The 57,671-nt window shown below is 55.9% G+C and carries 45 protein-coding genes and 3 tRNA genes (1 of these 48 cut by a window edge); 16 read left to right on the forward strand and 32 right to left on the reverse strand.

The window, feature by feature from the left end:
* Together ACWKXN_RS14455 and ACWKXN_RS14460 are read left to right on the forward strand one after the other, a co-directional pair.
* Positions 1 to 257, forward strand: the end of a protein-coding gene (locus ACWKXN_RS14455; protein WP_182071555.1) for a MurR/RpiR family transcriptional regulator. It extends 568 nt beyond the left edge of the window; only the last 257 of its 825 coding nucleotides appear in the window; the start codon falls outside the window, past its left edge; it ends in the stop codon at positions 255 to 257.
* A 358-nt stretch (positions 258 to 615) separates the two neighbouring features.
* The gene (locus tag ACWKXN_RS14460) at positions 616 to 1,725 is read left to right on the forward strand and encodes an SDR family oxidoreductase (RefSeq protein ID WP_182931146.1); all 1,110 of its coding nucleotides are present in this window, start codon (positions 616 to 618) and stop codon (positions 1,723 to 1,725) included.
* Between the two features lie 53 nt (positions 1,726 to 1,778).
* Here ACWKXN_RS14460 and eno read toward each other — a convergent pair whose 3' ends face one another.
* The 5 genes from eno to rlmD form a co-directional block, all read right to left on the reverse strand.
* Positions 1,779 to 3,077, reverse strand: a complete 1,299-nt coding sequence (gene eno / locus ACWKXN_RS14465) for a phosphopyruvate hydratase (protein WP_023309012.1) — start codon at positions 3,075 to 3,077, stop codon at positions 1,779 to 1,781.
* Between the two features lie 82 nt (positions 3,078 to 3,159).
* The gene (pyrG, locus tag ACWKXN_RS14470) at positions 3,160 to 4,797 is read right to left on the reverse strand and encodes a glutamine hydrolyzing CTP synthase (protein ID WP_023309013.1); all 1,638 of its coding nucleotides are present in this window, start codon (positions 4,795 to 4,797) and stop codon (positions 3,160 to 3,162) included.
* A gap of 223 nt (positions 4,798 to 5,020) precedes the next feature.
* Positions 5,021 to 5,812 carry a nucleoside triphosphate pyrophosphohydrolase gene (gene mazG / locus ACWKXN_RS14475; RefSeq protein WP_023333241.1) on the reverse strand — a complete coding sequence of 264 codons (792 nt, stop codon included), beginning with the start codon at positions 5,810 to 5,812 and terminating at the stop codon, positions 5,021 to 5,023.
* Between the two features lie 67 nt (positions 5,813 to 5,879).
* Positions 5,880 to 8,111 (reverse strand): GTP diphosphokinase, encoded by a 2,232-nt coding sequence (relA, locus tag ACWKXN_RS14480; RefSeq protein ID WP_454543952.1) that lies wholly within the window; start codon positions 8,109 to 8,111, stop codon positions 5,880 to 5,882.
* A gap of 51 nt (positions 8,112 to 8,162) precedes the next feature.
* Entirely contained in the window at positions 8,163 to 9,461 is a 1,299-nt protein-coding gene (gene rlmD / locus ACWKXN_RS14485; protein ID WP_182931148.1) for a 23S rRNA (uracil(1939)-C(5))-methyltransferase RlmD, read from the reverse strand.
* A 57-nt stretch (positions 9,462 to 9,518) separates the two neighbouring features.
* On the opposite strand from rlmD, the gene barA reads away from it, so the two are divergent.
* On the forward strand, positions 9,519 to 12,278 hold the full coding sequence (barA, locus tag ACWKXN_RS14490; RefSeq protein ID WP_454543953.1) for a two-component sensor histidine kinase BarA: 2,760 nt from the start codon (positions 9,519 to 9,521) through the stop codon (positions 12,276 to 12,278).
* A 95-nt stretch (positions 12,279 to 12,373) separates the two neighbouring features.
* On the opposite strand, the gene ACWKXN_RS14495 is transcribed toward barA, so the two are convergent.
* The 8 genes from ACWKXN_RS14495 to syd form a co-directional block, all read right to left on the reverse strand.
* On the reverse strand, positions 12,374 to 13,513 hold the full coding sequence (locus tag ACWKXN_RS14495; protein WP_454543954.1) for a glycerate kinase: 1,140 nt from the start codon (positions 13,511 to 13,513) through the stop codon (positions 12,374 to 12,376).
* A 77-nt stretch (positions 13,514 to 13,590) separates the two neighbouring features.
* Positions 13,591 to 14,928 (reverse strand): glucarate dehydratase, encoded by a 1,338-nt coding sequence (gene gudD / locus ACWKXN_RS14500; protein ID WP_182931151.1) that lies wholly within the window; start codon positions 14,926 to 14,928, stop codon positions 13,591 to 13,593.
* Between the two features lie 15 nt (positions 14,929 to 14,943).
* Complete coding sequence (locus tag ACWKXN_RS14505) at positions 14,944 to 16,284, reverse strand: enolase C-terminal domain-like protein (protein ID WP_182932107.1); 1,341 nt, start codon at positions 16,282 to 16,284, stop codon at positions 14,944 to 14,946.
* On the reverse strand, positions 16,284 to 17,639 hold the full coding sequence (gudP, locus tag ACWKXN_RS14510; RefSeq protein WP_033146426.1) for a galactarate/glucarate/glycerate transporter GudP: 1,356 nt from the start codon (positions 17,637 to 17,639) through the stop codon (positions 16,284 to 16,286). Before gudP ends, ACWKXN_RS14505 begins: the two co-directional genes overlap by 1 nt.
* A gap of 295 nt (positions 17,640 to 17,934) precedes the next feature.
* Positions 17,935 to 18,384 carry a flavodoxin gene (locus tag ACWKXN_RS14515; protein WP_029741558.1) on the reverse strand — a complete coding sequence of 150 codons (450 nt, stop codon included), beginning with the start codon at positions 18,382 to 18,384 and terminating at the stop codon, positions 17,935 to 17,937.
* 24 nt (positions 18,385 to 18,408) lie between these two features.
* A complete protein-coding gene (truC, locus tag ACWKXN_RS14520) occupies positions 18,409 to 19,185 on the reverse strand; it encodes a tRNA pseudouridine(65) synthase TruC (protein ID WP_023309023.1) in 777 nt (258 codons plus the stop codon).
* Entirely contained in the window at positions 19,182 to 19,511 is a 330-nt protein-coding gene (locus tag ACWKXN_RS14525; RefSeq protein ID WP_331395042.1) for a YqcC family protein, read from the reverse strand. Before ACWKXN_RS14525 ends, truC begins: the two co-directional genes overlap by 4 nt.
* 630 nt (positions 19,512 to 20,141) lie before the next feature.
* Entirely contained in the window at positions 20,142 to 20,687 is a 546-nt protein-coding gene (syd, locus tag ACWKXN_RS14530; protein ID WP_454543955.1) for a SecY-interacting protein, read from the reverse strand.
* A 69-nt stretch (positions 20,688 to 20,756) separates the two neighbouring features.
* Here syd and queF point away from each other — a divergent pair, with 69 nt between their 5' ends.
* The 5 genes from queF (at position 20,757) to xni (ending at position 27,191) form a co-directional block, all read left to right on the forward strand.
* Positions 20,757 to 21,599, forward strand: a complete 843-nt coding sequence (gene queF / locus ACWKXN_RS14535; RefSeq protein ID WP_454543956.1) for an NADPH-dependent 7-cyano-7-deazaguanine reductase QueF — start codon at positions 20,757 to 20,759, stop codon at positions 21,597 to 21,599.
* 116 nt (positions 21,600 to 21,715) lie between these two features.
* The gene (ppnN, locus tag ACWKXN_RS14540) at positions 21,716 to 23,080 is read left to right on the forward strand and encodes a nucleotide 5'-monophosphate nucleosidase PpnN (RefSeq protein WP_047060004.1); all 1,365 of its coding nucleotides are present in this window, start codon (positions 21,716 to 21,718) and stop codon (positions 23,078 to 23,080) included.
* A 514-nt stretch (positions 23,081 to 23,594) separates the two neighbouring features.
* Positions 23,595 to 24,890, forward strand: coding sequence for an HAAAP family serine/threonine permease (locus ACWKXN_RS14545; RefSeq protein WP_029741560.1), 1,296 nt, complete (start codon positions 23,595 to 23,597; stop codon positions 24,888 to 24,890).
* A 65-nt stretch (positions 24,891 to 24,955) separates the two neighbouring features.
* Positions 24,956 to 26,323: an L-serine ammonia-lyase gene (locus ACWKXN_RS14550; RefSeq protein WP_033146431.1), complete on the forward strand. Its 1,368-nt coding sequence runs from the start codon at positions 24,956 to 24,958 to the stop codon at positions 26,321 to 26,323.
* Between the two features lie 112 nt (positions 26,324 to 26,435).
* Positions 26,436 to 27,191, forward strand: coding sequence for a flap endonuclease Xni (gene xni / locus ACWKXN_RS14555; protein ID WP_048979245.1), 756 nt, complete (start codon positions 26,436 to 26,438; stop codon positions 27,189 to 27,191).
* Positions 27,192 to 27,245: 54 nt separating this feature from the next.
* Here the strand turns inward: xni and rlmM are convergent, their stop codons facing one another.
* The 4 genes from rlmM to ACWKXN_RS14575 all read right to left on the reverse strand — a co-directional run bounded on the left by rlmM (position 27,246) and on the right by ACWKXN_RS14575 (position 30,268).
* Complete coding sequence (gene rlmM / locus ACWKXN_RS14560) at positions 27,246 to 28,346, reverse strand: 23S rRNA (cytidine(2498)-2'-O)-methyltransferase RlmM (protein ID WP_023309030.1); 1,101 nt, start codon at positions 28,344 to 28,346, stop codon at positions 27,246 to 27,248.
* Positions 28,339 to 28,734, reverse strand: a complete 396-nt coding sequence (locus ACWKXN_RS14565; RefSeq protein ID WP_023309031.1) for a DUF423 domain-containing protein — start codon at positions 28,732 to 28,734, stop codon at positions 28,339 to 28,341. The genes rlmM and ACWKXN_RS14565 overlap by 8 nt, the downstream gene beginning before the upstream one ends.
* Positions 28,735 to 28,773: 39 nt before the next feature.
* Positions 28,774 to 29,691 (reverse strand): glycine cleavage system transcriptional regulator GcvA, encoded by a 918-nt coding sequence (gene gcvA, locus ACWKXN_RS14570; RefSeq protein ID WP_023309032.1) that lies wholly within the window; start codon positions 29,689 to 29,691, stop codon positions 28,774 to 28,776.
* Positions 29,692 to 30,040: 349 nt separating this feature from the next.
* A complete protein-coding gene (locus ACWKXN_RS14575) occupies positions 30,041 to 30,268 on the reverse strand; it encodes a YgdI/YgdR family lipoprotein (RefSeq protein ID WP_008499648.1) in 228 nt (75 codons plus the stop codon).
* A 192-nt stretch (positions 30,269 to 30,460) separates the two neighbouring features.
* Here ACWKXN_RS14575 and csdA point away from each other — a divergent pair, with 192 nt between their 5' ends.
* Complete coding sequence (csdA, locus tag ACWKXN_RS14580) at positions 30,461 to 31,666, forward strand: cysteine desulfurase CsdA (RefSeq protein ID WP_454543957.1); 1,206 nt, start codon at positions 30,461 to 30,463, stop codon at positions 31,664 to 31,666.
* Complete coding sequence (csdE, locus tag ACWKXN_RS14585) at positions 31,666 to 32,112, forward strand: cysteine desulfurase sulfur acceptor subunit CsdE (RefSeq protein WP_023333259.1); 447 nt, start codon at positions 31,666 to 31,668, stop codon at positions 32,110 to 32,112. Before csdA ends, csdE begins: the two co-directional genes overlap by 1 nt.
* Here the strand turns inward: csdE and tcdA are convergent.
* Both tcdA and mltA read right to left on the reverse strand, forming a co-directional pair.
* A complete protein-coding gene (gene tcdA / locus ACWKXN_RS14590) occupies positions 32,097 to 32,909 on the reverse strand; it encodes a tRNA cyclic N6-threonylcarbamoyladenosine(37) synthase TcdA (protein ID WP_454543958.1) in 813 nt (270 codons plus the stop codon). The genes csdE and tcdA overlap by 16 nt on opposite strands.
* Before the next feature lie 75 nt (positions 32,910 to 32,984).
* Positions 32,985 to 34,082, reverse strand: a complete 1,098-nt coding sequence (gene mltA, locus ACWKXN_RS14595) for a murein transglycosylase A (protein ID WP_048979242.1) — start codon at positions 34,080 to 34,082, stop codon at positions 32,985 to 32,987.
* A gap of 208 nt (positions 34,083 to 34,290) precedes the next feature.
* Here mltA and ACWKXN_RS14600 point away from each other — a divergent pair.
* The 3 genes from ACWKXN_RS14600 to ACWKXN_RS14610 all read left to right on the forward strand — a co-directional run bounded on the left by ACWKXN_RS14600 (position 34,291) and on the right by ACWKXN_RS14610 (position 34,609).
* Positions 34,291 to 34,367 (forward strand) — tRNA-Met (locus tag ACWKXN_RS14600).
* 44 nt (positions 34,368 to 34,411) lie between these two features.
* Positions 34,412 to 34,488, forward strand: a tRNA-Met gene (locus tag ACWKXN_RS14605).
* Between the two features lie 44 nt (positions 34,489 to 34,532).
* A tRNA-Met gene (locus ACWKXN_RS14610) sits at positions 34,533 to 34,609 on the forward strand.
* An 88-nt stretch (positions 34,610 to 34,697) separates the two neighbouring features.
* On the opposite strand, the gene amiC is transcribed toward ACWKXN_RS14610, so the two are convergent.
* Positions 34,698 to 35,951 carry an N-acetylmuramoyl-L-alanine amidase AmiC gene (amiC, locus tag ACWKXN_RS14615; protein WP_029740496.1) on the reverse strand — a complete coding sequence of 418 codons (1,254 nt, stop codon included), beginning with the start codon at positions 35,949 to 35,951 and terminating at the stop codon, positions 34,698 to 34,700.
* Between the two features lie 227 nt (positions 35,952 to 36,178).
* On the opposite strand from amiC, the gene argA reads away from it, so the two are divergent.
* Complete coding sequence (gene argA / locus ACWKXN_RS14620; protein WP_023309037.1) at positions 36,179 to 37,510, forward strand: amino-acid N-acetyltransferase; 1,332 nt, start codon at positions 36,179 to 36,181, stop codon at positions 37,508 to 37,510.
* A gap of 54 nt (positions 37,511 to 37,564) precedes the next feature.
* Here the strand turns inward: argA and recD are convergent, their stop codons facing one another.
* The 12 genes from recD to rppH all read right to left on the reverse strand — a co-directional run bounded on the left by recD (position 37,565) and on the right by rppH (position 55,881).
* Complete coding sequence (recD, locus tag ACWKXN_RS14625) at positions 37,565 to 39,385, reverse strand: exodeoxyribonuclease V subunit alpha (RefSeq protein WP_454543959.1); 1,821 nt, start codon at positions 39,383 to 39,385, stop codon at positions 37,565 to 37,567.
* Positions 39,382 to 42,924: an exodeoxyribonuclease V subunit beta gene (recB, locus tag ACWKXN_RS14630; RefSeq protein WP_454543960.1), complete on the reverse strand. Its 3,543-nt coding sequence runs from the start codon at positions 42,922 to 42,924 to the stop codon at positions 39,382 to 39,384. The genes recD and recB overlap by 4 nt, the downstream gene beginning before the upstream one ends.
* Positions 42,921 to 45,788, reverse strand: a complete 2,868-nt coding sequence (gene ptrA, locus ACWKXN_RS14635) for a pitrilysin (RefSeq protein WP_337037997.1) — start codon at positions 45,786 to 45,788, stop codon at positions 42,921 to 42,923. The genes recB and ptrA overlap by 4 nt, the downstream gene beginning before the upstream one ends.
* 140 nt (positions 45,789 to 45,928) lie before the next feature.
* The gene (recC, locus tag ACWKXN_RS14640) at positions 45,929 to 49,303 is read right to left on the reverse strand and encodes an exodeoxyribonuclease V subunit gamma (protein WP_454543961.1); all 3,375 of its coding nucleotides are present in this window, start codon (positions 49,301 to 49,303) and stop codon (positions 45,929 to 45,931) included.
* A 12-nt stretch (positions 49,304 to 49,315) separates the two neighbouring features.
* Positions 49,316 to 49,639 (reverse strand): prepilin-type N-terminal cleavage/methylation domain-containing protein, encoded by a 324-nt coding sequence (locus ACWKXN_RS14645; RefSeq protein WP_023309042.1) that lies wholly within the window; start codon positions 49,637 to 49,639, stop codon positions 49,316 to 49,318.
* The gene (locus tag ACWKXN_RS14650; protein ID WP_039263328.1) at positions 49,624 to 50,025 is read right to left on the reverse strand and encodes a DUF2509 family protein; all 402 of its coding nucleotides are present in this window, start codon (positions 50,023 to 50,025) and stop codon (positions 49,624 to 49,626) included. The genes ACWKXN_RS14645 and ACWKXN_RS14650 overlap by 16 nt, the downstream gene beginning before the upstream one ends.
* Complete coding sequence (locus ACWKXN_RS14655) at positions 50,022 to 50,582, reverse strand: prepilin peptidase-dependent protein (protein ID WP_454543962.1); 561 nt, start codon at positions 50,580 to 50,582, stop codon at positions 50,022 to 50,024. Before ACWKXN_RS14655 ends, ACWKXN_RS14650 begins: the two co-directional genes overlap by 4 nt.
* A complete protein-coding gene (locus ACWKXN_RS14660; RefSeq protein ID WP_454543971.1) occupies positions 50,573 to 51,037 on the reverse strand; it encodes a prepilin peptidase-dependent protein in 465 nt (154 codons plus the stop codon). Before ACWKXN_RS14660 ends, ACWKXN_RS14655 begins: the two co-directional genes overlap by 10 nt.
* A gap of 184 nt (positions 51,038 to 51,221) precedes the next feature.
* On the reverse strand, positions 51,222 to 52,016 hold the full coding sequence (thyA, locus tag ACWKXN_RS14665; protein WP_014885081.1) for a thymidylate synthase: 795 nt from the start codon (positions 52,014 to 52,016) through the stop codon (positions 51,222 to 51,224).
* 6 nt (positions 52,017 to 52,022) lie between these two features.
* A complete protein-coding gene (lgt, locus tag ACWKXN_RS14670) occupies positions 52,023 to 52,898 on the reverse strand; it encodes a prolipoprotein diacylglyceryl transferase (protein WP_048979864.1) in 876 nt (291 codons plus the stop codon).
* A gap of 193 nt (positions 52,899 to 53,091) precedes the next feature.
* Positions 53,092 to 55,338, reverse strand: coding sequence for a phosphoenolpyruvate--protein phosphotransferase (ptsP, locus tag ACWKXN_RS14675; protein WP_023309047.1), 2,247 nt, complete (start codon positions 55,336 to 55,338; stop codon positions 53,092 to 53,094).
* Between the two features lie 12 nt (positions 55,339 to 55,350).
* Positions 55,351 to 55,881 (reverse strand): RNA pyrophosphohydrolase, encoded by a 531-nt coding sequence (gene rppH / locus ACWKXN_RS14680; protein WP_013098553.1) that lies wholly within the window; start codon positions 55,879 to 55,881, stop codon positions 55,351 to 55,353.
* A 683-nt stretch (positions 55,882 to 56,564) separates the two neighbouring features.
* Between rppH and mutH the strand changes: the two genes are divergently transcribed.
* Together mutH and ACWKXN_RS14690 are read left to right on the forward strand one after the other, a co-directional pair.
* On the forward strand, positions 56,565 to 57,257 hold the full coding sequence (gene mutH / locus ACWKXN_RS14685) for a DNA mismatch repair endonuclease MutH (RefSeq protein ID WP_033146444.1): 693 nt from the start codon (positions 56,565 to 56,567) through the stop codon (positions 57,255 to 57,257).
* Between the two features lie 128 nt (positions 57,258 to 57,385).
* Positions 57,386 to 57,604: a YgdI/YgdR family lipoprotein gene (locus ACWKXN_RS14690; RefSeq protein WP_008499668.1), complete on the forward strand. Its 219-nt coding sequence runs from the start codon at positions 57,386 to 57,388 to the stop codon at positions 57,602 to 57,604.
* Positions 57,605 to 57,671 lie beyond the last annotated feature (67 nt).

Genomic DNA, 57,671 nt, shown 5'->3' on the forward strand with positions numbered 1-57,671 from the left:
TGGTGAAGCTTGCCCGCAAGCGCGGCGTTAAGGTTCTGGCGCTCAGCAATACGCCCCGCAGCCCGCTGGCGTCTCTGAGCGACATGCAGCTGGTTGCCGCCAAACCAGAAGGCCCTCTAAGTGCAGGCGCGCTCAATGCTAAGGTTGGAGTGATGCTGCTGGTCGAGCTGTTGACCACGTCCATGATTGCGCTGGATGGTCATTACGGCGACGTTAGCCAGCAAACAGCCAGCGCCACGCTTCCCCTTTTGCTCTGAAAATCATTCGCAGGCTAAATAAATCGGCCTGCGTCTTATGTTGTCTGATTTGAGTTAAGTGGTGTTTAAAACATTTATTGAATAAATGTTTGGTGTAACAAATTATTATATTTATTACATTTTGAATTAGGTTTGCTATTCGGCACAGAATTCATAAAAACAATTAAATTCAATTGGTTAAAATTTAAATTTAAATAGAGTGAATTTTTACCCTTGTGATACTGTCCAATATATCCACCTGATTTCCTTTCCTTAAAATAAGCTTAAGACGCCATTGATTTCGGCGTTTTATTATTTAAATGCCGTTTACTTTTGCATGCCTACAATCCGCCTCATCAATCATAATGAGACGGTATTAATGAAGATGTTATTGATTACAGGCGTGACCGGATTTCTGGGCGGTGCAGTTCTTGAAAAAATCCTGACCAGCGATCAACCCGCAAAACTCCTTTTGCTTGCGCGCGCCAGCGATCCGCAGAGCGGGCTGGAGCGCGTGCTGGAGAACATGCGCAAGTTCAACGTTCCCGAGGACAAACTGGCCTCTCTGGGCGTGGATAATATCCTGATTGGCGACCTCAGCCAGCCGGATGCCTTCCTGAACGATCCCCGTCTGGATCGGGTCACGCACGTGATTAACTGTGCGGCCGTCGCCTCATTTGGTAATAACCCGCTGATCTGGAAGGTCAACGTTGAAGGTACGCTCGCGCTGGCGCGCCGTATGGAGCAGGTTACAGGACTGCAGCGTTTCCTCCACGTCGGCACCGCAATGTCATGCACGCCGGAGCAGGATTCACTGGTCGCCGAAAGCGCTGAATTCAGAGAGAATGCTGAACACCTGGTGGAATACACGTTTTCGAAGTCAACCATCGAACAGCTGATGCGCCAGGAGTGCCCTAACCTGCCGCTGCTCATCGCCCGTCCGTCCATCGTTGTCGGCCATACCCGTCACGGCTGCACGCCGTCGAGCAGCATTTTCTGGGTCTTTAGCATGGGCCTGATGCTGCAGAAGTTTATGTGCTCAATGGAAGACCGGATTGACGTTGTTCCGGTGGATTATTGCGCCGACGCGATGTTAATGCTGCTCAACAGCAATGCTCGTCCGGGAGAAGTGGTACACATTTCTGCGGGAGAAGAGAACAGCGTTCGCTTTGCGGATATCGATCAGGCAATGGCGCAGGCGCTGGAGAAAGCCCCCGTCGGGGATAAATATGCGCAGGTCAGCTACGAAACGCTGGTCAGAATGCGCCGCGAGCTGAAACATATTTTTGGGCCGTGCAACGAACGTCTGATGCTGAAAGCCATGCGTTTATACGGTGCATTTGCCACGCTTAACGTGCGCTTCAGCAACGATAAACTGCTGAGCATGGGGATGCCGAAGCCGCCCCGGTTTACGGATTACATCGCCCGCTGCGTGCAAACCACCCAGGGGCTGACCATTCCGGAGCAAATGGCGGTCGATTTTAAATAGCCAAAAAAAATGCCAGTCATTCGACTGGCATTTTCATTTTAAGGCTTAAGCAATTATGCCTGGCCTTTGATCTCTTTCAGACCGTTGTATGGTGCTTTTTCGCCCAGCGCTTCTTCGATACGAATCAGCTGGTTGTATTTAGCAACACGGTCAGAACGGCTCATAGAACCGGTTTTGATCTGGCCTGCAGCGGTACCTACAGCCAGGTCGGCAATGGTAGCGTCTTCAGTTTCGCCAGAACGGTGAGAGATAACAGCGGTGTAGCCAGCGTCTTTCGCCATTTTGATCGCAGCCAGAGTTTCGGTCAGAGAACCGATCTGGTTGAATTTGATCAGGATGGAGTTAACGATGCCTTTCTCGATGCCTTCTTTCAGGATCTTGGTGTTGGTTACGAACAGGTCGTCACCAACCAGCTGGATTTTGTCGCCCAGTACTTTAGTCTGGTATGCGAAGCCAGCCCAGTCAGACTCGTCCAGACCGTCTTCGATAGACACGATTGGGTACTGTTTGGTCAGGTCTTCCAGGAAGTGAGTGAACTCTTCGGAGGTGAACGCTTTGTTGCCTTCGCCAGCCAGAACGTATTTACCGTCTTTGTAGAATTCAGATGCTGCACAGTCCATCGCCAGGGTGATGTCTTTGCCCAGCTCGTAGCCAGCAGCTTTAACTGCTTCTGCGATAACGGCCAGTGCTTCTGCGTTAGAACCCAGGTTTGGCGCATAGCCACCTTCGTCACCAACAGCAGTGTTCATACCTTTAGCTTTCAGAACTTTAGCCAGGTTGTGGAACACTTCAGAACCCATACGTACCGCTTCTTTCAGGGATTTCGCGCCAACTGGCTGAATCATGAATTCCTGAATATCAACGTTGTTGTCTGCGTGCTCACCACCGTTGATGATGTTCATCATTGGTACAGGCATGGAGTATTTGCCTGGGGTGCCGTTCAGTTCAGCGATGTGCTCGAACAGTGGCATACCTTTCGCAGCAGCAGCCGCTTTGGCGTTCGCCAGAGAAACTGCCAGGATTGCGTTCGCACCGAAGTTAGATTTGTTTTCAGTACCGTCCAGATCGATCATGATCTTGTCGATGCCAGCCTGGTCTTTGGCGTCTTTGCCAAGGATTGCCTGAGCAATCGGACCGTTTACAGCGCCAACCGCTTTCAGTACGCCTTTGCCCAGGAAGCGGGATTTGTCGCCATCGCGCAGTTCCAGCGCTTCGCGAGAACCAGTAGAAGCACCTGATGGAGCAGCAGCCATACCAACGAAACCACCTTCCAGGTGAACTTCGGCTTCAACGGTCGGGTTACCACGGGAGTCGATGATTTCACGACCGATGACTTTAACGATTTTGGACATTAGATTTTCCTCAGTACAAGTTAAACTAAAACTCCAGACAAACAACGCGTACCAAAGGTACGCGTTGCCGTTCTAACTTTTTTTACTTCGCCTGACGCTTCTGGTAGTCGCTGGCGGCCTTCACAAAGCCTGCAAACAGCGGATGCCCGTCACGTGGCGTTGAAGTAAATTCCGGGTGGAACTGGCAGGCGACAAACCACGGATGGTTTGGCACTTCAATGATCTCGACTAACTGATCATCCCCGGAGCGGCCCGCAACACGCAGGCCCGCGGCTTCAATAGGTTTCAACAACATGTTGTTGACTTCATAGCGGTGACGATGGCGCTCGGTGATGACCGGCTCGCCGTACAGCTTGCGAACCACGCTATCGTCAGACAGCTGGCAGGCCTGTGCGCCAAGACGCATGGTGCCACCCAGATCGCTCTTCTCGGTACGGACTTCGACGTTACCTTCTTCGTCACGCCATTCAGTGATAAGCGCCACAACAGGGTACTTACAGTCTGGCACAAATTCCGTAGAGTTCGCGTTTTCCATTCCCGCTACGTTGCGCGCAAATTCGATCAGCGCAACCTGCATACCCAGACAGATGCCGAGGTATGGAATATTGTTTTCACGCGCATAGCGCGCGGTGGCGATCTTGCCTTCTACACCACGGTAGCCGAAGCCGCCAGGGATGAGGATAGCATCCAGATCTTTCAGGATTTCAACGCCACGCGTTTCAACATCCTGCGAATCAATCAGCTTGATGTTCACGGAAACACGGTTCTTCAGACCACCGTGTTTCAGCGCTTCGATCACTGACTTATAGGCATCCGGCAGTTCAATGTACTTGCCGACCATACCGATAGTCACTTCCCCTGCCGGGTTGGCTTCTTCATAAATAACCTGTTCCCATTCAGACAGGTTCGCTTCCGGACAGTTCAAGCTGAATCGTTTACAAATATAATCGTCCAGGCCCTGAGATTTCAACAGGCCCGGGATTTTATAAATGGAATCGACATCTTTCATTGAAATAACGGCTTTTTCAGGCACGTTACAGAACAATGCAATTTTCGCACGTTCGTTCGCCGGAACCGCACGATCGGAGCGGCAAACCAGGATATCTGGCTGAATACCAATGGAGAGCAGCTCTTTCACAGAGTGCTGAGTCGGCTTGGTTTTCACTTCACCTGCGGCGGCCATGTACGGCACCAGAGTCAGGTGCATGAACAGCGCGTGCTCACGGCCGATATCTACCGCCAGCTGACGAATCGCTTCCAGGAATGGCAGGGATTCGATATCACCCACGGTACCGCCGATTTCAACCAGCACCACGTCGTGGCCTTCGCCACCCGCAACAATGCGTTCTTTGATTGCGTTAGTGATGTGCGGGATAACCTGAACGGTTGCACCCAGATAGTCACCACGGCGCTCTTTACGCAGAACGTCGGAGTAGATGCGGCCAGTCGTGAAGTTATTACGACGGGTCATTTTGGTGCGGATGAAACGCTCGTAGTGGCCAAGATCCAGATCGGTTTCAGCGCCGTCTTCAGTAACGAACACTTCCCCGTGTTGGATTGGGCTCATGGTGCCCGGATCGACGTTGATGTACGGATCCAGTTTCATCATGGTCACATTGAGGCCACGGGCTTCAAGAATGGCTGCGAGGGAGGCTGCGGCAATGCCTTTACCCAGAGAGGATACGACCCCGCCGGTCACAAAAATATAGTTCGTTGTCATGCTGAACCTGAGAAGTTAGGGTGAAACGATGGAATAACCAGGACGGGAAAGTAGTATACCCGAACACGGCGAGCGCCACAAACTTTCATTCTCCGTCTCCATTCCAGGCCATGACAAACATAAGGAGTGAGAAAATAGCCCCTTTTGGGTAAATGTTTTTGACGCAAATCAAGCGCTTGTCATTTAAAAAATCACACAGATTGCGCTTGATCGCAAAATCTCGTTAGAGATCAGATTCCTGGCGCTTTACTTCCTGCCAGACTTCTTCCATTGCCTCGAGGTCAATTCCGCTCATTTCCAGGCCTCGCGAGGCGACAATCCGCTCAACTTCGCGAAAGCGTCGTTCGAATTTTAGGTTGGCTTTTTGCAGGGCGGTTTCCGCTTTTACACCCAGATGGCGAGAAAGGTTGACGGTTGCAAACAGCAGGTCGCCCATCTCTTCCTCAAGCTTTGCTTCATCCACCACCGCCTGCTGCGCTTCGTGCATGACTTCGTCAATCTCTTCGTGCACTTTATCGAGCACCGGGCCGAGGGAGGTCCAGTCAAAACCGACGGCGGAGCAGCGTTTCTGGATTTTATGCGCGCGCATCAGCGCGGGCAGGCTCAGCGGAATATCATCCAGCGCCGAGTGCTGGGATTTTTCCGCCCGCTCGGCGCTTTTGATCTGCTCCCAGCGGGCCAGCACCTCAGCGCTGTTCCCTGCGGTGGCATCGCCGAAGATATGGGGATGACGGCGCTCAAGCTTGTCGCTGATGGCAGCGCAGATATCGTCAAAGTTAAAGCGCCCCTCTTCCTGCGCCATTTGCGCATAGAACACCACCTGGAACAGCAGGTCGCCCAGCTCGCCGCGCAGGTCGTCAAAATCTTCGCGGGAAATGGCGTCCAGCACCTCGTAGGTTTCTTCGAGGGTATAAGGCGCAATGGTGGCGAAAGTCTGCTCTTTGTCCCACGGGCAGCCGTTTTCAGGATCGCGCAGGCGTTTCATGATGCCGAGCAGGCGGTCGATTTGAGTCATAGTGTTTTCCATTAAAAAAGCAAGCCGGGTGGCGGCAAAGCCTTACCCGGCCTACAGAAGAGTGTGTTTAACCGCCGTGCAGACGACGCGCGTCAATCACATCCGGCACCTGGTTCAGTTTGCCAAGCACGCGGCCCAGCACCTGCAGGTTGTAGATTTCGATGGTCATATCGATGGTGGCAAGCTGCTCGCGGGTATCGCTGCGGCTGGCGACGCCCAGCACGTTGACCTTCTCGTTGGCGAGAATGGTCGTGATGTCGCGCAGCAGGCCGCTGCGGTCGTTGGCAGTGACGCGCACCACCAGCGAGTAGCCGGCAGAATAGCTCTCACCCCAGACCGCTTCCACGATGCGCTCCGGCGCATGCGACTGCAGCTCGGCAAGCTGGTCACAGTCGGAACGGTGAATCGAAATCCCGCGTCCCTGAGTGATAAAGCCGACGATATCGTCGCCCGGAATAGGCTGACAGCAGCGGGCAATGTGATGCATCAGGTTACCTACGCCTTCAACCACCACGCGGCCGTTGTCTTTGCTGCGCTGCTGCGGCGCATAGGTTTTCTGCTGCAGCTGCTTCAGCGCCGCCGCGTCCTGCTCTGCCGCGCTTGGCTTATTGAACTGCGCCTGCAGGAAGTTCACCATCTGATTCAGACGGATATCACCGCCGCCAATCGCCGCTAGCAGCTCGTCAAGCTCGTTGAAGTTGTAGCGCGGCAGCAGGAATTTCTCCGCCTCTTTCAGGCTTATCCCGATATGCTCCAGCTCGTCGTCAAGGATCTGGCGGCCGGCAAGGATGTTCTTGTCACGATCCTGTTTACGGAACCAGGCGTGAATTTTCGAGCGCCCGCGGCTGGTGGTGACGTAGCCCAGGTTCGGGTTAAGCCAGTCACGGCTCGGGTTGGGCTGCTTCTGGGTAATGATTTCAATCTGGTCCCCCATCTGCAGTTGATAGGTGAACGGTACGATACGTCCGCCAATTTTCGCCCCGATGCAGCGGTGCCCCACATCGCTGTGGATGTGGTAGGCAAAATCGAGCGGCGTAGAGCCCGCAGGCAGGTCGACAACGTCCCCTTTTGGGGTAAAGACGTACACCCGATCGTCAAAGACCTGGCTGCGCACTTCGTCGAGCATCTCGCCGGAGTCGGCCATCTCTTCCTGCCACGCAATCAGCTTGCGCAGCCAGGCAATGCGGTCTTCGTGGCCAGAACGCGCTCCGCCGGACGTGCCTTCTTTGTATTTCCAGTGCGCGGCCACGCCCAGCTCGGCGTCCTCGTGCATCTGTTTGGTGCGGATCTGAATCTCGACCGTTTTGCCGCCAGGGCCAAGCACAACGGTATGGATAGACTGATAGCCGTTCGGTTTGGGGTTGGCGACATAGTCATCGAACTCATCGGGCAGATGACGGAAGTGAGTGTGTACTATCCCCAGCGCGGCGTAGCAGTCCTGCAGACGCTCCGCCACGATACGCACGGCGCGCACGTCAAACAGCTCGTCAAACGCGAGGTGTTTCTTCTGCATTTTGCGCCAGATGCTGTAGATATGCTTAGGCCGGCCGTAGACTTCGGCGCGCACGTTCTCTTCTTTCATCGCCTGGCGCAGGCCGCCGACAAATTCGTCGATATAATGCTCGCGGTCGATACGGCGCTCATGCAGGAGTTTGGCAATACGTTTATATTCCGCCGGGTGCAGATAGCGGAAGCAGTAATCTTCCAGCTCCCACTTCAGCTGACCAATCCCTAAGCGGTTCGCCAGCGGCGCATAGATGTTTGTACACTCTTTGGCGGCCAGCACGCGCTCGTCTTCCGGCGCATCCTTCACCTCACGCAGGTGGGCAATCCGCTCGGCAAGCTTGATGACCACGCAGCGGAAATCATCCACCATGGCCAGCAGCATCCGGCGAACGTTATCGACCTGCTCAGAGGAGACGGAATCGGTGTGCGCGGCCTTCAGCTGGCGAATGGCTGCCATATCGCGCACGCCGTGGATCAGCGCGACGACGGATTTCCCGACGCTGTCGCGCAGCACGTCTTCGCTGACCACGTCCGCATCCGCGAGGGGGAAGAGAAGCGCGGCCTGCAGCGTTTCAATATCCATGTTCAGCATGGATAAGATTTCCACCATCTCCACGCCGCGCCACAGGAGAAGATCGGCGTCGGGATGCCCCCGCGTGGTGCGCAGACAATAGGCCCAGGTTTCGGTTAAGCGTTCACACGACTGCTGGCTGGAAATTCCCAGACTTGCGATCCATTTTTGTGGGTCAAATTCCCCAGCTTTATTGAGATGTGCACTTCTTACCGCAACCATTGTCCTCTCCTTTAGGGACCTGGGCCTGTCGAAGTCGACAAGCCAAACAAATTAGATGTGCTCGAACAACACCATCGATTCCAGATGACCAGTGTGCGGGAACATGTCCAGCATTGCCAGACGCTGAATCTGGTAACCCGCGCGGATTAATGCCTCACTGTCCCGGGCAAGCGTTGCCGGGTTACAGGAAACATAGACCACACGCTTTGGCGCGAGTTTAATAATATGTGCCATCACACCCTGGGCACCGGCACGCGCCGGGTCGAGCAAAATTTTATCAAAGCCCTGTTTTGCCCACGGCTGTTGGGTGACATCTTCCTCAAGATTTTGATGAAAGAATGTCACATTTTGCAAGCCGTTCTGCAGTGCGTTCTCCTGCCCTTTAGCCACCAGCGCCTCAACGCCTTCCACGCCGACGACGCTGGCCGCTTTTCGCGCCAGCGGCAGCGTGAAGTTGCCCATTCCGCAGAACAGATCGAGCACCCGATCGCTTTTCTGAACATCCAGCCACGTCAGCGCTTTCTCAACCATCTGCTGGTTTACGCCATCATTCACCTGAATGAAATCCCGCGGGCTGAACGTTAAGCGTAGCCCGTTTGACGCATACCAGGGCGCCTCACCGGTAACCTGCTCAAGTATCTCGCTTTGTGGTGCAAGGAAAAGCGCCAGGTCGTGGGAATGCGAAAAGCGTTCCAGTTTTTCGCGATCTTTTTTCGACAGCGGCGCGGTATGGCGCAGCACCATCAGCGGTCCATTGTTGGCCATGACCAGTTCGACATGCCCGAGGTGGCGAACGCCGTCCAGCCCGGAGAGACAGGTGCGCACATCCGGAAGCAATGCCTCAAGATGGGGCACCAAAATGGGGCACTGCTGCACATCGACGATGTCACTGGAACCGGCCTTGCGAAACCCCATCTCCAGCCGCGCCGTTTTTGGCTGATAGCTGAGGCTCAGGCGCGCGCGTCGACGATAGCCCCAGGGCACATCGGCGAGAATTTCGTTAACGTCATGTTTAAGCTGACGCGCCAGCGCGCGGCTTTTGCTTTTTTGCTGTAATTCTGTGCTCGCATGCTGTTGCTGGCAGCCCCCGCAAACGCCAAAATGTGGGCAGCGGGGCTTCACGCGCTCCGGGCTATCGTTGAGGCGACGCTTAACCTGTCCGCGCGCGAACTGGCGTTTATCTTCCGTCAGCGTAATTTCTGCTCGTTCTGTCGGCAGTAAACCTGTTATAAACAGAGCCTTACCGTTGTGACGTGCCACTCCCTGACCAAACGGATCGAGGTCCGTGGCTTCAACAGTAATGATTTGACGCGTCGTCACGCGTCGCTTTGCAGAGTAGAATTGCGCCATCGCCGAGATTTTTCTCACATAAACATAATTATCTTAATTGTCCCATAACGGAACGCCATGACCAACTACAGCCTGCGCGCGCGCATGATGATTTTGATCCTCGCCCCCACCGTTCTCATCGGTTTGCTGCTGAGTATCTTCTTTGTGGTGCACCGCTATAACGATTTGCAGCGACAGCTTGAAGATGCAGGCGCCAGCATTATCGAACCGCTTGCCGTTTCCAGCGAGTACGGCATGAACCTGCAAAACCGCGAATCCATTGGCCAGTTAATCAGCGTGCTCCACCGCCGTCACTCGGACATCGTACGCGCCATTTCCGTTTACGACGAACATAACCGCCTGTTTGTCACCTCGAATTTTCATCTCGATCCGGCGGCTCTGAAGATCCCGGACGGTACACCATTCCCGCGCCACCTCACCGTCTTGCGGCGCGGCGATATCATGATCCTGCGCACGCCGATCGTGTCGGAAAGCTATTCCCCCGATGAGTCAGCGCAATCCTACGCCAAATCCAGCAACAATATGCTGGGATATGTGTCGCTGGAGCTGGATCTCAAGTCGGTCCGGCTACAGCAGTACAAAGAAATTTTTATCTCTGGCGTGATGATGCTGTTCTGCATTGGCATTGCGCTGATCTTCGGCTGGCGCCTGATGCGCGACGTGACGGGCCCCATCCGCAACATGGTTAATACGGTTGACCGCATCCGCCGGGGACAGCTCGACAGCCGGGTGGAAGGGTTTATGCTGGGCGAGCTGGACATGCTGAAGAACGGCATCAACTCAATGGCCATGTCGCTGGCGGCGTATCACGAAGAGATGCAGCACAACGTTGACCAGGCGACGTCCGACCTGCGCGAAACGCTGGAGCAGATGGAGATCCAGAACGTTGAGCTGGATCTGGCGAAAAAGCGCGCCCAGGAAGCGGCACGTATTAAGTCGGAATTCCTGGCCAATATGTCGCACGAGCTGCGTACGCCGCTCAATGGCGTGATCGGCTTTACCCGCCTGACGCTGAAAAGCGAGCTCAACCCGACTCAGCGCGATCACCTGCACACCATTGAACGCTCGGCCAACAACCTGCTGGCGATCATCAACGACGTGCTGGACTTCTCCAAGCTGGAAGCGGGCAAGCTGATCCTGGAAAGCATTCCGTTCCCGCTGCGCAGTACGCTCGATGAGGTGGTGACGCTGCTCGCGCACTCGTCGCACGACAAGGGCCTTGAGCTGACGCTCAACATTAAAAACGACGTGCCGGATAACGTCATTGGCGATCCGCTGCGCCTGCAGCAGGTCATTACCAACCTTGTCGGGAATGCGATTAAATTCACCGAAAGCGGTAACATCGACATTCTGGTAGAAAAACGCTCCATCAGCAGCAATAAGGTGCAGATTGAAGTCCAGATCCGCGATACCGGCATCGGTATTCCTGAGCGGGATCAGTCGCGTCTGTTCCAGGCGTTCCGTCAGGCGGACGCCAGTATCTCCCGCCGTCATGGCGGTACCGGCCTGGGGCTGGTGATCACGCAGCGCCTGGTGAACGAGATGGGCGGCGATATCTCTTTCCACAGCCAGCCGAACCGCGGTTCAACCTTCTGGTTCCACATTAATCTGGACCTCAACCCGAACGTTTTGACCGATGGCCCGGTGACGGACTGCCTGAAAGGCAAGCGCCTGGCCTACGTCGAACCTAACGCGGCGGCAGCGCAGTGTGCGCTCGATATTTTAAGCACCACGCCGCTGGAGGTGGTCTACAGCCCAACCTTCTCAGCGCTTGCCGTTGAGCATTACGATATTCTGCTGATGGGGATCCCGGTCACCTTCACCGGCGAACTGACCATGCAGCAGGAGCGGCTGGCGAAAGCCGCGTCAATGACCGACTATCTGCTGCTGGCGCTACCCTGCCACGCCCAGATTAATGCGGAGGAGTTGAAAAACGACGGAGCCGCCGCGTGTCTGCTGAAGCCGCTCACCTCGACCCGCCTCCTGCCCGCGCTCACGGAGTATTGCCGTCTTAGCCAGCATGCTCTCCCTCTGATTGACGACGAGCAAAAATTGCCGATGAGCGTGATGGCGGTGGATGATAATCAGGCCAACCTGAAGCTGATTGGCGCATTGCTTGAGGACCAGGTTCAGCACGTTGAGCTATGCACCAGCGGCGCGCAGGCGGTTGAACAGGCGAAGCAGATGCAGTTCGATTTAATCCTGATGGATATTCAGATGCCGGGCATGGATGGCATTCGGGCCTGCGAGCTGATCCACCAGCTGCCGCACCAGCAGCAAACCCCGGTCATTGCGGTCACCGCGCACGCGATGGCCGGTCAGAAAGAGAAGCTGCTTAGCGCCGGAATGAATGACTATCTGGCGAAGCCCATCGATGAAGAGAAACTTCATAACCTGCTGTTACGCTATAAGCCGGGTCACATTAGCGGGACGTACACGGTTTCCAGCGAGCCGGTTGAAATCAGCGTCAACCAGAACGCGACCTTTGACTGGCAGCTCGCGCTGCGCCAGGCGGCAGGTAAACCCGATTTAGCCCGCGAAATGCTGCAAATGCTGGTCGCGTTTCTGCCGGAAATTCGCAATAAGGTGGAAGAGCAGCTGGTGGGTGAAAACCCGGAAGCGCTGCTGGAGGCGATCCACAAGCTGCACGGCAGCTGCGGGTACAGCGGCGTGCCGCGGCTGAAAAACCTTTGCCAGCTGCTGGAGCAGCAGCTGCGTGCCGGCACGCCGGAATCGGAGCTTGAACCGGAGTTCCTGGAGCTGCTGGATGAGATGGATAACGTAACGCGGGAAGCGACGAAGTTGCTGGGAAGCTGAGATAAAAGCCCGGTGGCGCTACGCTTACCGGGCCTATGATTGCGGGTGCGGCCTGATGCCCTCACCCCGCCCCTCTCCCACAGGGAGAGGGAGAACTACATTCCCTGCCCCACTTTCAGCACCGCCGCGATATTCCTGGCGGCCATCCTGACGTTCTCGCTGGCATTTTCCAGCGCATCCTCCAGCGAGCAGATGGTGTAGATCACGCTAAACACCGCATCAATGCCGTGATCGTGTACCACGCCAACGTCCGACGTCAGGCTGCCTGCAATGCCGATGACGGGTTTGTTAAAGCGTTTCGCCACTTTCGCCACGCCCACCGCGACTTTGCCGTGGATCGTCTGGCTGTCGATGCGGCCTTCTCCCGTGATCACCAGATCCGCATCGGCCACATGGTCGGCCAGGTGTAGCGCATCGGTCACGATCTCAATGCCCTGGCGCAGCTGCGCGCCGCAAAAGGCGTACAGCGCGGCCCCCATGCCACCCGCCGCGCCGCCGCCAGCAAGGTTTAGCACGTCGATATCCAGATCCCGGGCAATGACTCTCGCATACTGCGCCAGCGCGTTGTCCAGGGTGACGATCATCTCGGGTGTGGCCCCCTTTTGCGGGCCAAATACGGCTGACGCGCCATCCTTACCGGTGAGCGGATTCGTCACATCACAGGCGACCTCTATCCGGCACTCCGCCAGACGTCTGTCCAGCCCGCTCAGGTCGATACGCGCGAGTTTTCCCAGCTCGCCCCCGCCCTGCCCAAGGGGCTGCCCGCTGTCTTCCAGCAGCTTTGCCCCCAGCGCCTGCACCATCCCTGCTCCGCCGTCATTGGTGGCGCTGCCGCCAATGCCGATGATGATATGCTTAACGCCCGCATCCAGCGCGTGACGAATAAGTTCGCCCGTGCCCCACGAGGTGGTTTTCAGGGGATTACGCTGCGAAGGAACGACCAGCTCCAGGCCGCTTGCCGCCGCCATTTCAATAAAGGCACTTTGCTCGTCACCGGATAAGCCATAAAACCCTTCCACGCGCTCACCCAGCGGGCCGGTCACCAGAACATGCACAATGCGTCCCTGCGTTGCCGCGATCATCGCCTCAACCGTCCCTTCGCCACCGTCCGCGACCGGCAGTTTGACGTAAACCGCCTCGGGGAAGATCTCGCGAAAACCACGTTCTATCGCTGTCGCAACCTCAAGCGCACTCAAACTTTCCTTATACGAGTCCGGTGCGATAACAATTTTCATAAGCCATCCTTACGCATAGTCGTTACGTTAAGCATACACCACGTAAAAGACCGCTTGTGGGAGCGGTCCCAATGCGTTTATCGTACCATGCACGGGCGTTTATTGTCGAATGTCCAGTCGGGGATCAGATACTGCATCGCCATGGCATCGTCACGGGCGCCCAGACCGTGTTTTTGATACAGCTCATGGGCTTTCATGACCTGGTCCATATCCAGCTCAACCCCCAGCCCCGGCGTGGAAGGCACCTGCACCATGCCACCTTTGATCTCAAACGGCTGCTTAGTCAGACGCTGATTACCCTCCTGCCAGATCCAGTGCGTGTCGATAGCGGTAATCGTGCCCGGCGCGGCGGCGGCAACGTGCGTGAACATCGCCAGCGACACGTCGAAGTGGTTATTAGAGTGCGAGCCCCAGGTCAGGCCAAACTCGTGACACATTTGCGCCACGCGCACCGACCCCTGCATCGTCCAGAAGTGCGGGTCCGCCAGCGGAATATCGACGGACTGCAATGACAGGGTGTGTCCCATCTGACGCCAGTCGGTGGCAATCATATTGGTCGCGGTCGGCAGCCCCGTTGCGCGGCGAAATTCCGCCATGACTTCACGTCCTGAGAAGCCTTGCTCAGCCCCACACGGATCTTCCGCATACGCCAGAACGCCTTTCAGCTGTTTACCGATCGCAATGGCCTCATTTAGCGACCATGCGCCGTTCGGATCCAGCGTCACGCGCGCCTGCGGGAAACGTTTTGCCAGCGCGGTGACGGCTTCCGCCTCTTCCTCACCGGCCAGCACGCCGCCCTTCAGTTTGAAATCGTTAAAGCCATATTTTTCGTACGCGGCTTCCGCCAGGCGCACCACCGCATCCGGGGTCATCGCCTCGTCGTGGCGAAGTCGGTACCAGTCGCATTGTTCATCCGGCTGGCTCTGATAAGGCAGCGGCGTCAGCCTGCGGTCGCCGACAAAGAACAGATAGCCCAGCATTTCCACTTCGCTGCGCTGCTGACCCTCGCCCAGCAGCGACGCAACGTTGACGCCCAGATGCTGACCCAGCAGATCCAGCATCGCGGATTCAATCCCGGTCACCACGTGGATGGTGGTGCGCAGATCGAAGGTCTGCAGGCCACGCCCTCCGGCATCGCGATCGGCAAAGGTGTTGCGCACGGTGTTGAGGATATTTTTGTACTCACCCAGCGTTTTGCCTACCACCAGCGGAATGGCATCTTCCAGCGTCTGGCGGATCTTCTCCCCGCCCGGAATTTCGCCCACGCCCGTATGGCCGGAATTATCTTTGATAATGACAATATTGCGGGTGAAGAATGGCGCATGTGCGCCGCTCAGGTTCATCAGCATGCTGTCATGGCCCGCAACCGGAACGATCTGCATGGCGGTAACTACAGGGGTAGAAAAAGTACTCATCGTTCAATCCTTTTATCAGTGACGTCCGAAAACAGGGCGCTTACGGTCAAATGTCCAGCCGGGGATCAGGTACTGCATCGGGCCCGCGTCGTTACGCGCGCCGCCCGGTAGCTTTTTATACGCCTCATGGGCTTTATGGATCTGATCCCAGTCAATCTCCACGCCCAGGCCCGGCGCATCCGGTACGGCAATCTTGCCGTTGATGATTTCCAGCGGATTTTTCGTCAGGCGGGCTTCCCCTTCCTGCCAAATCCAGTGGGTATCGATGGCGGTCGGGTTACCCGGCGCCGCCGCGCCAACGTGGGTAAACATCGCCAGCGAAATATCAAAGTGGTTGTTCGAGTGACAGCCCCAGGTCAGCCCCCAGTCATCGCACAGCTGCGCCACGCGCACTGCACCTGAAAGCGTCCAGAAGTGAGGGTCCGCCAGCGGAATGTCGACGGCGTTCAGCATCACCGCATGACCCATTTCACGCCAGTTGGTGGCGATCATATTGGTCGCGACAGGCAGCCCGGTGGCGCGACGAAACTCGGCCATGACTTCACGGCCCGAGAAGCCTTGCTCCGCACCGCAGGGGTCTTCCGCATAGGTCAGGACATCCCCCAGCCCCTTGCACAGGCTAATCGCTTCCTCCAGCAGCCAGGCGCCGTTGGGATCGACGGTGATCCGCGCATCCGCAAAGCGTTTTTTCAGCGCCCGGGCCGTATCAATCTCCTGCTCGCCGGGCAGCACGCCGCCCTTCAGCTTGAAATCCTTAAAGCCGTAGCGATCCTGCGCCGCCTCGGCCAGACGCACGACCGCGTCGCTGGAGAGCGCTTCCTGGTGGCGCAGGTGATACCAGTCGTGATCGCCCGTGGATCGAGCCAGATAGGGGAGATCGGTCTTAGTGCGATCGCCAACGTAGAACAGATAGCCCAGCACGGTGACCGCATCACGCTGTTTGCCGGGCCCCAGCAGCTCGCAAACCGGAACATTGAGCGCCTTACCCAGTAAATCGAGCAGGGCGGCCTCCAGCGCGGCGACCGCGTTGACGCGCAGTTCAAACGTCCAGGCCCCTTTACCGAACGTATCAAAGTCTGCCGACTGATTGCCCTTATGCACCCGCTGAACCACCTTGTTCAGACGGGCGACCTCCTGGCCCACCACCTGCGGAATGGCATCGACCAGCGTCTGGTAAATCACCTCTCCGCCCGGGGCTTCGCCCACGCCGGTATTCCCTGAGCTGTCTTTCAGCACGACGATATTACGGGTAAACCAGGCGTTATGCGCCCCGCCGATATTGAGCAGCATGCTGTCCTGCCCGGCCACCGGAATAACCTTCATCTCCGTGACGGTTGGGCTCGATTGCGTTGTCATCATCCACGCTCCGCAACAGGTTTAAGTTCGACGCGTTTGATATCCCCTACCAGCACCAGGTAACTCAGCACCGCCACCAGCGCATGCACACCCACGTAGATTAGCGCACCGTTGAAAGAGCCGGTGGTGCCGACGATGTAGCCGATAGCGATCGGCGTAACAATCCCGGAGATATTGCCGAACATGTTGAACAGGCCGCCGCTCAGACCGCTGATCTCTTTCGGCGCCGTATCCGCCATCACCGCCCAGCCCAGCGCGCCAATGCCTTTGCCGAAGAAGGCCATCGCCATAAAGCCGATAATCATCCATTCGGCGCTGACGTAGTTACAGAACACCATGGTCATGGAGAGCAGCATGCCGAGCACAATCGGGGTTTTACGCGCGATGTTCAGTGACCCCGTGCGGCGCATCAGCCAGTCGGAAATCACTCCGCCGAGCACGCCGCCGACGAAGCCGCAGATTGCCGGGACCGACGCGACAAATCCCGCTTTCAGAATCGACATGCCGCGTGCCTGCACCAGGTATACCGGGAACCAGGTGATGAAGAAGTAGGTTAAGGCGTTAATACAGTACTGGCCCAGATAGATGCCGATCATCATGCGCGAGCCGACGAGCTGCTTGATCTGCGCCCATTTCTGGCTGAACGGAACTTTTGCTTTTGCGGATTTCTGATCCATATTGATCAGCGCGCCGCCTTCCGCGATGTACTCCAGCTCTTTTTTGTTCACGCCAGGATGCTGGTTGGGTTCGTGGATCACTTTCAGCCAGACAAAGCTGATGACGATCCCAAGCCCGCCCATGAAGAAGAAGACGTGCGACCAGCCCACCTCATGCGTCAGCCAGCCCATGATTGGCGCGAAGATCACCGTCGCGAAGTACTGTGCGGAGTTGAAAATCGCCACCGCCGTTCCCCTCTCCTGCGCCGGGAACCAGGCCGCCACAATTCGGCTGTTCCCCGGGAAGGAAGGTGCTTCCGCTAAGCCTACCAGGAAGCGCAGCGTGAAGAGCGCCACGATAATGCCGAAGCCGCTGAAGATATCGACGAAACCCTGCAACAGGGTAAACATCGACCAGATAAAGATAGACCAGAAATAGACGCGTTTAGATCCAAAACGGTCCAGCAGCCAGCCGCCAGGAATTTGTCCGATGACGTAGGCCCATGAGAATGCGGAGAAAACGTAACCCATGCCCACCGGATCAAGGCCGATATCTTTTGCCATTTCCGAACCGGCAATCGACAGCGTGGCGCGGTCACCATAGTTAAAGGATGTGACGATAAACAGCATCACCACTATCCAGTAGCGGGCATTAGTGCGCTTTTCAGCGCTGCTCGCTGCGTGGCTTAATGTACTCATTGTTGCACTCCTGAAACATAGCTTTCGCCTGGTTCATTCTGTACAGCACCGGTAGGGTAATCAGAATGAGATTGGTGTTTTGTCGTTTTGGTACGGCCTGACGCCGTTTTATAGTGACCGGAAAAGTATATGAAGGAGTGCCTCATCACCTCACCGTGCAGAAACACAGTATTAAAGGGTGTATGAGAGGTTGTTTATGGCATAAGCCCAGGGGAATGGAAGGTGGTTCACGGATTTGGCGTTTGGAGCGGGGTGTATCGCCGGGTGGCGGCTATGCCTTACCCGGCCTGGATAACTATTTAAGGAGAGTTGCCCAGTGCTCGACCCATGGGTTCGATTCGCTTTCGGGTTCAGGATGCTCCCCGGCATCAATCAGCAGCATCTCGCCGACGCGCTGGGCGCTCTGCTCCTGCAGGAGCGCATCGAACTGCTTGCCGCCGCCGCAGAAGTTGGCGTAAGAGCTGTCGCCCAGAGCAATGATGCCGTAGTGCACGTCTGGCTGATAGCCAAGCTGGTCTTTAATGCCCTGAAACAGCGGCACGATGCTGTCCGGCAGATCGCCCTGCCCGGTGGTGGAGGTCACCACCAGAATGTATTTATCTTTATACTTTTCCCAGTCTGCCAGTTCCGGGTCTTCATAGACCGTGGCTTTATGGCCCTGGCTGGCGAGTATTGCCTCAGCCTCTTCCGCTACCAGCAGCGAGTTGCCGTACATTGTGCCGACAAAAATGCCTACTTCAGCCATGATATTTTCCCATAATGAATGCGTTTACCGTTCATCCTGAACGTTGCCCGATACAAACTCAACCCTTTCATTTTCGGGGAGTTGTCCCAGCCAGCCAAACTGTGACAGCGCCTGCATCCAGACGTCGTCCAGCCCCGCACGGATGGTCAGCGGCTCGCCGGTAAACGGGTGCGTCAGGCTCAGCTCGCTGGCGTGCAGCATCAGACGATGGCAGCCAAAGTGTTCGGCCGCACTACGGTTCTGGCGCAAATCACCGTGTTTGCTGTCGCCAATAATCGGGTGGCGCAGGTGCGCAAGATGGCGTCGCAGCTGGTGCTTACGCCCGGTTTTAGGCAAAAGCTCAACCAGGCTGTAGCGTGTGGTCGGGAATTTGCTGGTTGCAACCGGCATTTCGGTCGTTGCCATGCCGCGATAATCCGTTACTGCGGGCTGCGGACCTTTGTCATCGCGGGCAAATTTATCGGCGATTTTGTCCAGCTCCTCCACCAGCGGATAGTCCAGCGTGGCGGCTTCCGTCAGCCAGCCGCGCACGATCGCGTGGTAGCGCTTTTGCATCTGATGCTGTTCAAACTGCTGTGACAGCAGACGCCCCGCCTCGCTGGAAAGCCCCATCAGCAGCACGCCGGAGGTCGGCCTGTCGAGACGATGGGCGGTAAAAACATGCTGACCAATCTGGTCGCGAACGGTCTGCATCACCACCACTTTCTCATCGCGATCGAGCCAGCTGCGGTGTACCAGCCAGCCTGACGGTTTATTCACCGCCACCAGCCACTCGTCCTGATAGAGGATCTCAAGCGTCATGCATCTTCACCGGCAAACAGGGCATCCAGTTTTTCCAGTTCGACCAGCATCACGTCGCGCGCCGGGTGTGTCGCCTCGATCGCCATTTCATAGTAGGGAGAGACCGCAAACGCCTGCGGAAGCGGGTGACCGCCCTCAATCAGGGCGTGCATGCGCGGAATTAACACCCACTGCAGCCATTCAAACGGGGCCAGCGTATCCAGGCAGAAGGGCTGAGTGCTCGCGAACGCTTCTGGCTGCGGCGCGGTCTCCTGCCACAGCTGATGTTGGCGCAAAAGGGCTTCGATGGCGTGCAACTGAGCACGAACGCTATCGTGTTGCGTCATAGTAACCTCAACTGAAAAAGTGAACGGCGCGCAGCATAGCATTGCGGAAGGCAGAAATAAAAAAAGGGAGCACTGTAAAAACAGTGCTCCCGGTTCGTTTCGCAGCATTCCAGCTACAATTCGTGCTCCCTGCTCATCCGTGACAACTTTTCCTGACGCCCGAAGGCCTGGTCATCCGTAAGCCGATGCATCCTGCACACATCTTCCTGACGTGTTTGTCTCATCCTGAAACGTCCTGGCCTTCCTGACCCACCGACCATCCTGACCGGCTCTCGTTCTCCTTCCTGGAGGTGTCCCTTACGCATCCTGCGTTATCCACTTCGCTTCATCCTGAAGCCTTCCTGAAGCGCCATCCTGACGAGTCCTGTGTAAGAAACGCCATCATCCTGATGTTCGTTTCTCGTGTCGGCGTCCTGTCGACAGAAATAGAATCCGCTATTCCGCTTCGTCTTACAACCCACCCTTTCTGGGTTGTAAGCCGTAAGAAATCCCTAAAAACAATACGATGAACAAGTAATTCGTTGAAAAATAGAGTGATATTAATCTGAATTAAATGAGGTAATACTGAATCTTCAGCGATCTCTCACAAACGTTGTAAGAGATCTCTCACACGCGCTATAGCATCAAGGATTACAGAAGTGGCTCAAGTCGGGTAAGGAAATCCGCAAGAGAGGGGGCGAGAGTCTCGCGATTGCGGGTGCCGATAGTCTCTTTAACCACTTCACCTGACAGGTTACAGACGGAGATAACGTCCAGTTCGCTGTCCAGCGTGGCAATAAAGAGCGTCGGAGAAAGCTTCAGGCGTTTTTGCGTGACCAGGTGACCAATCAGGTTTTCCTGAACACGCTGCAGATCGTCTTCGCTCCAGGTCTGCAACAGCGTCAGCGTGATATCAGCAAAGCGCGCAGGCATATCCCCTGCGAACTGCGTGGTATAAAACGCATGAACTGCTGGTTGTACCACAATGTCCATTGCCCGCTCAACCGCATTTACATTTTGCTCGCCGTCGAAAGGTTTTGGCTGCCAGATAACGTAATCGTCGACTGAAGAGATAATGCACGGCGAAGGTACGCCATACAAATCAGCACTTTGCGGCCATGTCTGGTCCTTATCATGCCATGCGTCGCAATAGCGGGTCGTGAAGCTAGTGAGGGCATTTGCAGTTTCGATGTCCACCGATTTCTCTCTTCTTGTCAGACAGGATAAACTCAGGCCATAAGTGTACCTGTAAAGTGGCTATGAAACATGTCTTACGAAAATCATCAGGCGTTAACCGGCTTAACGCTGGGGAAATCGACCGATTACCGCGATACCTACGATGCAAGCCTGCTGCAGGGCGTGCCGCGCAGCCTGAACCGCGATCCTCTGGGCCTGCATGCAGACGCATTGCCGTTTGTCGGCGGTGACATCTGGACGCTGTACGAACTCTCGTGGCTTAACGCGCGCGGTCTGCCGCAGGTGGCGGTGGGCCACGTTGAGCTGGATTACGCCAGCGTTAATCTCGTGGAATCCAAAAGCTTTAAGCTCTATCTCAACAGTTTTAACCAGACAAAATTCAACAGCTGGGACGACGTTCAGCACACCCTGGAACGTGATTTAAGCGCCTGCGCGCAGGGAAAGGTGAGCGTTTCACTGTATCGCCTGCACGAGCTGGAAGGGCAGCCGGTCGCCCATTTTAACGGGACCTGCATCGACGATCAGGATATCGAGGTGGAGAATTATGAATTCAGCGCCGATTACCTCGAAAACGCGGCGACCGGAAAGGTGGTCGAAGAGACGCTGGTCAGCCACCTGCTGAAATCCAACTGCCTGATCACCCACCAACCGGACTGGGGTTCGGTGCAGATCCAGTACCGCGGCCCGAAAATTGACCGGGAAAAGTTGCTGCGCTATCTGGTGTCGTTCCGCCATCACAACGAATTTCACGAGCAGTGCGTGGAGCGTATCTTTAGCGATATTCAGCGTTTCTGCCAGCCAGAAAAACTGAGCGTTTACGCGCGCTACACCCGCCGTGGCGGTCTGGACATCAACCCGTGGCGCACCAACACCGATTTTGTGCCAGCAACGGGGCGGCTGGTGCGTCAGTAATATAAATATTTTCACAATATGCGCGGTATCTTCCGCGCTTTAGGTTGTGAAACGTCACGCGCCAGGGCTATTGTAATCAACAGGGAAAGACGATAATCGTCCCGTAAGGAGCTCACTTGATTACACATATTAGCCCGCTTGGCTCAATGGATATGTTGTCGCAGCTGGAAGTGGACATGCTTAAGCGCACGGCCAGCAGCGATCTTTATCAACTGTTTCGTAACTGTTCACTTGCCGTACTGAACTCCGGAAGCCTGACAGATAACAGTAAAGAACTGCTGTCCCGCTTCGAAAGCTTTGATATCAACGTGCTGCGCCGCGAGCGTGGCGTGAAGCTTGAAGTCATCAACCCGCCGGAAGAGGCCTTTGTCGACGGCCGTATCATTCGTTCACTTCAGGCTAACCTGTTTGCCGTGCTGCGTGACATCCTGTTTGTTAACGGGCAGATCCACAACGCAGGCCGTTTCCAGCATCTCGACCTGGAAAGCTCGGTCCATATCACCAACCTGGTGTTCTCCATTTTGCGTAACGCCCGTGCCCTGCACGTTGGCGAAGCGCCGAACATGGTCGTCTGCTGGGGCGGCCACTCCATTAACGAAACCGAATACCTTTATGCGCGTCGGGTGGGCACACAGCTTGGCCTGCGCGAGCTGAATATCTGTACCGGCTGCGGTCCGGGTGCGATGGAAGCGCCAATGAAAGGTGCCGCAGTGGGACACGCGCAACAGCGTTACAAAGAGGGACGGTTTATCGGCATGACCGAGCCGTCGATCATTGCCGCTGAGCCGCCTAACCCGCTGGTTAACGAGCTGATTATCATGCCGGATATCGAGAAACGTCTTGAAGCGTTTGTCCGTATCGCCCACGGCATTATCATCTTCCCGGGCGGCGTGGGGACAGCGGAAGAGCTGCTCTATCTGCTGGGTATTCTGATGAACCCGGCCAACAAAGATCAGGTTCTGCCGCTGATCCTGACCGGGCCAAAAGAGAGCGCCGACTACTTCCGCGTGCTGGACGAGTTTATCGTGCACACGCTGGGCGAATCCGCGCGTCGTCACTATCGCATCATCATTGACGATGCCGCAGAAGTGGCGCGCCAGATGAAAAAAGCGATGCCGCTGGTAAAAGAAAACCGTCGCGATACCGGCGATGCGTACAGCTTTAACTGGTCAATCCGTATCGCGCCGGATCTGCAGATCCCGTTCGAGCCAACGCACGAAAATATGGCGAACCTGAAACTCTATCCGGACCAGCCGGTGGAAGTCCTGGCTGCCGATCTGCGTCGTGCCTTCTCCGGGATTGTGGCGGGCAACGTCAAAGAGATGGGCATCCGCGCTATTGAACAGTACGGTCCGTACAAGATCCACGGCGACCCGGAGATGATGCGCCGCATGGACGACATGCTGCAGGGCTTTGTCGCTCAGCACCGCATGAAGCTGCCGGGCTCAGCCTATATTCCTTGCTACGAAATCTGCACATAACGCTCAACAGCATCTCATCAAAGCCGGGTCGCCCTGTTGCGCGTCCCGGCTTTTTTTATTACGAGGTAATTCATACGCATCACTTATGTCTTTTACAAACTATGCGCAAACGCAAACGATTACCTTGTTTTTTCAACCGTAAATTATCAGCCTTAATCCAAATTACCTGCCAGAAAATACTAAAAACCCATTTCTTTACAGCTAAAGACACCTATATCACGGGCCAGTCTTTCAGCTCACATGTCGCTGGTGGTAGCCTTCGCGCCCGTAAATTCTCTTTGACGTTTTTTTAACAGATAAATGGTCTAAAGATGCCCACATCATAAGTGGATTATTGCATTTGGGATCAGGATCACTGATAGATTCATAACTAGAATGTATCTTTCCGCCCGCCAATAGTTACGGGCGAAAATTATTAAAAAACCGTCACTGAACGAATTTCATATTACCGTCAGGCACTTTTTCATCGGATTTGACTAAAAACCTGACAATTTGCTTCCTCCAGGAGATACAGATGGAAACCACTCAAACCAGCACCGTTGCTTCGATTGAATCCCGAAGTGGTTGGCGCAAAACGGATACCATGTGGATGCTTGGCCTTTACGGCACAGCAATCGGCGCTGGTGTACTGTTCCTTCCTATCAACGCAGGCGTCGGCGGTCTGATCCCGCTGATCATTATGGCTATCATTGCTTTCCCGATGACCTTCTTCGCACACCGCGGTCTGACCCGCTTCGTGCTGTCCGGTAAAAACCCGGGCGAAGACATCACTGAAGTTGTTGAAGAGCATTTCGGCGTTGGCGCAGGTAAACTGATTACCCTGCTCTACTTCTTCGCGATTTACCCTATTCTGCTGGTCTACAGCGTGGCGATCACCAACACCGTTGAAAGCTTCATGATGCACCAGTTGCACATGACGCCGCCGCCGCGTGCGATTCTGTCGCTGATCCTGATCGTGGGCATGATGACCATCGTTCGCTTCGGTGAGCAGATGATTGTGAAAGCAATGAGCGTACTGGTCTTCCCGTTCGTTATTGCTCTGATGGTACTGGCTTGCTACCTGATCCCACAGTGGAACGGTGCAGCGCTGGAAACCCTGTCCCTGAGCAGCGCATCGGCAACCGGTAACGGCCTGCTGATGACCCTCTGGCTGGCGATTCCGGTGATGGTGTTCTCCTTCAACCACTCTCCAATCATCTCTTCTTTCGCTGTGGCGAAACGTGAAGAGTACGGTAATGGCGCAGAGAAGAAGTGCTCCAGCATCCTGGCGCGCGCTCACATCATGATGGTACTGACCGTAATGTTCTTCGTCTTCAGCTGCGTACTGAGCCTTTCCCCGGTGGATCTGGCGGCAGCGAAAGAGCAGAACATCTCTATTCTGTCTTACCTGGCGAACCACTTTAACGCACCGGTCATTGCGTGGATGGCACCAATCATCGCGATTATCGCCATCACCAAATCCTTCCTGGGCCACTACCTCGGCGCGCGTGAAGGCTTCAACGGTATGGTGATTAAATCTCTGCGCGGTAAAGGCAAGAGCATTGAAATCAACAAGCTGAACAAAATCACTGCGCTGTTCATGCTGCTCACCACCTGGGCGGTAGCGACCCTGAACCCAAGCATCCTGGGCATGATTGAAACCCTGGGCGGCCCGGTCATCGCGATGATTCTGTTCCTGATGCCGATGTACGCGATTCAGAAAGTCCCTGCTATGCGCAAGTACAGCGGTCATGTGAGCAACGTGTTTGTGGTTATCATGGGTCTTATCGCAATCTCTGCGATCTTCTACTCCCTGTACACCATGTTCTGATTATCACCCGCGCCGTCTTCGGACGGCGCACTCCTCCCTCTCTGACTGAAAGCAATGGACGCATCATGATTAGCGTATTCGATATCTTCAAAATCGGTATTGGTCCTTCCAGCTCTCACACCGTCGGACCAATGAAAGCCGGTAAGCAGTTCACGGATGACTTGATTGCACGCGGCATCTTGCATGACATTACCCGCGTGGTTGTCGATGTATACGGCTCGCTTTCCCTGACCGGGAAAGGCCACCATACCGATATCGCCATTATCATGGGCCTGGCGGGAAACCTGCCGGACACCGTTGATATTGATGCAATCCCTGGCTTCATCCAGGATGTGAACACCCACGGTCGCCTGCTGCTGGCGAACGGTGAGCATGAGGTTGAATTCCCGGTTGACCACTGCATGAATTTCCATGCGGACAACCTGTCGCTGCACGAAAACGGCATGCGCATTACCGCGCTGGCCGGCGACAAAGCGGTATACAGCCAGACGTATTACTCTATCGGCGGCGGCTTTATCGTCGACGAAGACCACTTTGGTCAAACCAATACCTCTTCTGTAGAAGTGCCGTATCCGTACAAAACGGCGGCGGATCTTCAGCGTCACTGCCAGGAGACGGGCCTTTCCCTCTCCGGCCTGATGATGAAAAACGAGCTGGCGCTTCACAGTAAAGAAGAGCTCGAACAGCACTTCACTAACGTCTGGGAAGTGATGCGCGGCGGTATTGAGCGCGGGATCACCACCGAAGGCGTTCTGCCGGGCAAGCTTCGCGTGCCGCGTCGTGCTGCAGCGCTGCGCCGTATGCTGGTGAGCACCGACAAAACGACAACGGACCCGATGGCCGTTGTAGACTGGATCAACATGTTCGCCCTGGCGGTAAACGAAGAGAACGCCGCAGGGGGCCGCGTGGTCACCGCGCCGACTAACGGTGCCTGCGGTATCGTTCCGGCGGTGCTGGCGTACTACGACAAGTTTATCCGTGAAGTGAACGCGAACTCACTGGCGCGCTACCTGCTGGTCGCCAGTGCGATTGGTTCGCTGTATAAGATGAACGCGTCTATTTCCGGTGCGGAAGTGGGCTGTCAGGGTGAAGTCGGCGTGGCGTGCTCCATGGCGGCGGCGGGTCTGGCCGAACTGCTGGGTGCAAGCCCGACACAGGTGTGCATTGCTGCGGAAATCGGCATGGAACATAACCTTGGGCTGACCTGTGACCCGGTTGCCGGACAGGTACAGGTACCGTGCATCGAACGTAACGCGATTGCCTCCGTGAAAGCGGTGAACGCGGCACGTATGGCGCTGCGCCGCACCAGCGAGCCGCGCGTCTGTCTCGATAAGGTTATCGAAACCATGTACGAAACCGGTAAAGATATGAACGCCAAATACCGCGAAACCTCTCGTGGCGGCCTGGCGATGAAGATTGTGACCTGCGATTAAGCCTCTCAGGAAGCCTCGTTTTGCGAGGCTTCTTCCTGTTTTCCCCACCATTCATAGTTTCACGCTGCTGACAGTGTTACCCTTCACGCATGAGATAGAAGGGAGATTATCTGTGGCCGTTCATTTACTTATCGTCGATGCTCTTAACCTGATCCGCCGTATCCATGCGGTACAGGGGACGCCTTGTAAAGACACCTGTCTGCACGCGCTGGAACAGCTTATTCGCCACAGTGAACCCACCCACGCGGTCGCGGTATTTGATGACGAAGCCCGCAACACGGGCTGGCGACACCAGCGTCTGCCCGACTACAAAGCCGGACGCGCCCCGATGCCGGACGATCTTCACGCTGAATTGCCCATGCTGCGCGCTGCATTTGAACAGCGGGGCGTTCCCTGCTGGGGTGCACAGGGAAATGAAGCCGACGATCTCGCGGCCACCCTGGCCGTAAAGGTGGCAAGCGCCGGACATCAGGCCACTATCGTTTCAACTGACAAAGGCTACTGCCAGCTGCTTTCTCCGACTATCCGCATTCGCGACTATTTTCAAAAACGCTGGCTGGACGCGCCGTTTATTGCCAGCGAGTTCGGCGTCTCGCCTGAGCAACTGCCGGATTACTGGGGGCTGGCAGGCATCAGCAGCTCTAAGGTTCCGGGTGTCGCCGGTATTGGGCCGAAGAGCGCCGCGCAGCTGCTGAAGGATTTTCAGAGTCTGGAAGGGATTTACGCCCGTCTGGATGAGGTGCCAGAAAAGTGGCGCAAGAAGCTGGAGGCGCATAAAGAGATGGCGTTTATCTGCCGGGAAATCGCAACGCTACAGACGGATTTACAGCTGGACGGGAATTTACAGCAGTTGAGATTAGAGCGTTAACGCTTTTCTGTAGGCCCGGTAAGCGTAGCGCCACCGGGCAAAACAAAGCACGTACTATCGTTCGTCGCGACGTCCGCCGACCGCAGCCCACCAGCGACGAATATGCACCGTCACCTCTTCACGGTCGTGATACAGCTGACGCGCCTGGATCTCCACGTTAATACCGTGCTCGTCCATCTGCTCCTGAATGTAGGCCAGGTTCTGCGATACTTCCTCATAGCGCTTTTTCATCGGCAGCTTGAGGTTGAAAATGGTCTCACGACACCAGCCGTTCACCAGCCAGGAGGCCATCAGCGCGGCGACTTTTGCCGGCTTCTCAACCATATCGCACACCATCCACGAGATGTTGTTACGGTTCGGGCGATAGCGGAAACCGTCTTCCCGCAGCCAGGTAACCTGCCCGGTGTCCATCAGGCTTTGCGCCATTGGACCGTTATCAACGGACGATACCCACATATTGCGTTTCACCAGCTGATAGGTCCAGCCGCCCGGGCACGCGCCAAGGTCGACGGCGTACATGCCGTTTGCCAGACGTTCATCCCACTCATCCGCCGGGATAAAGACGTGGAACGCCTCTTCCAGCTTGAGCGTGGAACGGCTTGGCGCATCGGACGGGAAGCGCAAACGCGGAATGCCCATAAAGAAGGGAGAGTTGTTGGTGGTGTACGAATAGCCTGTATAGCAACAGCCCGGTGCGATAAAGAAGATATGCACCACCGGACGCTTCGGTGTTTCGTAGTTCGTCAGCACGCCCGCATCACGCAGCGCCGCACGCAGTGGCACGGTGAACTTACGGCAGAACTTCATCAGCTCTTTACTTTCGTTGGTATCCGCCACTTCAACGCGCAGATCGCCGCCTTTCTCCACCACGCCCTGCAGCATGCCGACAATTGGCGTGATGCGGTCTTCCGGCGGAAGATCCTTCAGCAGCTCACCCGCGACAAACATCTGGCGAGCAAAGATCAGCGAGCTGAACGGCAGCTCGCGCGCCAGCTTGTCTGCGTCTTCAGGCTGATAGCACTCGAATACCACATAGCCCGCGTTTTCTTTTACGCGGGCAAAGCCGAAGACTTCGCGCTTCGCCGCTTTATCGGTAATTTCCGCGGCGCACTCTTTCTCAAACCCCGGGCGACAATATAAAACAACCTTATTCATGAACAACGCCCTTGCGTTTCAGACGGATAGCTCCGATAAACATTAATACCCAACCCGCCAGAAAGCTGAAGCCGCCGACAGGTGTAACGAACGCCCACAGGCGCAAATGTGAGAGCGCAAGGCAGTACAGGCTACCGCTGAACAACACGGTACCCAGCGCCATAAACACGCTGCTCCAGTAAAACCAGATACTGATACGACGCTGCATCGCCACCGCCAGCCCAAAAATAGCCAACGTGTGGAACGCCTGATATTCAAGGCCGGTCTGGATCCAGCCCATCTCTACTGCGCCTAAAGACTTGCTTAATACATGTGCGCCAAAGGCGCCCAGTGCAACAAAAATAAAGCCACTCACCGCGGCAAAAATCAGCATGAATCGGCTGGTCATGTTTAAGTCCTGAGTTGATGCGTGCCCGGCACACAAACGTTATTGCTCATACCTGAAGCGGAATTTTTCTTGCTCGGTTGCCGCTTTCGCCAGTATCCACTGCCGGAAGGCGGCTATTTTACCCAGTTCTGCCTGACTGTCATGACAAACCAGATAAAACGCATTCTTGCTGACCAGTACATCATTAAAAGGGCAAACCAGGCGGCCTGCCTCAATTTCGGACTGCGCCATGACGTTGTTCGCCAACGCCACGCCCTGCCCGTGAATGGCAGCCTGTAACACCATCGCACTGTGGCTAAAAATGGGTCCCTGCTGCACGTTAATATGTGTAAGACCTAATTGACGGGTATAAGTTTGCCAGTCGCGGCGAGAGGCATCATGCAAAAGCGTATGCTGAGCCAGGTCAGCGGGTGACTTCAGCGCCTTCTCACCTGTTAACAGAAGAGGAGAACAGACCGGCAGGAGATATTCTGCGTATAATTTTTCTACGCGCAAGCCCGGCCAGTTACCGCGACCATAAAAAATGGCGACATCCACGTCATCGGCCAGCTTATCCTCCTGACGATCTACCGCCTGGATTCGAACGTCGATCCCCGGATAAGCTGAGTTAAAGCTTGAGAGTCTTGGCACCAGCCAATGAATGGCAAAACTGGGCAATAAACTGACGGTCAGAGCACCTTTTGCACTGCGAGCCTGCAGCTTACGCGTGGCTTCCGTAAGCTGGGAAAAAATCTCTTTAATATCCTGAAAATAGCTCTGCCCCTCTTCGGTCAACAGCAACGAACGGTTGCGTCGACGAAACAGCTTAAGGCCCAGAAAATCCTCCAGAGACTTGATTTGGTGACTTACTGCGGCCTGTGTCACAAAAAGCTCATCTGCTGCGCGGGTAAAGCTCAGATGACGTGCTGCTGCATCAAAAACTCGTAATGCATTAAGAGGTGGCAATCGCTTTGACATGGTTATCTGGCTTAGATGTTAACGGGATTTAACAAACAGGAAACAACGTTTAACCTATTAGTTTTTTTTATCTGAGCCATTATAATTTGTCCGTTGAGGAACTACCAGCAAATACCTATAGTGGCGGCACTTCCTGAGCCGGAACGAAGAGCTTTTTTCGGAATGCGTGTTCTGAAGGGCTTTTGGCTTACGGTTGTGATGTTGTGTTGTTGTGTTTGCAATTGGTCTGCGATTCAGACCACGGTAGCAACGCTACCAATTTTTCACTTCCTGTACATTTACCCTGTCTGTCCATAGTGATTAATGTAGCACCGCCAATTTGCGGTGCTTTTTTTTCGCCTGCGATCTGTTAATGCTCGATCTCTTTCATCTCTTTCACGTCCGTGCGGTTGATCTGCTGCTTGTTCCCGTTAGCATCTTTGTACGAAATCATCCCGGTATCATTATCGGTAGTCGGTTTCCCTTCCGAAACGATAGAACGACCATCGTTGGTGTGCATCACGTAGTTGTTACCGGAACAGGCGCTCAGGGCAAAAGTAAACGCACAGGCAGAAATGATTGCAGCTGTCTTATTCATGATTATTCTCCTTTAGCAATTAATGCTATTCAAACCTCGATTTATAACAGGCTAAAACATCCGCCTAACACTATTTAGCATAACCTGCTTTTTTGAGGTCGTAAGGATAAGCAGACAATTCTGATAGATATCAACCTCCTTGCCCTGCCGCTGAAATTGCGCGACGATCGCTATATTGAAATGAGGAATCCCATGAACGCTTTCAGTCCTGCGCAGTTCCGCGCACAGTTTCCGGCCCTGGCCGATGCCGGTATTTACCTGGATAGCGCCGCCACCGCCCTTAAGCCACAGGCGGTGATTGAGGCCACGCAGCAGTTCTACAGCCTGAGTGCCGGGAACGTGCATCGCAGCCAGTTTGCCGAAGCGCAGCGATTAACCGCGCGCTACGAAGCCGCACGCGATCAGGTCGCTCGCCTGATCAATGCCGAAAGCGGGAAAAACATCGTCTGGACGCGCGGCACGACCGAAGCCATCAATATGGTGGCCCAGTGCTACGCGCGCCCGCTGCTTCAGCCGGGCGATGAGATCGTCGTCAGCGAGGCGGAACATCACGCGAACCTGGTGCCATGGCTGATGGTGGCAGAGCAAACGGGTGCACGCGTGGTGAAGCTTCCACTGGGTGCAGACCTTCTTCCCGACGTTGCCCGTCTCCCAGAGCTGATTACCCCCCGCAGCCGCATTCTGGCGCTCGGACAGATGTCGAACGTCACGGGTGGTTGCCCGGACCTGGCTCAGGCCATTCGCATCGCCCATGCCAGCGGGATGGTGGTGATGGTCGACGGCGCTCAGGGCGTGGTGCATTTCCCCGCTGATGTGCAGGTGCTTGATATCGATTTCTATGCCCTCTCAGGACATAAGCTCTACGGGCCAACCGGTATTGGGGCGTTGTACGGCAAGTCTGAACTGCTGGCAAAAATGACGCCGTGGCTCGGTGGCGGCAAAATGATCACCGAAGTGTCGTTCGATGGCTTCAAAACTCAGGATGTTCCCTATCGCCTGGAGGCCGGTACGCCGAACGTGGCGGGGGTGATTGGCTTAAGCGCGGCGCTGGAGTGGCTGGCAGAAACAGACATCGTTCAGGCTGAAAGCTGGAGCCGGGGGCTGGCGACGCTGGCAGAGGAAGAGCTCAAAAAGCGCCCGGGCTTCCGCTCGTTCCGCATTCAGGACTCAAGCCTGCTCGCCTTTGATTTCGCGGGCGTTCACCATAGCGACATGGTGACGCTGCTGGCCGGGTACGGCATTGCCCTGCGTGCCGGACAGCACTGCGCCCAGCCGCTGCTGGCGGCGCTTGGCGTTAACGGTACGCTGCGCGCCTCGTTTGCGCCGTATAATACCCAAAGCGATGTCGACGCGCTGGTTGCCGCCGTTGACCGCGCCCTTGAAATACTGGTGGATTAATGACTAGCGCTGCTTTAGCCGGACATCCGTTTGGCACGGTCATCACAGAAGAGACCTTAAAACAGACCTTCGCCCCGCTCCAGCAGTGGGAAGATAAATATCGACAGCTAATCCTGCTGGGTAAACAGCTCCCGGCCCTTTCAGACGATCTCAAAGCGCAGGCGAAAGAGATCGCAGGCTGTGAAAACCGCGTCTGGCTGGGGGTTAGCGTTTCCGGCGAGAAGCTGCACTTCTTCGGCGACAGCGAAGGCCGCATCGTTCGGGGCCTGCTGGCCGTATTGCTGACCGCTGTGGAAGGGAAAAGCGCGGCGGAATTGCTGGCACATTCGCCGCTGGCGTTATTTGATGAGCTGGGGCTGCGCGCGCAGCTCAGCGCCTCGCGCGGTCAGGGGTTAATCGCGCTCAGCGACGCGGTACTGGATGCCGCACGTCAGGCCCAGGCCTGACGTTCCGCCTTCGCCAGCATTTTCTTGAGGGCGTGAGACACCGCCACAAAGCCGAAGGAGGCGGTCACCATGGTGGCCGCACCAAAACCTGAGGCGCAATCCATTCGTTTTGGCCCTTCCGCCGTGCTTTTCATCGCGCAGACTGAGCCATCCGCCTGCGGGTAGACCAGCGCTTCGGTCGAGAACACGCAGTCGACGCCGAGCTTACCTTTGCTGTTCTTCATCACGTTAAAATCGCTCTTCAGGCGCTCGCGCAGCTTGGCCGCCAGCGGATCCTGAATGGTTTTCGCCAGGTCGGCCACCTGGATCTGCGTCGGATCGATTTGCCCACCCGCACCGCCCGTCGTGACCAGCGGCACCTTGTACCGACGGCAGTAAGCGATCAACGCCGCTTTTGGCCGCACGCTGTCGATGGCGTCAATCACATAGCTGTAGCCTTTGCTCATGTACTCCGCGACGTTATCTGCCGTCACAAAATCATCAATCACCGTGACCCGACATTCCGGGTTTATCAGGCGAATACGATCCGCCATGACCTCAGACTTCGCCAGGCCGACGTTATCGCGCAGGGCGTGGATTTGACGGTTGGTGTTGGTGACGCAAACGTCATCCATGTCAATCAGCGTGATTGCGCCAATACCGGTTCTCGCCAGCGCTTCTGCCGCCCACGACCCCACACCACCAATGCCCACGACGCAGACGTGCGCATCCGCAAACAGCTGCAGGGCTTTTTCACCATATAAACGTGCCGTCCCGCCAAAACGCTGGCGCCAGGCGTCGCTGATTACCACAGACATAAAACCTCAGATGTAAAAAGGGTGAGGTTTTCCTCACCCTGAACAGTAATCCGTATTGCGCTCAGAATACCACAATCAGCCGCTGAATACGTTTCCAGCTCCCGGAGCTGCCTTCAGTACCCACACGCGTCCGTAGTGGTTATACCAGCCCGCGCGATGGCCTGCGTCAGGGCCAATGCCCTGATAGATGTCAAAGTGCTGGCCTTTAATCGCCCCGCCGACGTCCAGCGCCACCATCAGACGCAGCTCATACTGACCGTTGAACTTGCCGTTATTGTCCAGCAGAGGAACCTCAGCCAGCAGCGTGGTGCCTGCAGGAATAATCGAACGATCCGATGCTACCGACGCGCGGCCAATCAGCGGAACCGCGCTGGCCCCTTTCACCGGCGCGAAGTTTTGCGGTTTGAAGAAGACGAACGACGGGTTCTGCTCCAGCAGCTCGCGCACCTCGGCTTCGCTGTGTTTCTCGCCCCACTCGCGGATCGCCTGCATCGACATATCTTCTTTCTTCACTTCGCCGCGGTCGATCAGCACTTTACCGATGCTGCGATAGGCGTGGCCGTTTTTACCGGAATAACTGAAGAAGTTAAGCGGCGACCCGTCGCCAAAATCAATGTAGCCGCTGCCCTGAACGTCCATGATGAAGTTATCCATCAGGGAGTTGCTGTAGGCCAGAACGTAGTTTTCGCTCAGCGCACCGGCGTAGATCTCAGCGCGAGACGGCAGACGACCGCGTTTTGGCGGCATACGATAGATAGGATACTGGAACTCGCCCTGACGCGAGTGTCGTGCCTGGATAACCGGGGTGTAGTAACCGGTAAACTGGACGTTGCCGTAGTTATCGGCCCCTTCCATCTGCCAGGCGTCGATACCAAACTGGCGCATGTTGCGCGTATCGCCGCCTGCTTTAAGCCAGTCCTGGACCGCGCTATAAACATTGTTCTGTGAGCTATACAGACGCGGCGACGCGTTGCGGATCTGGTAGACCTGCTCAGAGAAATCACCGGCATTAATCGGTGCGCCGACGGCATCAGGCTGATTAACTAAAGAGAAAGGCTGGGATAACTTCCCGTCTTTATACTGTTGACCGCGATCGGTCGGTTTGGAAGAACAGGCCGCAAGAATCGCTACCATTGCGCCCGCCATCAGATACTTCGCCCAACGTCCTTTCATTATATCTCGTCTTTAAGTTGCCCATTTCCGCGTGATGAAGATAACAAACCGCCAGGGCTAATGAAATGCGATCGCATGCCCTTTGGCAAATTTTGCGCAAAAAATAGTCCAAACAGAGCCATGTCGTTCAATTTGCATACAAAATCATGATTTATGTGAAAAAGGGGTTGCATCACAAACCTATCCGAGTATAGTGCGCATCCACGGACGCGGGGTGGAGCAGCCTGGTAGCTCGTCGGGCTCATAACCCGAAGGTCGTCGGTTCAAATCCGGCCCCCGCAACCAATTAAAATTTGATGAAGTATCTTCTACGACTGTAGAAAGACGGACGCGGGGTGGAGCAGCCTGGTAGCTCGTCGGGCTCATAACCCGAAGGTCGTCGGTTCAAATCCGGCCCCCGCAACCAATCAAATTTGAAGAAGTAAGTTTCTACACGAGTAGAAAGACGGACGCGGGGTGGAGCAGCCTGGTAGCTCGTCGGGCTCATAACCCGAAGGTCGTCGGTTCAAATCCGGCCCCCGCAACCAACACTTCTGAAAACAATAAACACCCTCAAGGGTGTTTTTTTGTATCTGTCGTTTGTGAATTTGCCGGGCGTTTACCCGGCTGAAAGCGTTATCCGCGTCGCGCCAGCGTCGCCCCGTCAGAGAAATACGCCCGTATCCCCGCCAGAATCGACTCCGCAACCTCCTGCTGGAATTTTGCCGTCTTGAGCTTACGCTCCTCTTCGACGTTACTGATAAAGGCGGTTTCAACCAGAATGGACGGAATATCCGGTGCCTTGAGTACCGCAAATCCGGCCTGTTCAACGCTGTTTTTATGCAGCTTATTGATGTTCCCCAGCTTGCCCAGCACCGCTTTACCAAACTTCAGGCTGTCGTTAATGGTCAGCGACTGCACCATATCGAACATGGTGTGGTCGACGTAGCGGTCGCCGCTTTTGCTCACGCCACCAATCAGGTCAGAGGCGTTCTGACTGTCAGCCAGGAATCTTGCTGCGGTACTGGTCGCGCCTTTGGTTGAGAGCGCGAACACCGACGAGCCGCTTGGCTGGCGGCTGGTAAAGGCATCCGCATGGATCGACACGAACAAATCGGCGCGCTGCTTCTGCGCTTTCGCCACCCGGACCTTCAGCGGGATAAAGATATCTTCATTGCGCGTCATATAGGCGCGCATATTGCCTTCTTTATCAATCAACGCCTTCAGGCGGCGGGCAATTTGCAGCACCACGTCTTTTTCACGCGTGCGGTATTTCCCCACCGCGCCGGAGTCTTCGCCGCCATGGCCGGGATCGAGCATGATCACAATCGGACGATCGCGCCCTGCTTTTCCGGGCTGCGGGCCACTTTGCGCAGGCGGTACCTGACGCTGAAGATCGCCCTTGTTGTAGTCTTCCAGCAGAGCGAGAAGCGGATCCTGGATATCCGTTGCGTTGGCCGGGTAGAGATCCATCACCAGGCGCTCTTTAAACGTCGCGACGGGCGCCAGGGCGAACAGCTGCGGCTTAACGTTCTGTTTAAGCTCAAACACCATGCGCACGGTTTGCGGATCAAACTGCCCGACGCGCGCCGATTTAATAAACGGATCGTCGCCGCGGATCTGCGCCGCCATCCCTTTCAGCACGGAGTTGAGGTTAACGCCTTCGAGATCCACCACCACGCGTTCCGGGTTGCTGAGGGCAAATTGCTTATATTTCAGCACGCGATTGGATTCGACCGTCACGCGCGTATAGGTCGACGACGGCCATACGCGCACCGCCACCACCTGACTCGTGGCGGCAAGACCGACCTGACTGACGCTAAGCAACCACATTGCCCCGGCCCCTTTTAACAAACGGCGGCGGCTTATTGCTGAATTGGATCCCGACATGCTTCTCCCGAGCAAGAACACTGACTGATATACAAAATGTCCAAATTGACCGAAAACTTTAACGAATGACGCATAAACTGTCATCTATAAAAGGGTAAACAATCATACGCTAACGCACGGATTACTTACCAATTTCTGTGGGTAGCGGAAAATTTGCACTTGCACACGCGGCCACAATCGAATAAAAATACAGAAATTACGAATAAACATTCATTAAGGGTTGTGCCATGGTGAAGGAACGTAGAACCGAACTGGTCCAGGGATTCCGCCATTCTGTTCCCTATATCAACGCCCATCGGGGAAAAACGTTTGTCATCATGCTTGGCGGCGAAGCCATTGAGCATGAAAATTTTTCCAGCATCGTCAATGACATTGGCCTGCTGCACAGCCTCGGGATCCGCCTGGTGGTGGTGTATGGCGCGCGTCCGCAGATCGACGCCAACCTGGCCGCTCACCACCACGAGCCGATTTACCACAAACACACCCGCGTCACCGATGCCAAAACCCTGGAGCTGGTGAAACAGGCGGCGGGTCTGCTGCAGCTGGATATTACCGCGCGTCTCTCCATGAGCCTGAACAATACGCCGCTGCAGGGCGCGCATATCAACGTCGTGAGCGGCAACTTTATCATTGCCCAGCCGCTCGGCGTGGACGATGGCGTGGATTACTGCCACAGCGGCCGTATCCGTCGTATTGATGAAGAAGCTATTCACCGCCAGCTGGACAGCGGTGCCATCGTGCTGATGGGCCCGGTCGCCGTTTCCGTGACCGGCGAAAGCTTTAACCTGACGTCAGAAGAGATTGCCACGCAGCTGGCGATCAAGCTGAAGGCGGAAAAAATGATTGGGTTCTGCTCCTCCCAGGGCGTCGTGGACGCTGAAGGAACAATCGTACCGGAACTCTTCCCGAATGAAGCCCAGGCTCGCGTGGAGGCGCTGGAAGCCGAAGGCGATTACCACTCCGGCACCGTCCGCTTCCTGCGTGGTGCCGTGAAGGCCTGCCGCAGCGGCGTGCGCCGCAGCCACCTGATCAGCTATCAGGAAGACGGGGCCCTGCTGCAGGAGCTGTTCTCCCGCGACGGTATTGGTACACAGATTGTGATGGAGAGTGCGGAGCAGATCCGCCGCGCCACCATTAATGACATCGGCGGCATTCTGGAGCTGATCCGCCCGCTGGAACAGCAGGGCATTCTGGTACGTCGCTCACGCGAACAGCTGGAGATGGAGATCGACAAATTCACCATTATTCAGCGCGATAACCTGACCATTGCCTGCGCCGCGCTCTATCCGTTCCCGGAAGAGAAGATCGGTGAAATGGCCTGCGTGGCGGTGCATCCTGATTACCGTAGCTCTTCACGCGGCGAAATGCTGCTTGAACGCGTGGCGGCACAGGCGCGCCAGATGGGGCTGAGCAAGCTGTTCGTCCTGACGACGCGCAGCATTCACTGGTTCCAGGAGCGCGGATTCACGCCGGTGGATATCGATTCTCTGCCGGAAACGAAGAAAGAGATGTACAACTATCAGCGTCGTTCAAAAGTGCTGATGGCTGACCTGGGATAATACAACGCTTGCCGGGTCGCGCTGCGCGTACCCGGCCTGGATATCTGGCGTTGTTCAGAGTGACTCAAATATCGCGCCCAGCCCGCTTCGGCGTTCCGTTCGGGTGGCGATCGCCTGCACCAGCACCCGCTCATCGGTATAGAGCGAAAGACGCTGACGCGCGCGCGTAATGGCGGTATAGATCAGCTCGCGGGTAACGACGGGTGAAAGCTGCGTGGGCAGGATCAGCGCCGCATGGTTAAACTCGGAGCCCTGGGATTTATGCACCGTCATCGCCCAGGCGGTTTCATGCTCGGGCAAACGGCTGGGCTGGAAGGACTTCACGCTCCCGTCCGGCATCTGGAACCAGACGCGCAGGCCCTGGCCGCAGTCGAGTGCAATCCCGATATCCCCGTTAAACAATCCCAGCGCGCTGTCGTTGCGGGAGATCATCACCGGTCGCCCTTCATACCATCGCGAGTGCGGGGTACGGTTAATTTTGCGTTTTTGCGCCAGCAGCTGTTCCAGCCTGTCGTTCAAACCCCGGACGCCAAAGGGGCCTTCCCTCAGCGCACAGAGCAGCTGGTATTCGCCAAACGCGGCAATGACCTGCTCCGGCGTACTTTGCTGTTGTACGCCCGTCAGAAAGTGCTGATACCCCTGCAGGGCGTCGTCCAGCATCGCCTGATACTCTTCCCCACTTTGCAGCGATTTTTTCTCAATATCCGTAAAGGTACCGTCAAATACCGCTGTGGTGGTGCGCCGGTCGCCCCGGTTCACCGCCGCCGCAAGCTGGCCGATGCCGGAGTCGCTGCCGAAACGGTAGCTTTTTTGCAGCAGACACAGGCTGTCGCGCAGCGCCCCTGCAAGCGAATGGTTTTCAGACGTGAGCGAACATCCGGTGAGACGGGCCAGCTCCTGCGCGCGTTCCGCGGTATATCCCAGGCTGGCATAGGTGCAGATATCCCCCAATACGGCTCCCGCCTCTACGGAGGCAAGCTGGTCGCGATCGCCGAGGAAAATGACGCGCGCGTGCGGCGGTAGCGCATCGATCAAACGCGACATCATCGTCAGGTCAATCATCGACGCTTCATCCATGACCAGCACGTCAAGGTGCAGTGGGTTACCGGCATGATAGCGCAGACGCTGGCTACCCGGCTGTGCGCCAAGCAAACGGTGCAGCGTGCTCGCTTCATTGGGGAAAAGCGCAAGCTGCTCCCCGGTTAGCGGCAGTTTTTGCAGCGCGCCGCCTAACGACTCCGTCAGACGTGCCGCCGCTTTACCGGTGGGGGCGGCCAGGCGAATACGGCACTTTTTCTCACCCGATAGCTGAATCAGCGCGGCAAGCAGTTTTGCCACAGTGGTCGTTTTCCCGGTGCCCGGGCCGCCAGAAATCACCGAGATCCGTCGCGTTAAGGCCACGGCTGCCGCCACTTTCTGCCAGTTTGTCTCGTCGTCAGAGGTAAACAGCGTATCCAGCGTTTGCCGGAGCTGCGCTTCATCGCAGGGAAGCGGGGCGTTGGTCTCGCTGAAGAAGCGCGCTACCGTCAGTTCGTTACGCCACAGCCGGTTAAGATACAAACGCTCGCCGACAAGGATCATCGGCGTCCCGGTATCGGCTCCGCTTACGGCAGGCGAGCCGAGTAATATCTCCTGCCAGTCCACTGCGTCACCCAGCTGCGCGAAACACGCCTGTAAAGCCGGAGGCATTTTCTCATCCACAGCCAGACGCGACAGCGGCAGACATACGTGGCCTTCCCCCGCGTCTTTACTCAGAATGGCCGCGGCCAGCATGACGGCAGGCTCCTCGCCTGCCACCATCATGGCGAACTGCACATCCAGGTGACGCAGTAACCGTTGTTCAACCGCGTCCAGCAGTAGCGCCTGCATCGTCATGCCACCTCCTCCGTGCTTGCAGCAAACAGATTATCCATTTTTTCAATCAGTTCCGCAGCCGGACGCGTACTAAAGACGCCGGAACGCGGGTCGTTACCATCCACTCCGCGCAGGAACAGGTAAATGACGCCGCCAAAATGATCTTCGTAGCGGTAATCGGCCATGCGATGGCGGAGGTAACGGTGCAGCGCAAGGGTGTAAAGCTGGTACTGCAGATCGTAGCGATGCATTTGCATTGCCGATGCCATCGCGTCCTGGGTGTAGGCTTCGCTGCTTTCACCCAGCCAGTTCGATTTGTAATCCAGCAGGTAGTAGCGCCCTTCGTGGCGGAAAACCAGGTCGATAAAGCCTTTGAGCATCCCCTGTACCTGGCGGAAGTTCAGAGGCGGGCATCCGGCGGATAACGGATCGTACTCACGGATCAGCGCATCAAGCGCCTCGGCCCTGAGCGGGCTGGCGATGGGGAGATAAAACTCCATCTCCACCTGCTTATCTTTGGCAGTCAACTGGTTCAGCGAGATCCCCTGCGTCGTGAGCGGCGCGTGCAGTACCGCGCGGATCCAGTCGGTGAGAACCGGCTGCCACTGCGCGTCGTAGCCGCCACTCTGTAACATTTTCAGCACCCACTCTTCGGAAACCGGCTGGGTAAAATCCAGCTCTTCAAACAGGCTGTGCAAAAACGTACCCGGCGAGGCGCCGCGCGGGAACTGGTGCGGCGTGAGCACCGGCTCAGCGGGTACGCTACCGGCTCCTGCGGCATCCACGTCCAGTTTTGGCATCAGATCCTGCGCAATACTCTGCCCGTGCTGCTGCAAACCGGAGTAGCTGGTGACGCGCCAGTCGTCGGCAATGGTACGCACAACCTGGCGGGCATGGAGCTCTGACTCACGCAGCTCCGGCATCTGCCAGCGGCTGTTGTCGGGCTGCGACGGAATATGCAGGGCAACATGCTCCGTGCAAAGCGATTCGATGCACTGGCGCAGGCCCACCGCATCTTTGGGTTCGCCGTGCTGAATAAGCCGCCCCAGCGCGCTCAGATGAAAATCACTCTCCCCGCTCTTTTCGCCACGGCGACGGAACAGCGGCGCAACGCCCAGGCTGCAGTGCCAGACCGAACGGGTCAGCGCCACGTAAAGCAGGCGCAGGTCTTCCGCCAGACGCTCGGCTTCGGCCAGCTCAACGCTGGACTCCGCGTTGCTGAGATCGAGCACCGCCTCAAAAGACTCGCGATCGTGGTAAAAGGCCTGATCCTGCACGCGATAATTGGCGATAAACGGCAGCCAGACCAGCGGATATTCCAGGCCTTTCGACTTGTGAATGGTGACGATCTGCACCAGATGTTTATCACTCTCAAGGCGCATCTGCTGGCTGGACGAATTACTGTTCGGATCGGCAATCTGCTGCGCCAGCCAGCGTACCAGGGCGTGTTCGCTCTCCAGCTGCGTACCGGCTTCCTGCAGCAGTTCGCTGATATGTAAAATATCGGTCAAACGGCGCTCGCCGCCTGCTGTCGCCAGCATATTCTCCGCAATGTGGCGCTGCGCCATGAGCTCGCGCACCATCGCCATGACTCCACGCTTCTGCCATTTTTCGCGGTAGCGAACAAACTCTTCTACCACGGCATCCCACGCGGCTTCGTCATTGTTCAGCGCATCAATATCCCGCGCGTTCAGCCCGAGCATCGCGCTCGCTAATGCGCTACGCAGCGTGCTTTCCCGCTCCGGGGCCAGCACGGCCTGCAGCAGCCATAGCATCTCCTGCGCTTCCAGCGTTTCAAAGACGCTATCGCGGTTCGAGAGATAGACGGAGGGAATATTCAGTAACGTCAGAGCGTCGCGGATGAGCGCGGCCTCCTGACGGCTGCGCACCAGCACCGTGATATCGGATGCCTTTACCGGGGTTGGTTTATCCCCCTTCCACAGCAGCGCTTTACCGTGCGCGCCCGCACTGAGCCAGTCGCGGATTTGCGCGGCACAGTGCTGGGCCATCGCATTTTGATAGTCGGCAACGCCGCAGCCTTCCCCGTCCAGCAGCCAGAAGTTCATGGCAGGCTGCGTCTCGCCGTTGAACTCGAAGCGCAACGAGGCATTTTTCTCGGCAAATTTTACCGGCTGAAACGGGATCTCACGGAACATAAACGCCGTATCCATGCGGCTGAAGAGCGCGTTGACGCTTTCCACCATGCCGGGAGAGGAGCGCCAGTTAGTATCAAGAGTGTAGTGTGCGTCAACTTCGCTACGGGCTTTCATGTAGGTGAAAATATCCGCACCGCGGAAGGCGTAGATGGCCTGTTTCGGATCGCCGATTAACAACAGCGCGGTACCGGGCTGCTGGCGCCAGATACGGCGGAAAATGCGGTATTGCTGAGGGTCGGTATCCTGAAATTCGTCAATCATCGCCACCGGGAACCGGGTGCGGATCGCGGCGGCAAGCGCTTCGCCATTTTCACTGCATAGCGCCGCATCGAGGCGGCTCAGCATATCGTCAAACCCCAGCTCACCCCGGCGGCGTTTCTCACGCGCGACGGCGTCGCGAATTTCCGTCATGGCGCGGGTAATCATCAGATCGTTGAGCGTTAAGGGCTCAGCCAGCAGGGTTTCAATCGCCACAAACAGAGGATGCTCAGGCACAATGCCGTCGGCTTTGGTCCGCTCAGCCAGGAAACGTTGGGAGAATTTCTCCAGCGCATCCGGGAGCTGGTAGCCTCGCGTCTCTTCCTGCGCCCAGGCGCTGATCTTGTCGATCCATTTCCCCTGATTGCCGCGGTTAAACTTGCGTCGATCAATCCCGGAATTTTCGATGATTGCGTCAATCTCGCCAACGGACTCAATCCATTTTTGCTTGATATCGGCAATTCTCGCGATGATTTTTTCATGGCGTGAGGCCAGGGTTTCATCCGCAGGCGGCGGGGATTTGATGACCGGTGCTTCCCCCTGCAGATAACGATCGATAGCGCGCAGCAGCGCCTCCGGGCCCTTCCACAGCGCATGTACCGCTTCGGCGATATCGCGCTGTAACGGGTAGCAGTGGCGACGCCAGAAATCCGCGCAGGCCTGATAGCGAAGCACGGATTCATCTTCAATGAGCTGCTGTTCAAACAGCATCCCGGATTCAAACGCATTCAGGCTCAGCATACGCTGGCAAAAACCGTGAATGGTGAAGACGGACGCTTCATCCATCTGCCGTTCAGCGAGCAATAGCCACTGGGCTGCCTGTTGCTTATCGGCAATTTCTTCCAGAAGGCTCGCGTAGAGAGGGTTATCCGTGCTCTGACGCAGACAGGCGATGCGCAGCACGCGGATATTGCTGCGAATACGGCCCCGCAGCTCAGCGGTGGCAGCCTCGGTGAAGGTCACCACCAGCAGTTCCTCCACGCTCAAAGGACGTGGAAAAGCGGCGTTGCCGCCAAGCCCCAGCAGCAGACGCAGGTACAGAGCGGCAATGGTGAAGGTTTTTCCCGTTCCCGCTGAGGCTTCAATCAATCGTTCACCCTGCAGAGGTAAACGTAAGGGATCAAGGGACTCAGCGGTATCGGTCATTCTTTCTTACTCCAGGGCATAGATTGCTGCAGCGCGCTGACGCTCTTCCAGACTTTCCAGCCTTTCGGGTTCACGTACTCCGTTTTCCCGTTCTGGCTACCGGAAACCTGAGACAGGATAGTGATTCCCTGCGGCTTAATGACCGCCTGATGGAAGAAGTCTGCAACCTTCTGCGGCGTCAGCTGTTTTATCTCGGCCACTACTTTATCACGCGAATCAAATTTCAGATTACCGCGATCGAAATCTTTGCTCAGCTGCGAGGCTTCTTCACCCAGCGTCTGCGGCGGCTGCATCACCTGTGCGATGACGGCCTGCTGGATCTGCCCAAACTCTTCCGGCTTCATGGCGCGCAGTTTCGCTTCCACCTGCGGGAAGAAGGCCTGGTAACGCTTCCAGAGATACGCCGGTTGTTTATCGCTGCTTTGCAGCAGGAAACCCAGTCCCCACTGTCGGCCTACGTTCATGGAGAAGGCAAACACCGCGTAGCCAAGCTGCTCCTCAGTGCGTAACTGGTTATAGAACCACGGCTGAATAATTTGCCCCAGTACGGCACTCTGCGCCGAGCTGGCGAATTCATCATAGCCCGTTGGCACAAATACCGCGGCCAGCGCGGAATCCGTGCTGTTACCCGCCTTTTCAAAAATCACATTCTGTTTTTTCTCAACCAGCACGTCCTGGTTGCGGCACCACTCGTCGCCTTTCGAACCGAGCTGAGTGCGTACATTCTCTGCCAGGGTTTTGGCCTGATCCTCACTCATGTTGCCAACGATCAGGAACTCCGGACGCGTGTTGGTTTTCAGCGCGTCACGGTAAGCCAGCACGTCTTTTAAGGTGATCGAAGGCAACAGCGCGCGGCGGTCCTCTCGCTGGAAATAAGGAACTTGCGACAGCATTTGCGCCGGCATAAGCGCCATATCGTAAGCTTTGCCCTTCTCCGCAGAATCCATCATCTGCGCATACCACGATTTGGCCTGTTCAAGCTGCTCTTCCGTCGGCGTATAGCTGAAATAGCCCTCCAGCAGTGCCTGGAACAGCTGAGGCAAACGCTGGGTATAGCCGTTTGCATTGAGCATCAAACCGTTGTTGGCGTTGGTGGAGAAGCTGATCCCGCCCACGGCCGCCTGGTTGCTGAGCTGATCGAGCGCAATCCCGGCGAGATAGTCATTGAGCGCGAACATCACCTGATTTTTAGCGCTGTTCATCGCTTTCGGGTTACGCAGCACCACGCTGACATCGGCCTTTGGCTCGCTTGCGAAGTAGCGGCTGGGGGTGTACACCACGCGCAGCGTCGGTTCATCAACGATGAGCGCCGGGTGCGGGTAATCTTTAGTCGTTTTGGTCAGCGAGAAGTCATCCGGAATATAGGGGTTCAGCTCCGGCAGCTTCAACGCAATCTCCCCGGCCTTCTTCTGCCAGTCGGCGAAGGTCTGCGCGCTGATTTTGTCCACCTGATAAGGAGCATCGACAAAATACGCCGTCTTGTTATGCGGTTCGTTCGGGCTGATGTACCAGATGCGGGCATTCTCCGGCGTCATCATCGCCAGGCGGGCTTTTACCGCATCGGCATCATAGCGGTCGGCAATATTGACCGCATCGAGGGTGTGTTCCACCGGCACGCGGATCATGGTATCCGCCAGCCACTCAACGTAATCCATATCGCGGGTAATGGACGGGTAACGGAAATCGAGATCCAGCACGTGGGCGAGCTCATCAAAGTAGCGCTTATCGACGCCTTTCTCACGCAGTAAAGAGAGGTAGCTGAAGATCGCCGCCACCACTTCGTCACGGTTTGCCAGGCCCTTGTCGGTCAGGGTGGCGGAGATCGCCAGCACGCCGCTATTGCCGTTCACAACCGGATCGGAGTCGGCGCGAATACCTTCCACCAGCCCCTGTTTTTGCAGCCAGTCAGAAAGCGTACCCGGGCTACGGTTACCTATCAGATAGGTCACCAGCTCATCGGTTTTACTGCGAAACTGTGCGGTGTTGTTATCGATGCGGAATTCCACGCGCAGCACTTTGCGCGGCAGCGCAGGCACGTAGTGGATCACGATGCCCTTTTGCGCATCCGTGACCACCGGTACGTCTATCTGCGGCAGGTCGATATTTTTATTCGGCACCCGGCCAAACGTTTTAGCCGCCATGCCTGCCAGTTCTGGCAACGGTTTATTGCTGTAGATGACCGCTTTCATCAGGTTGGCGGAGTAGTATTTATCGCGAAACGCGTGCAGGGCATCAAGCACCGGGCTGTTCGGTTTGTCGCTTAACGTCTCAAGGTTACCGCCGGAGAAGCGCGAACCCGGGTGCGCAGGGTTGATGGTTTCGGCGCTGACCTGGGCCATGCGCATACCGTCTCGCGTGCGGGCAAGGGTCAACTCAGCATTGACGGCATTGCGTTCACGGTCGGCATATTTTTTATCCAGCAGGGGGGCGGCGATGGAATCAGCAAGGCGATCGACCGCGCCTTCCAGCGCATCATTTTCGACTTCAAGATAAAAGGCCGTGCGGTACGGTGCCGTACTGGCATTGTGGCTGCCGCCATGCATTTTCAAAAATTCGGACAGGCTATCCGGCTGCGGGTATTTTTTTGACCCCATCAGCGTCATATGTTCCAGATAATGTGCAAGCCCAGGATGCGCGTCAGGATCTTCCAGCGATCCAACCGGCACCACTAATGCCGAGAGGGACTTCACCGCCTGCGGATCGGAAACCAGCAGCACGGTCATGCCGTTATCAAGACGAATAGCCTGATATTGACGGGTATCTTTTTCGCTTTTACGAATAGTTTCCTGAACGGGTTGCCAACCGGAGTCTGCCTGAGTGACAGGTACCCAGAGGGCGAAAAACAAAACAAACGCTTTAAACAAGGTGCTACCTCTTTATCACGGCTACATCATTAATACATTGCGTGCTGGACACGCCAACATCTCTTTATTGGGTACATCAGTCCGTGATAAGAAGTGCATCATAATTGAACACCCCACACTGCGCAATTTTTATACAGCGCTCAGGACTGATTAAATTTAAACAACGGCAGCAGGTAGCGCTGCGCCTCTTCCGTGATGGCCTCAAAGTACTCTGGCTCAAGCGTTCGCCATAAGCGCTGATACCAGACATCTTCACCTTCGCCCCGTACCATCATGTTACCTTCGTAGGCCTGCATAAATTTACTGCGCGCTTTCTGCAGTGACGCCTCATCCGTTAACATCGCATCATTCTGTGCGTCATAACAGGCTTTTATCCAGGCCCCGCCACTTTCCGGCAACAGCAGGAGCGGTTTGTTCATTCCCTGACGGTAGCCCTCAATGTACAAAGACAGATACCGTAACGCCTGCTCAGACTCCATCGGCGGGAAGCGCCATTCGCCCTCTTTGCGCACGAAAATCCGACTTTCACCTTTATGACCATCCGCACTGTAGACAAGATGTTCCAGCCAGAGTTGCAAACCCTGTGAAACGCTCAGCATAGAAGGCCGCCAGCGCAGCAGCCCGTCCGGCTGAACCTGGGTTAACCAGCCCGTGAGCTGTACACCATTGCAGTTGAGATCGATTTCAATACTTTTCCCTGGCTGTCGGCACGCTCTTACGCGCTCTGCCAGGGCGGTCATCTCCTGACACTGCGCCTCCCACACAATTTCTCCGAACGCCCCATAGGGCAGCTGTCCTGCAGCACGGTAGCGGCGGTAAAGTTTGTCCGCATCTTCCTCTTCAACCAGCGCATTCAACAGCTGCAGGTTTAACTGGTAGCGCTCCAGCCCTTCCAGCGTAAAAGGCTCTGCATCAGGAATTTCACTCTCTTCAGAACGGAAGTTGACCTGCAATCGCTGCTGGAAGAAGGCGCGCACCGGATGCGCCCAAAACCGCTGAAGCTGTTCGAAGGTCAGGGTGTCGACAGGGCGCGGGTCAAGCTCCTGAATGAAATCGGTATGCGCACTCCCCTCCTTTTTCGCCGCCGGTAGCCACTCCTGGGCATAGCTCTGGCGCTCGCTGGGCGTGTAGTTCACCGGGTCAAACGGCATGCGGCTGTGGAAACAGGTGATATGGGCTTTCACCCTCTTCTCGCTTTCATCGCAGTTGCGATCTTCATCCCCCGGCAGATAGTGACTCTGGCCTATATAGTCCACCAGCTCCTGCACCAGAACGGAGGGAAAACGCTCGCTGTTGTCCTGAATGGAACGGCCGATATAGCTGATATAGAGCTTACTCTGGGCGGAAATGAGCGCCTCAAGGAAGAGGTAGCGGTCATCATCGCGGCGGCTACGGTCGCCCCGCTTTGGATCTGCGCTCATCAAATCGAACCCCAGCGGCGCCAGCGCGCGCGGATAAACGCCGTCGTTCATGCCAAGCAGACAGACCACTTTAAACGGGATAGAACGCATTGGCATCAGGGTGCAGATATTGATGGGGCCTGCCAGGAAACGCTGGCTGATTCGCTCCTGGTCAAGCCGCTGCGTTAGCTCATCCCTCAACAGCGACAGTGGGATTGCCTCCTGATAATGGGAATTCACGCCTTCATCGACGATCGCCTGCCACTGCGTTTCAATCAGTGCCATTGCCGCTTCGGTGTCACTGTCTGGCAGGAAGAAATCATTAAGCAATGCCCTGCAAACCGGGAACCACGCTTCAAGCGGACGCGGCTGCATCAGCTCGTGTCGCCAGCGGTTAAGCTGCATCAGGAGTGATGCTAAATGCCCCACCAGTTCAGCAATTAACCCGCTGGACTCATCGTAAGGCAGCACCTCATTCCACTCGCCCTGGCTGCTCTCCATGGCGTAGCCCAGCAGCATACGCGTCAGGCCAAAACGCCACGTGTGCTGCCCGGTTGGAGGAAGTTCGAACTCCTGAACGTTATCGTCATCGATCCCCCAGCGTACGCCAGATTCATTCACCCACTGGCGAAGGTAGCGCAGCCCCTCTTCATTGATGTTGAAGCGTGCAGCCAGCACGGGAACATCCAGTAACGCCAGGACATCTTCGGAGATAAAGCGGCTATCCGGCAGTGAAAGCAGAGTGATAAAGGCCTGCAGTGCCGGATGCGACTGACGGGCACGACGGTCAGAGATAGCGTAAGGCAGATATCGCTCGCCCGTCGCACTGCCAAAAACGGCCTGGATGAAGGGACTGTAGCTGTCGATATCCGCCACCATCACCACAATATCGCGTGGCGTCAGTTCGGGATCGTCCTGCAGCATCGCCAGCAGCTGGTCGTGAAGCACTTCGACCTCACGCTGAGGGCTATGGCAAACATGGATCGCGATGCTGCGATCGTCAGCATCCAGCTTGCGCTTGCTGTCGCTGCGTTCGAATTCTTTCGCCGTCACGCCCATCACGGCACGGTTTTCCAGATCGAGGATATCCAGCTGAATATGATGCAGCAGGCTATCCGGGGCAATATCGACAAAGGCATCCACGTCACCTTCGCCTGATGAAGTGATGTCTGAAAGCATGTGAATGTAGTCACGCCCCAGCTTCCCCCACGAGGCAAGCAGTGGATTGGGCAGGTTCTGGATACCGTCTTCATCAAAAAGCTGCCCGGCAGTCGAGCCGTCTTTAAACAGCGGGACGGAACGTTCTTCAAAAAGGCGCTTTCGTTGGCGAGTCACCAGCCGCGCAAGCCAACGTTCGTCGAGGATATCCCCCCAATACTGTCGGCAAGGGTTGGTGAACAAAATATGAATATCAATATGTTTACCCAGCGCGTTCAACGCCTTCAGATAAACAGGCGGTAATGCGGATATCCCGCAGATAAAAACGCGTGACGGCAGTCGGGCCGGGCGCTCCGACGCATTCTCGAGTATGGAGATAAACCGATCGTACAGGTTGGCACGGTGCCACTTAGGCTGCCCAAGTTTCTCCGTATGCTCTACCAGCGCTTTCCACAGCGGTGCCTGCCATATTTGCGCCTCCGGTAGCCCTTCAACCAACTCGCCCGCTTCCCAACGAATTAACCAGTCAGAACGGTAAACAAGGTATTGATCGTAGAGATCGGCGGTGCGCGACGCCAGCTGGAACAGCTTGCGCTTATCGGTATCATCATTGAGGTAGTGGCGCAGCATGGCGAATTCATCGTGCTGCAGCATTTCCGGCAGCAGCGCCATGAGCTTCCAGCTCATGCCTTGCTTGTTGAAGGCGCTCTGCTCCGGGATGTCCGGCAACACGCGCACAAACATCTCCCAGATAAAGCTCGCGGGCAGCGGGAAATCAATATTTGCGGCTATGCCAAATTTACGGGAAAGCGACATTTGCAGCCACTGTGCCATACCGGTGCTCTGCACCAGCACCATTTCAGGCTCAAAAGGATCGTCAAGCCGCTCGCGCTCAACGATAAATTCCATCAGCGCTTCCAGCACATCCAGACGATTTGAGTGGTAGACCCTTAACATAGACGCTCCCGACTACTGGCTAACCGGGCAATGCAGGCGCGTTATCTCACCGCGCCGCCCCAGAGGAGAAATAAGTGTGACCGTGATGCTGACACATCCTGCGTGCGTTGTCTGCCCCCGACTGGCCTGCCAGCCAGCCGGGAGAACATTTGTTGAGAGCTGAGACTGATTCCAGGCATGATGCCAGAGCTGTCGATACTGGTTAAACAGGGTAAACCGAGCCGCCAACGCCCGATGATAACCGGACAAAGCCGTCACGACGATCACCAGCAGCATCATCGCCAGCAGTACCTCAACCATGCTAAACCCTTTTTCTCTGTTCACGGCAGCTGGCATAACGCGCTCTCCTTAAGGGGACAAAAATCACTCCAGCCGTGAGGCGAAAAGCGAACGTTCCCGTCGACAATCTCTCCTGAGCGCCAGAGCAGCAGGTCGCTGTCTCCGGCAATCAGCAGCACACGCGCCCCACTCAGCTGGCGCAAACACGCTCGCCACGCAGGAGTCTTCTTGCACTGAACCTGTGGCTCTGACGACCAGCTCTGAACTCGTCCCCACTCAAGCGCGGACTGCACCGTCGCCTGCTGCTGAAGCGAACGGCTCTCACCGCCGACGAGCGCGCTAAACGTTGTGAGCTGCTGATTGAGACCGGTGAGGATCAGGGTACCGAGCACCAGTAAAAGCAGAACCATCGCCAGCGAAGACATGCCGCGTTGACGATTCACAGGTTGTACCCCGTGACCGTATACAACGCCTGCCAGGGCTCCCCCTTCTCGCCTTTACGAATCGCCGCCAGTTCGATATTCACCTCTGGCGCAAAACCGGCATGTTCCACTGTCCTCACCACAAAATGCGCGATAGTAAGCCTGTCCGGGTCCGTGAGCTTTTCCCATCCTTTTCCTTCACATGAGGTCGCTCCACGCTGGGTTTCAAGCGCACCAGACTCCAGTCGAAAACCGGTGCAGTCATTTTCTGATGCGCTGTTATCCCAGCTGCCGTTACTGTTGGCATCCCACCGCACAATGACGCAACTTCCTTGCCTGGCTGTCACCAGCGCCTGTCCCTGACAGTTTCCCGCGCAGTACCCCGCACGCTGGAGCTGTTTGCCCAGGGCGAACAGGTGGTGCCAGACCTCTTCCTCCAGTTGTCTCTGGCCGGATTGCGCTAAGACCGCACGCTGCAAGCCGGGTAAAAAACGCGATGCGCTTATCAGCAGGAGGCTGCTAATCGCCGTGGCAATCAGAACTTCAGTCAGTGAGAAACCTCGCTGCTTCATCGACATGAACCTCCCGCAGAGACCTTACACATCCTGATGCGTCCTCCATTTGAGACAATAATCAGCCATTCTCCTGCACGACTTTGAACGCGTATCCGCCCTGCCCATGCCGTATCCTTTAATCCATAGAACGCGAGCGACGGCGTTACCTCGCCGATCGCGACCTCAGGCCAGAGTGGTATCAGCACAAAGGGATTGCCCTTCTCACAGCCTTGCGCGGCAGAGCTCAGCAGACAATCCATGCCTCCCATCCGCTGATAGGTAATTTGATGGTCGCGGTTGTAGCGGTTGGCATGATTGCGCAGAAACAGCAGGTAATCTCGTACCTGACTGGCGGTTTGCCACAGCCGCTGCTGCCGCTGCCAGCTGTCCCAGCCGTAAAGACCTGAGGCGCTGAGGATAACGACAAGCGAAATCGCGACCAGCGTTTCGATAAGCGTAAAACCGTTCTCTTTTTTCATATCGGGAGTGTGGCGAAGCGCGGTGAACATGACGAGCGACGGATCCTCGTTTTACGAGGCGTTATCCGGAGAATCAGGAGTGTTGCAGCGCGTTGCACGCTTTCTGGATAGCGCTTAGGGAAACGGGATAAAGCCGAAAAAAAACCGGCGCTAAACAGCACCGGTTGTGTCACGCTTTATCGCATCAGATAGCGACGGGCGCTTTGATGCCCGGATGCGGGTCATAACCCTCAATCTCGAAATCATCAAAGCGATAGTCGAAGATTGATGCCGGTTTGCGTTTGATAATCAGCTTCGGCAGAGCACGCGGTTCGCGGGTCAGCTGGAGATGCGTCTGTTCCATATGGTTGCTGTAAAGATGGGTGTCACCACCGGTCCAGACAAAATCGCCCACTTCCAGATCGCACTGCTGCGCCATCATGTGGACCAACAGCGCATAGCTGGCAATGTTAAACGGCAGGCCGAGGAACACGTCACAGGAGCGCTGATAAAGCTGGCAGGAGAGCTTGCCGTCAGCGACATAGAACTGGAAGAACGCGTGGCAAGGTGCCAGCGCCATTTTATCCAGTTCGCCGACGTTCCAGGCGGAAACGATGATTCGGCGCGAGTCCGGATCGTTTTTCAGCTGGTTCATCACGGTGGTGATCTGGTCAATATGGCGGCCATCAGGCGTTGGCCAGGCGCGCCACTGCTTGCCGTAAACCGGGCCCAGGTTGCCATTTTCATCTGCCCATTCGTCCCAGATTGAGACGTTATTTTCGTGCAGATACGCAACGTTGGTATCGCCTTGCAGGAACCAGAGCAGTTCATGAATGATCGAGCGCAGATGGCAGCGCTTTGTCGTCACCAGTGGGAAGCCTTCTTGCAGGTTGAAGCGCATCTGGTGGCCAAAAATGGAGAGCGTACCGGTGCCGGTGCGGTCGTTTTTCGGCGTGCCCTCGTCGAGCACTTTTTTCATCAATTCAAGATACTGTTTCATGGTTCCTCAGGAAATTTGTTGCTGTGGACGACGACGATACGCCCAAATCATCATAATGGCACCCGCGACAATCATCGGAATGGAGAGGATCTGCCCCATGCTGATGTACTGTACCCATTCGCCGGTAAACTGTGCGTCTGGCTGACGGAAGAACTCGACGATAATACGGAATGCGCCGTAGCCAATCAGGAACAGGCCGGAGACAGCACCCATCGGACGCGGTTTGCGGATAAACAGGTTGAGGATGATAAACAGCACCACGCCTTCCAGCGCCAGTTCGTACAGCTGAGACATATGGCGCGGCAGCACGCCGTAGGTATCGAAAATGGACTGCCACTCCGGGTGTGATGGCAGCAACGCGATATCTTCTGCGCGGGAGCCCGGGAAGAGCATCGTGTACGGCACGCTCGGGTCGACGCGGCCCCACAGCTCACCGTTGATAAAGTTACCCAGACGGCCAGCGCCCAGCCCAAACGGGATCAGCGGTGCGATAAAATCTGCAACCTGGAAGAAGTTGCGTTTGGTGCGTTTGGCAAAAATCACCATCACCAGGATCACCCCAATCAGGCCGCCGTGGAAGGACATGCCGCCGTCCCACACGCGGAACAGATAGAGCGGATCGTTCAGGAATACCGGGAAGTTATAGAACAGCACATACCCAATACGGCCACCGAGGAACACGCCGAGGAAGCCCGCATAGAGCAGGTTTTCAACTTCGTTTTTCGTCCAGCCGCTGCCCGGACGACTGGCGCGACGGCCAGCGAGCCACATGGCAAAAATGAAGCCCACCAGGTACATCAGACCGTACCAGTGAAGCGAAACAGGTCCTACTGAGAAAATGACCGGATCAAATTCCGGAAAATGCAGATAACCACTGTTCATCTGTCACCACAAGATGTTGTTATTCCGCTGAAAGTGGACAGCGGTAGAAATGCGATTCTGCCGTAAGCAGAGGCTCCAAAGTTGCGAATCATAGCACAAGGCTGGCGCGGAGGATGCGCCAGAGATGTAAAAGATGTGTATAGGGTTTTATGCGCGCTGGAGCCCTCTCCCGGAGGGAGAGGCAGAAAGATGATTAGCGGCCGCCGCGGATCAGGCCGCCCATACCGCGCCGTTCCATAAACGCCGCGACCTGATGACGAACCTCAGCGGCCAGCTGCGCGTCAAGGCTGCGTTCAGCCAGCTCGCGGGCATCGTTGATGTCGATATGCCGCAGCAGGTACTTCACGCGGGCGACAGCGCGACCGTTCATCGACAGATGGCGGTATCCCAGACCAATCAGGATCGCAACGCACATTGAATCCCCGGCCATTTCACCGCACAGGCGTAAATCAATGCCGTACTGTTCCGCTTCACGGGCAATCATCGCTAACGCGCGAATGATCGCCGGATGCAGGCTGTCGTAGATACTGGCGACGCGGGTATTGTTACGGTCGACGGCCAGAATATATTGCGTCAGGTCGTTCGTGCCGACAGAGATAAAATCAACACGGTTTGCCAGCTGCGGCAGCATAAAGACCATAGACGGCACTTCAAGCATCACCCCGATCCGCGGTTTCGGGATCGCATAGCCGATCATCTCTTCCACTTCACGGCCTGCACGTTCGATCAGTCGCCTGGACTCGTCGATCTCATCAATGCTGGTGACCATCGGGAGTAAGATGCTGAGATTGCCCGTCGCCGCGTTGGCGCGCAGCATCGCACGCACCTGGATCAGGAAGATCTCCGGCTGATCGAGCGTAATGCGGATCCCACGCCAGCCCAGGCACGGGTTTTCTTCGCTGATCGGCATATAGGGCAGCTGTTTATCCGCGCCGACATCCAGGGTTCGCAGGGTGACAGGTTTGTCGTTAAACATCTGCAGCATCCCCTGATACTGCGCCACCTGCTCCTCTTCGGAGGGGAAACCGCTCTGCAGCATGAACGGGATTTCAGTACGGTACAGGCCAATACCGTCGATGCGGCTGCCAAGCTTTTCTTCATGCTCAGGGCTTAAACCGGCGTTGAGCATGACTTTGATCCGCTCACCGCTCTTAAGCTGTGCGGGCAGGTTAACGTCATCTTCCGCCAGCTTGCTTAATTCATTCTCTTCGCTTATAAGACGCTGGTATTCCTGGAGCAGAACTGGCTCAGGATCGACCAGCAGCTCACCGCGATAGCCGTCAACTACCAGTGTACGGCGGTGCAGTACCGACGGCTGGATATCCGCCCCCATAACGGTTGGGATACCCAGCGCGCGCACCATAATGGCGGCATGCGAGTTGGCGGCGCCATCGCGCACCACCACACCGGCCAGCCTGTCCTGAGGCAGTTCAGCCAGCGTCGTTGCCGAGAGCTCATCGGCGACCAGAACAAACCGTTTTGGCCAGGCATTCGGCCCCTGAATGGTGTCATCGAGATGGAACAGCAGACGCTGTCCCAGGGCGCGGAGATCTCCAGCCCTTTCTTTCAGGTAACCGTCGGTCAGTGCCGCAAATTGGTCGGCAAATTTTTCGATGACCTTCTTAACCGCCCACTCTGCGACCGAGCCTTTATCCACTTCCGCAAACAGCTCACGACGCAGACGCGCGTCGGAGAGCAGGTGCGAATAGAGGTCGAAGATGGCCGCCGTCTCTTTCTGTGCGCCTGCGGCAAAGCGCTTGCTGTAACGACGAAATTCATTCGCCGCCTCTTCCAGCGCGGCGGTAAGACGCTCTCGCTCAAGCGCTTCATCAAGCGTTGAGGCTTCGTAAACCTGCTCCATCAGCGGCAGCGTGGCGTCCATCCAGCCTTCCGCAATCGCTACGCCTGGTGATGCCGGAAGGGCACGAATGCGCGTATGGCGATACTGACCAAAGAGCGCGGCAAGCTGGGACTGGGAGAGGATCGCCGCCATCTGAGTGGCCAGCGTGACGAGGAAAGACTCTTCGCTTTCATCGTACTGACGTAGCTCGCGCTGCTGGACAACCAGCACGCCAAGCAGCTGGCGACGCTGGATAATCGGCACGCCAAGGAAAGCGCGAAAGCGCTCTTCTTTTACGGAAGGGATGTATTTAAAGCTGGGGTGTTTTTGCGCGTCAGCAAGGTTGATGGGTTCAGCCAGCCGCCCAACCAGGCCCACGATACCTTCATCAAATGCGAGCGTGACGGTGCGTCCACGTGGTTTTTTCAAACCACGGGTCGCCATCAGGTAATAGCAGCGCCGATCGTGGTCGGCCAGATACACCGAACAGACCTCGGTCTCCATCGCAAGACAGATGTCAGTGACCAGAATATTCAGCGCCTCGTTCAGACGCGGAGCACTGGCCACCTTCTCGACTATTTCTCGCAAGCGGGTGAGCATGATTTGCGTAGCTTAACCTCTTTTACGTCGCCAGGCAGGTGCGCTCTGCGGCTTAGGCGGGATCTCCTGAAGCTGCATTACCACACTTGCAAACTCTTTCATCACCCTACGGTAAACATCGCGTTTAAATGACACGACCTGACGAACAGGATACCAATAGCTCACCCAGCGCCAGCCATCGAACTCCGGCGTACTGCTGGTTTGCATATTGATGTCTGAATCGTTGCCCACCAACTGCAACAGAAACCACTTCTGTTTCTGGCCGATACAAACCGGCTTTGTGTCCCAACGCACCAAACGTTTCGGTAACTTGTAACGCAACCAGTTGCGGGTCGAAGCCAGGATGCGAACATCTTTTCGGCTTAAACCGACCTCTTCAAAAAGCTCCCGGTACATCGCTTGTTCTGGGGACTCTCCCGGATTGATCCCGCCTTGAGGGAACTGCCAGGAGTGCTGACCATATCGCCGGGCCCACATTACCTGGCCCTGACGATTACAAATTACTATTCCTACGTTCGGGCGGTAGCCATCGTCATCAATCACCGGACTACCCCAAACTAAACCTTATATATGAATGATTGTTTCACACTACAGGGAGGCGGTAAACCACTCTCTTACAGGGCTGCAACCTAATAACATTTGAATAACTCACAAATAAGTGCTGAGTTATAAACAGATGAGAGGTGGTGAAGGGAATTTTATTCACCTTTTCTGTGGATATAGTTGTGAAGAAGTGTCTGATTACCGATGAACAACCTCAAACGATGCAGTCTCCCCTTTTTCACCTTAATTAGATAATGCAATTATTTTCAAATAGTTAAATGTATTTCCATGAGCACAAAACAGAATATCGTGACGATCGTCACGTCAGGGATCGTCGTGCTGATGAAAGATCGAACAGCGTCGGTTTTATCCACAGATTGTGCCAATAAGTTAGTCACAATTTGTTTGAAAATTCGATTTTCATCGCACGTCAAGGCTGTAAATTGAAACAGTAGTCAGGGTTATGCCCAGTTATCCCATTTTTCTGTGGATAACATGGTGTAAGATCCTGTTCATTGTCAGTGACCAGATTTGAACAACCGGTTTTCTGAGTCTGGCAAAACGATTTCAAACCAATAAAAAAACATATAAATCATAGACATGGAATATTGGTACAGAAATAGTTAAACTCTATCCACAGGGGACAATTTCTTAGTTTATTTTTTAATCAAAAGGTTACCTTCATGCATCCGCTTACACCCTTGCTCTCACCGCCATCCAGCGAAGGTCAGTTGCTACAGCAGGCACGGCGTCTTGCAGGCTTTTCGCTTGGCGAGCTGGCGGCAATGGCAGGGCTTCAGATCCCGAAGGATCTGAAACGGGATAAAGGCTGGATCGGCATGCTGCTTGAGCTGTGGCTGGGTGCCAGCGCAGGAAGCAAACCCGAGCAGGATTTTGCAGCGCTTGGCGTGGAGTTAAAAACCATCCCTATAGACAGCCAGGGCAAGCCTCTTGAGACCACCTTCGTCTGCGTTGCGCCACTAACCGGCAACACCGGCGTGACGTGGGAAACCAGCCACGTTCGCCACAAGCTGAAGCGCGTGTTGTGGGTACCGGTCGAAGGTGAACGTCAGATCCCCCTGGCTGACCGTCGCGTTGGCGCGCCGCTGCTCTGGAGCCCGAACGACGATGAGGAGCAACAGCTGCGTCTGGACTGGGAGGAGCTGATGGACATGATTGTGCTTGGGCAGGTAGAGCGCATCACCGCCCGACACGGAGAAGTTTTACAATTGCGCCCGAAAGCGGCCAACAGCAAAGCGCTTACCGAGGCAATCGGCGCGAAGGGTGAGCCGATACTGACGTTACCGCGCGGTTTTTATCTCAAAAAGAATTTCACCGGCGCACTCCTTGCCCGTCATTTCCTGTTAAAAACATAGTTTTTTACTTATTTTGCGAGCTCTCAAACATAATCGACTGCTTTTTAAGATTTTACCGCTTCCTCAAGTCGCCATATCGGGTTAATACTAGATTATGATTTGATACGCGCCAGATGAGGACGATAACGATGAAAAAATGGGCAGTGTTAGTTTCAGCAGTCGGTTTAGCGTTTGCCGTATCGGGCTGTAGCAGCGATTACGTCATGGCGACAAAAGATGGTCGAATGATCCTGACCGACGGCAAACCCGAAGTCGACGATGATACCGGTCTGGTCAGCTACCGCGACCAGGAAGGCAATAAAATGCAGATCAATCGCGACGAAGTATCGCAAATTATCGAGCGATAAACAGATAAAGGTCAGTCGCTTGCTGGCCTTTTTGATTTTTTTCTTCCCCTTTTGCTTCCCCTCTGCC

Source organism: Enterobacter sp. UPMP2060, from assembly GCF_053709655.1.

Excerpts from the sequence above, each read along its gene's own strand:
- relA (WP_454543952.1), bottom strand. The coding sequence starts at position 8,111 with ATGGTTGCGGTAAGAAGTGCACATCTCAATAAAGCTGGGGAATTTGAC.
- recB (WP_454543960.1), bottom strand. The coding sequence starts at position 42,924 with ATGACCGATACCGCTGAGTCCCTTGATCCCTTACGTTTACCTCTGCAG.
- lgt (WP_048979864.1), bottom strand. The coding sequence starts at position 52,898 with ATGAACAGTGGTTATCTGCATTTTCCGGAATTTGATCCGGTCATTTTC.
- ACWKXN_RS14495 (WP_454543954.1), bottom strand. The coding sequence starts at position 13,513 with ATGAAAATTGTTATCGCACCGGACTCGTATAAGGAAAGTTTGAGTGCG.
- recC (WP_454543961.1), bottom strand. The coding sequence starts at position 49,303 with ATGTTAAGGGTCTACCACTCAAATCGTCTGGATGTGCTGGAAGCGCTG.
- ACWKXN_RS14460 (WP_182931146.1), top strand. The coding sequence starts at position 616 with ATGAAGATGTTATTGATTACAGGCGTGACCGGATTTCTGGGCGGTGCA.
- amiC (WP_029740496.1), bottom strand. The coding sequence starts at position 35,951 with ATGTCGGGATCCAATTCAGCAATAAGCCGCCGCCGTTTGTTAAAAGGG.
- ACWKXN_RS14660 (WP_454543971.1), bottom strand. The coding sequence starts at position 51,037 with ATGAAAAAAGAGAACGGTTTTACGCTTATCGAAACGCTGGTCGCGATT.
- gudD (WP_182931151.1), bottom strand. The coding sequence starts at position 14,928 with ATGAGTACTTTTTCTACCCCTGTAGTTACCGCCATGCAGATCGTTCCG.
- truC (WP_023309023.1), bottom strand. The coding sequence starts at position 19,185 with ATGACGCTTGAGATCCTCTATCAGGACGAGTGGCTGGTGGCGGTGAAT.
- ACWKXN_RS14575 (WP_008499648.1), bottom strand. The coding sequence starts at position 30,268 with ATGAATAAGACAGCTGCAATCATTTCTGCCTGTGCGTTTACTTTTGCC.
- gcvA (WP_023309032.1), bottom strand. The coding sequence starts at position 29,691 with ATGTCAAAGCGATTGCCACCTCTTAATGCATTACGAGTTTTTGATGCA.
- pyrG (WP_023309013.1), bottom strand. The coding sequence starts at position 4,797 with ATGACAACGAACTATATTTTTGTGACCGGCGGGGTCGTATCCTCTCTG.
- csdE (WP_023333259.1), top strand. The coding sequence starts at position 31,666 with ATGACTAGCGCTGCTTTAGCCGGACATCCGTTTGGCACGGTCATCACA.
- ACWKXN_RS14550 (WP_033146431.1), top strand. The coding sequence starts at position 24,956 with ATGATTAGCGTATTCGATATCTTCAAAATCGGTATTGGTCCTTCCAGC.
- queF (WP_454543956.1), top strand. The coding sequence starts at position 20,757 with ATGTCTTACGAAAATCATCAGGCGTTAACCGGCTTAACGCTGGGGAAA.
- rlmD (WP_182931148.1), bottom strand. The coding sequence starts at position 9,461 with ATGGCGCAATTCTACTCTGCAAAGCGACGCGTGACGACGCGTCAAATC.
- ACWKXN_RS14545 (WP_029741560.1), top strand. The coding sequence starts at position 23,595 with ATGGAAACCACTCAAACCAGCACCGTTGCTTCGATTGAATCCCGAAGT.
- mazG (WP_023333241.1), bottom strand. The coding sequence starts at position 5,812 with ATGACTCAAATCGACCGCCTGCTCGGCATCATGAAACGCCTGCGCGAT.
- barA (WP_454543953.1), top strand. The coding sequence starts at position 9,519 with ATGACCAACTACAGCCTGCGCGCGCGCATGATGATTTTGATCCTCGCC.
- mutH (WP_033146444.1), top strand. The coding sequence starts at position 56,565 with ATGCATCCGCTTACACCCTTGCTCTCACCGCCATCCAGCGAAGGTCAG.
- ACWKXN_RS14655 (WP_454543962.1), bottom strand. The coding sequence starts at position 50,582 with ATGTCGATGAAGCAGCGAGGTTTCTCACTGACTGAAGTTCTGATTGCC.
- thyA (WP_014885081.1), bottom strand. The coding sequence starts at position 52,016 with ATGAAACAGTATCTTGAATTGATGAAAAAAGTGCTCGACGAGGGCACG.
- ACWKXN_RS14690 (WP_008499668.1), top strand. The coding sequence starts at position 57,386 with ATGAAAAAATGGGCAGTGTTAGTTTCAGCAGTCGGTTTAGCGTTTGCC.
- ACWKXN_RS14645 (WP_023309042.1), bottom strand. The coding sequence starts at position 49,639 with ATGCCAGCTGCCGTGAACAGAGAAAAAGGGTTTAGCATGGTTGAGGTA.
- ACWKXN_RS14565 (WP_023309031.1), bottom strand. The coding sequence starts at position 28,734 with ATGACCAGCCGATTCATGCTGATTTTTGCCGCGGTGAGTGGCTTTATT.
- mltA (WP_048979242.1), bottom strand. The coding sequence starts at position 34,082 with ATGAAAGGACGTTGGGCGAAGTATCTGATGGCGGGCGCAATGGTAGCG.
- ACWKXN_RS14525 (WP_331395042.1), bottom strand. The coding sequence starts at position 19,511 with ATGACGCAACACGATAGCGTTCGTGCTCAGTTGCACGCCATCGAAGCC.
- argA (WP_023309037.1), top strand. The coding sequence starts at position 36,179 with ATGGTGAAGGAACGTAGAACCGAACTGGTCCAGGGATTCCGCCATTCT.
- csdA (WP_454543957.1), top strand. The coding sequence starts at position 30,461 with ATGAACGCTTTCAGTCCTGCGCAGTTCCGCGCACAGTTTCCGGCCCTG.
- ptsP (WP_023309047.1), bottom strand. The coding sequence starts at position 55,338 with ATGCTCACCCGCTTGCGAGAAATAGTCGAGAAGGTGGCCAGTGCTCCG.
- recD (WP_454543959.1), bottom strand. The coding sequence starts at position 39,385 with ATGACGATGCAGGCGCTACTGCTGGACGCGGTTGAACAACGGTTACTG.
- ACWKXN_RS14515 (WP_029741558.1), bottom strand. The coding sequence starts at position 18,384 with ATGGCTGAAGTAGGCATTTTTGTCGGCACAATGTACGGCAACTCGCTG.
- eno (WP_023309012.1), bottom strand. The coding sequence starts at position 3,077 with ATGTCCAAAATCGTTAAAGTCATCGGTCGTGAAATCATCGACTCCCGT.
- rlmM (WP_023309030.1), bottom strand. The coding sequence starts at position 28,346 with ATGAATAAGGTTGTTTTATATTGTCGCCCGGGGTTTGAGAAAGAGTGC.
- gudP (WP_033146426.1), bottom strand. The coding sequence starts at position 17,639 with ATGAGTACATTAAGCCACGCAGCGAGCAGCGCTGAAAAGCGCACTAAT.
- tcdA (WP_454543958.1), bottom strand. The coding sequence starts at position 32,909 with ATGTCTGTGGTAATCAGCGACGCCTGGCGCCAGCGTTTTGGCGGGACG.
- ACWKXN_RS14505 (WP_182932107.1), bottom strand. The coding sequence starts at position 16,284 with ATGACAACGCAATCGAGCCCAACCGTCACGGAGATGAAGGTTATTCCG.